Consider the following 57258-nt stretch of genomic DNA (forward strand, 5'->3'; position numbering starts at 1 on the left):
TGCGCTGACGGTGCGCGATTCGCGACTGATCTATCGCGACGCCAAGCAGGGGCGCAACTTCGACCTCGCGGTGGCATCAGACGCGCGGAGCGGGCTTCGGCTGCGAGGCTCGGGCGACGTGCGCGGGGCCAAGGTGCGGGTCGCAATTCAGGCGCCGGCGATCTCGGACGAGACGAAGAGCCCTTGGCCGTTCGACGCGCGCATGGCGGGCGACGGCCTGACGATGCACGCCAAGGGCACGATGGCGGCGCCGCTCGATACCGATCACATGACGCTCGACGTGACGGCGCAGGCACGCGATCTGAAGCTGATCGACGCCGTTATCGAGGCTGGACTGTTCCGCTCGCAGCCGGTTGTGCTGTCGGCGCATGTCCGGCGTGGGCCTGGGCGTTGGCTTATCGATCGTCTCGATGGGCGTATCGGACGATCCGATCTGTCGGGCAAAATGACGGTGGCAAAGATCGACGGGCGCACGAAGCTCGACGGCACGTTCCAGTCGCGCCAGCTTGATTTCGACGATTTCTCCTCCGATGAGGGCCTGGCGCTGGAAGCGGCGAAAAAGCGCGCGATCGGGCCGCGGGTGGTGCCCGATACGCAGGTGAACCTCGCCAAGATTGGGCGGACCGACGGACGGATCGCCTTCCGCGTCGGGCGGATCGTCAGCCGGCAGGGTCCGTCATCACTGACGAGTCTGGCGGGCACGCTGGTGCTCGATCATCGCGTGCTGACCGTGGCGCCGCTGGCGATCGGGATGCGGCAGGGGCGGATTACCGGGCGTGCGATGATCGACCAAGGCGACAATGGCCCGGTGCCGATCGTGCGGCTCGATCTGCGGCTGGTTGACAGCAGTGTGCCGGCACTGGGCGGTGGCGGCGGATCGGTGACTGGGCGGGTCGATGGGCGCGTGCTGCTGGTCGGGCGCGGCGGCACGTTGCGCGCGGCGGTCGCGCGGTCGAGCGGGAGGATCGGGATTGCGGCGCGCGATGGCGAACTGCCGCGCGAGATCGCCGAGGCGCTCGGCTTCGATGCGGGCAGCGCCTTGCTCGCCCGGAGCGACGATCGGGCGATACTGCGCTGCGTCGTTGTCGGCTTCGCGATCCGCAACGGGGTGGGGCAGGCTGGGCCGTTCGTGGTCGATACGTCGCAGAGCCGGCTCGATGGCGCCGGGACGCTGACGTTTCCAGGAGAGACGCTCGCAATCCGGCTGAGCGGTGCGCCCAAGCACGACGCGGTTCTGCGCCTCCCCGGTGCGGCGACGATGACGGGGACGATCAGCCAGCCGAATATCGTGGTCCCGCGCGAGGTGAAATCGGTCGGGAACGTGTTCCGGGCACTTGGGCGCGCGATTACCGGGCGGCAGGGGCCGGTGGCGCAGGATGCGGATTGCGCGGGGTTGTCGGCACAGGTGCTGCGGTAGGCGGGGCGCCGGGACGGGCTATCGCGTGGCTTCCACCAGCTTGAGCAGCGTATTCCAGTTGCGCGAGGTCGACGGAGGAAGCTTCGCGCGTGCCATCACCGGCTCAAGCAGCGATCGGCCGATCCCCTCGGCATAATCGATGAACACCTCCCGTCCGACGGCGGCTAAGCGTTCCGGGCCGCCGTAATCAAGGGGCAGGCGCGCGGGATCGACCGGCGCGTGGTGGAACAGCACCAACACCCGATTTGGCCGGGCGGCGGTCGCATCAGGGAAGGGGTTGGCGGCAGCTACCCGGGCCAGATCTTCATGGCTGCGCACGAACCATTCGGTTTCGAGTGAAAGACGCTGCCGCGCTGCGTCCTTAAGACGCGCCTCGATTGCGGCAGGATCAATCATGTCGCACCCGAACACCGCGTTGCCCGAGGCGAGCAAGGTTGCGACGTCCGTCATTCCTTCCGCTGAAAGGAACGCGCGCAAGTCGGCCATCCTGAGCGTCTTTCCCGCGTTGATCGCGCGCGGCAGGGCGGCCCAGCGTGTCATATCTCGTCGCGCAGGGGGCGAGCGAGGAGGCTCTCGATCACGTCGCGCGCGGGAACGCCGTCAAGCAAGCGGCACACCGCGGCGGTGATCGGCATGTCGATCCCGGCCTCGGCGGCGGCCTCGGCGAGCACTGGCGCGGTGAAGGCGCCTTCCGCAACGGTGCGGCGGTCGGCAAGCAGGTTAGCCGCACGCTCACCGCGACCGAGGCCTAGCCCCAGCGAGAAATTGCGGCTGCTCGTCGATGAGCAGGTGAGGACGAGATCGCCGAGCCCCGACAGTCCGGCGAGCGTTTCAGGCCGCGCGCCGCGCGCGATCCCAAATCGCGTCATCTCGGCAAAACCACGCGCGATCAGCGCTGCGCGGGCGTTCTGCCCGAGGCCCGCTCCTTCGACGACGCCGCACGCGATCGCGAGCACGTTCTTCACTGCCCCGCCGATCTCGGCGCCGATCACGTCGGTCGAGGCATAGGGGCGGAACGCAGGGCCGGCGAGCCGCGCGGCGAGCCGTGCCTGCAGATCTTCGTCGGCGCAGGCGAGCGTGACGGCGGTGGGCAGCCCGGCGGCGACTTCGTGTGCGAAGGTCGGGCCAGAGAGGACCGCGATCGGCGCGTGCGGGTGCGCGGCTTGCGCGACCTCGCCGACCAGCCGCCGGGTGCCGGCCTCGATCCCCTTGGCGCACAGCACCAGCGGCGTGTCACCGACCGGGGTCGCGGCGAGCACTGCGCCGACATGCTGCGCCGGTGCGACGACGAGCACAGCCTCGCAGTCGGCGAGATCGTCGAGGCGGTCAGTGGCACGGATCGCGGGTGACAGCGCAACCCCGGGGAGGAACGCCGCATTTTCATGGCGCGCGTTGATGCCATCGATCACGTCGGGCTCGCGCGCCCAGAGCAGCACATTGCCCCCGCGAGAGGCGACTTGCGCCAACGCCGTGCCCCACGCGCCGCCACCGATGACCCCGATCTTCACCCTTTTACCCCTGCCCCGCGCACCGCTTCGGCAGTCGGATCGAGCGGCCAGCGCGGGCGTGCGGCCACGTCGAGCGCGTCGGTCAGCCCGGCGGCGAAGCGCTCCGCGCCGGCCCAGGCGATCATCGCGGCATTGTCGGTACACAGCCACAGCGGCGGCGCGACGAAGCGCAAGCCGTGCGCCGTCGCGAGCGCTGCCAATGCAGTGCGGACCGCCGAGTTTGCCGCAACGCCGCCCGCAACCACCAGGGCCGTCGCCCCATCGGCGCGCGCGATGGCACGCGTCGTGCGGTCGACCAGGCAATCGACCACTGCCGCCTGGAACGAGGCGGCGATATCCTCGGGGGAATAATCGCCGACGATTCGAGCGACCGCGGCCTTCAGCCCGGCGAAGGAGAAATGCGGCTCGGGTGAGCGTAGCAGCGGGCGCGGTAACGGCACCGCCTTGGGGTTGCCGAGCAGCGCAGCGCGCTCGACTGCGGGGCCGCCGGGGAAGCCGAGACCGAGCAATTTGGCGGTCTTGTCGAACGCTTCCCCGGCGGCATCGTCAATCGTCGTCGCAAGCCGGCGATACCGGTTGACGTCCTCCACGAGCAGCAACTGGCAATGCCCGCCGGAGACGAGCAGCAGCAAATAGGGGAATTCGAGATCGGGATCGGACAGTCGCGGGCTGAGCGCATGGCCCTCGAGATGATTGACCGCGATCAGCGGCTTGCCCGCGGCGTGCGCCAGTGCCTTGCCGGTGACGAGCCCGACCATGACGCCGCCGATCAGCCCCGGCCCGGCCGTTGCGGCAACCGCATCGACGTCGGCCAGCGTGACGCCAGCATCGGCCAGCGCGGCGGCGATCAGCGGCTCCAGCGCCTCGACATGCGCGCGCGCGGCGATCTCCGGAACGACGCCGCCATACGGGCGGTGCGCGGCTTCCTGCCCGGCGAGGCGATGCGCGAGCACTTGCCGGTCACCGGTAACCAGCGCGGCAGCGGTTTCGTCGCAGGAGGATTCGAGGCCGAGGATGAGCATCGCCCGTCGCTTACCCGTTCGCCCGAAGCTTGTCGAAGCCGACCGCGCGGTGAATAGATTGGTTCGTGGCGGCGACCTTCGAACTCAGGACACATAAGGCCGAAAACGGTTGGCCGAGTCGTATGCCTTCAATTAGGATTGGGACATGAGCCGCCCGGTGCTGATACTGCGTCCTGCGCCGGGCGACGCAGCGACGGCGAGGCGGCTTTCAGCGGCCGGGTTGCAACCAGTCTGTCTGCCGCTGTTCGCGGTCGCTCCGCTGGTGTGGAAGCCGCCGACGGCAGGCGCGCATGATGCGTTGCTGCTGACCAGCGCGAATGCCGTGCGCCACGCGGGCGCCGGGCTGGAGGCGTGTCGCGATCTGCCGGTGGTCGCGGTGGGGCAAGCCACCGCGGATGCTGCGGGCGCTGCGGGGTTGGATGTCGTCGCGGTTGGGGAGGGTGATGCGGTCGCCGCGCTCGCCTTGGCTAAAGCAAGCGGCTGGAACCGCATCGTGCGCCTGACCGGCCGTGAGCGTACCCTGCTCGAAGATGTTGCCGATATCATCGTGTACGCCAGCGAGCCGCTTGTCCCGCTGGCTGGGACGCTGGACGTGGCGCGCGGCGCGGTGGTGCTATTGCATTCGACACGCGCCGCGCGCCACTTCGTTGGCCTTGTAGAGCGCGACGGGGTGTCGCGTGCGGACGTGCGGCTCGCGGTGATCAGTGGTGCGGTAGAAGCGGCCGCCGGAGAGGGATGGGCCGCGATCGCGGTCGCCGAGACGCCGGACGATGCGGCGCTGGTCGCGGTAGCGGCGACGCTCGCGATTGACCGGTGAGGCGCGCGCGGGGATAAGACCGATATGGATGATGCTGCGCCGCCGCACGATGCCGCCCCGCGCCGTTCGCGTATCGGTCCGTTCGTCATCACCGTGGCGCTGGTCTTCGCGATCGGCCTCGCGCTCATGTGGGTCGGGATGCGCGATGGCGAAGGCAATGGCTGGCTGGCCGATAGCAAGGCGCCGAGTGCCCAGCCCAGCGCGTCCGTCGTCACGCCGCAGCCGGCGCCGGTCGCTCCCGTCGCCATGGCACCTGCCGCTCCCACCGATGCGCTGACGCTCGCCACCCGCGAAAGCGCGCTGGCGGCGCAGCTGGCGGCGATCGAGGCGCGGGCGGCGGCGATTGGCGGCGATGTCGCGGCATCGGCGGATCGTGCCGGCCGGGCCGAGGCGATCCTGGTCGCATTCGCGGCGCGGCGGGCGATCGAGCGCGGTACGTCGCTCGGCTATCTCGAGGAGCAGTTGCGCGCGCGCTTCGGCCAGACGCAGCAGCGCGCAGTGGTAACGGTAATCCAGGCGGCGCGCGATCCGGTGACGATCGAGGCGCTGCGCCAAGCGCTCGATGCAAACAGCACGGTGCTGCTGAGCACGGGCGCAGACGGCTGGTATGAAGGGCTGGCGCGCGAGTTTCGCAGCCTCATCGTGCTGCACGACGCTAATGTCCCATCGCCGTTGCCGGCCGACCGCTTCGCCCGCGCGCAGCGGATGCTCGATGCCGGGCAGGTCGAGCTGGCGCTGGCCGAGGTCGGCCGGCTGCCGGGCGCGGCACAAGCGACGAACTGGACCGCGGCGGCGGAGCGCTACGTCGCGGCGCGGCGTGCGCTCGACACGCTGGAGACGGCGGCGATCGTGGGCACGATCCCGGTGGCGGTTGTGCCGGTTGTGCCGACCATGGCTGTGCCGGTGCTTCCGCCACCGCCGGCGGGCTGATCACCTGATCTCTGCCGTCGATCGGGTTAGGCGCGCAATCGCTCGATCAAGGCCTGCGCGCCGGCCGGCGCGCGCACCTTGGCGCCGTTGATGAAAAATACGAACGTCTCGCGCGGCGTGGTCGGTGGGGCCGCATTCTCCACATACGGTAAGCTCTCCGGTGCGCCGCCCGCTGCCCAGGTCCGGGCGGCTTCGGCCCAGCGGTCGAGCGTTGCCGGAGCGTAACCGGCGGGCTCGTCCTCCAGCGCGTCCTCCAGCCGGGCGTAGACGAAGTCGGCGGTCACGTCGGCGATCGCCGGGTGGTCCTGCGAATCGGCGAAGACGATCGCCACGCCAGCCGCGCGGCACATGGCGATGAAGGCGGGAACGGCGAAGCTTTCATGCCGAACATGGATCGCGTGGCGCAGTGCAACGCCGTCCTGCGTCGGCGGCAACAGCGCGAGGAACGCCGCAAAGTCGTCCGGATCGAACTTCTTCGTCGCCATGAACTGCCAGAGGATGGGGCCGAGCTTGTCGCCGAGCTCGACAATACCCTGACTGACGAAGCGCTGGATCGACTCGCCGCCCTCCGCCAGCACCTTTCGGTTGGTGCAGAAGCGCGAGGCCTTGAGCGCGAAGACGAACCCGTCGGGTGCAGTTTTCGCCCAGCCTTCGAACGTCGCCGGCTTGAACCCGCTATAATAGGTTCCGTTCACCTCGATCGCGGTGACGTGGCGGCTGGCATATTCGAGCTCGCGTTTGATCGGCCATTTTTCGGGATAAAAAGTGCCGCGCCAGGGCTCGTAGGTCCAACCGCCGATACCTACTCGAATCGCTGCGTTCGTCATCGGTCTGGCTTAGAAGGTCAGAGCGACGCCGCGAAGCCGTGTCGTAGATCTTCGCTTGCTGCGCCGCCGTCGAAGCTGCGGCCTACAAAGCCGATCGCTGCGCACGACGGCTGGAGCGGGCGAAGGGATTCGAACCCTCGACCCCAACCTTGGCAAGGTTGTGCTCTACCCCTGAGCTACGCCCGCTCTGGCGCCATAAGTCCCGGAAGGCTCCGGGGCTGGGTGAGGCGCGGCCCTTAGCATCGGCCTTTTAGACCCGCAAGCCCCAGTAGCATCCCCGCGGCAGGAAAGTCCGCGAGATTGACCGAAGCGGCCGTTCCCGCCTACCTCGCCTATTGAATGACCGCCCCTACCATCCTGCTCGTGGAGGACGATCCAGCGCTGCGCATGCTCACCGCGCGCGCTTTGCAGGAAAACGGCTTTTCGGTCCGTCCAGCCTCGGCCGCGCCCGAGATGTGGCTTGCGCTCGATTCGGGGCCGGTCGACCTTGTGCTGCTCGATATCATGCTGCCCGGCACCAGCGGGATCGATCTGTGCCGGTCGCTGCGGCAGAAAAGCGACGTTCCGATCATTTTCATCTCGGCGCGTTCGAGCGAAACCGATCGTGTCGTCGGCCTCGAGCTGGGCGCCGACGATTATATCGCCAAGCCGTTCGGGGTGCGTGAACTGGTGGCGCGGGTGCGCGCAGTGCTGCGCCGACCTGCGCTCGACCGTCGCTCGGGCGAGGGCGACCAGGGGATGCTGCGGTTCGAGGGGTGGACGGTCAACCTGCCGCGCCGGGAACTGACGTCGCCGACTGGCGCGACGGTGGACCTGACCGGCGCCGAGTTCGACCTGCTGGTCGTGCTTGCCGACCATGCACAGCGCGTGATCGCGCGCGAACGGCTAATCGAATTGTCGCGTACGCGGCTGGGCGACAGCTCGGATCGGTCGATCGACGTGCTCGTCAGCCGGCTGCGGCGCAAGCTGTCGAGCGTCGGGGAGCAGGCGCCGATCGTGACGGTGCGGGGTGTCGGCTACATGCTGAACGTGCCGGTGGAGCGCAGTTGAAGCGACTGCTGCCGTCGATCGGTCTGCTCGGGCAGGTCGTCGCCATTCTGCTGCTGACGATGGTGATCGAGTTTGGTGTGTCGACGCTGCTGTATGAGCGGGCGAGCGAATTTTCGGTTCGTGACGACGAAGCGCGGCGGCTGGCGGAGCATCTGGTCATCAGCCGGCGGCTGATCGAGGAGCGCAAGCCGGCCGATCGGCCAGCGATCGCCGCGCAGCTGACCACTGACCGCTACGATGTGCATTGGGACGGCATGTCCGCCATCAGCCCCGGCGTCGATTCGGCACTCGATCAGATGCGGCGGCAGATCGTCGATTGGGAGCCGACGCTGCGCAACGGCGATCTTCGGCTGCGGCTGATCTCGCCGGGGCGAAGCTCGCGGGTGAAGGGGGCGCTGCTGCTGCGCGACGGGAGCTGGTTGCACTTCCGTACGCTCGAGGCAGTGGCAAAGATCGACCTGGCGATCGAGCGGATCGTGTTCGCGCTGGTGCCGGCATTGGCGCTAATGGTGCTGGGCGGGCTTATGATCCGCCGCGCGTTGCGCCCGCTGCGCCGGCTGGCCGAAGCAGCCGATCGCGTCGGCCACGATACGGTGGGGACGGTGCCCGAAGACGGGCCCGGGGAAGTGCGCCGGCTGGTCGCGGCATTCAATCGGATGCAGGAGCGGATCGGCGCGCTGATCGGTGCGCGCACGCAAGCGCTTGCCGCAGTCGGCCACGACCTGCGCACCCCGCTCGCGCGGCTGCGATTGCGCACCGAGGCGCTGGCGGGCGCTGGAGTGGGGTCCGACACCCGTGACGCAATCGGACATGACGTGGCCGAGATGGAGGCGATGATCACGTCGCTGCTTGCGTTCCTCGGTGGCGATGCGGATCCCGAAGCGGCGACATCGATCGACCTGGCGGTGATGTGCGCGACGTTGGTCGACGATGCGATCGATCGCGGTCGCGATGCGCATTACGTGGGGCCGGATCATTTCGAGCTGCGGCTGCGGCGGCTGGCGGTGAAGCGTGCGTTGACCAACCTCGTCGAGAATGCACTGCACTACGGCACGCGCGTGTCGGTGGAGCTGGAGCCGGGCGACGGGATCGTTACGGTGCGCGTGCTCGACGACGGGCCGGGGATACCCGAGAGCGAGATGGCGCACGTGCTCGAGCCGTTCGTGCGGCTCGATCCGGCACGCGGCCGTGACACGATCGGCTTCGGGCTGGGCCTGCCGATCGTTGTCCAGGCGATCGAGGCCGAAGCTGGAACGCTTGCGCTCGCCAATTGTCCGGCGGGCGGGCTCGTGGCGACTGTGACATTGCCGATCGCGCGCGCGGCCGGGGCGGGACACAAAAGTAAACACGCAAGCGGCGCCTCAGCAAAGTCCAATCCGTAGATAGGGTGCTGTATTTCAAGGAGCAGCGCACGTGAACGAACTGATCGGCCGTGTATTCAATTTCGAGACCGAGGTGTTCGCGGATAGCCGGGCGCTTTACAACAAGCTCGCGACCGACGGTCAACAGCCCAAGGCGCTGATGATCAGCTGCGCGGATTCGCGCGTGGTTCCCGAGCAGATCATGCAGGCCAAGCCCGGCGACCTCTTCGTCTGCCGCAACGCCGGCAATATCGTCCCACCATATTCGACGCAGAACGGTGGCGTCACTTCTACTGTCGAATACGCCGTTCTCGCGCTCGGCATTCGTGACATCATCGTTTGCGGCCATTCAGATTGCGGTGCGATGAAGGGGCTTTCCGGGGATCCGGCGAAGCTGGAGACCATGCCGAACGTGGTCGCATGGTTGCGGCATGGCACTGCTGCCCGGCAGGTGGTGGACACGAGCTACACCGACATCGACGATGCCGAGCGCGTGCGTGCGATCAGCCTCGAGAATGTGGTCGTGCAGCTGGCGCACCTGCGCACACACCCATCGGTTGCGGCCGGCGTCGCGCGCGGCGAGATCGCGCTGCACGGCTGGTTCGTCGATATTCACGCCGGCCAGATGCTCGCGTTGAATGGGGATACCAATCGCTTCGAGGTGGTGCGTGGAGACACTGCGTTGCCGGTCGCGCAGCCTGCCGCCAAACGCCTTGCGGCCGACTTCGTGAAGGACGAAGTGGCCGCGTAAAGCAAGTCGGTGGCGGGCGCCCCAGCGTAGACGCTTTGGGCACTTGCCACCGACGCATGGGCGGTGGCGGCCACCAGCGTGTCCGTATTGCCACACTGCGCGCGTGAACCGACTCTCGAGCAATCTTTTGACGTAAGCCAGCAACAATATGGCCACAATGCTGCGGTAGCGTCCATCAAGTCGACCAGCCTACGACCGCTCCCTTGGGGGGAGGAGGAGCGTGGGCGGATCGAAAGCAGGAGGAGCCTCTGCCAATAGGAGGTTCCATGAAGTATCTGAAGTACATCCCGGCCGCGATGCTAGCGGCCTTCGCCCTTCCGGCTTCTGCACAGGATGCGGAGCCGCCAAAGCCGATCACCGTGTCGGGTAGCGTCGGCCTGGTTTCCGACTATCGCTTCCGCGGCGTTTCGCAGAGCGATGAAGAATTGGCCGTGCAGGGCGGTTTCACCATCGCGCATGAAAGCGGCGTCTACATCGGCACCTGGGGCTCAAACCTCGCTGGCTGGGGTACGTTCGGTGGCGCCAACATGGAGCTGGATCTCGTGGCCGGCTACAAACGGACGTTCGATGCGGTGACCGTCGACATCGGCGCTACTTGGTACATGTATCCGGGCGGCTTCGATAACACCGACTTCATCGAGCCGTACATCAAGGTTTCGGGCACCCTTGGTCCGGCGAGCCTGACCGCGGGCCTCGCCTATGCGCCGAAGCAGGAGGCGCTGGGCGCCTGGTACTTCAACGGCACATCGGCCTTCAACGGGGTCTATGACGATCCAGGCGACAAGAACGACAACCTCTATCTCTGGGTGGACGGCACGGCAGGCGTTCCTAATACGCCCATCACGCTCAAGGGGCATGTCGGCTTTTCCAAGGGCAATTCCGGCCTCGGGCCGTTCGCCACGAGCGTTGCGCCGACCGGCGAGTATATGGACTGGTTGCTCGGCGCCGATCTCGCCGTTCCCGGCACGCCGCTGACGCTGGGCGTTGCCTATGTCGATACCGACATCAACGATAACGAGGCGTTCTACCTGCAGCCGAGCTTCAGCAAGGGGCAGGACGGCGATGGGTCGATCGCGAACGGCAAGGTCGTGGTGTCATTGACCGCAGTGTTCTAAGTCTACGACGACGATCGATAGCGGGCCGGGGGGTTTGCTTCCCCCGGCCCGTCACCACATAAGGGGCTGATCTAGGTATCGGGAGCAGCCCTTGGCTACGCTGGGAATGAGTGCCGCGGAAAAGGACGCCGTCCAGGCGTTCCGCCGCGACGTGGTCGAGCCGTCGATGACGAGCCTCGTCATCATCGATTTCTGGGCGGAATGGTGCGGCCCGTGCAAGGCGCTGACGCCGCTGCTGGAAAAGGTCGCCGCCGACTATGCCGACAAGGGCGTGGTGCTGGCGAAGGTCGATACCGACAAGAACCAGTTCATCGCCGCGCAATTCCAGATCCGATCGATTCCGACCGTCTATGCGATGTTTCAGGGCCAGCTCGTTGCTGACCTAACGAGCGCGCGCACCGAGTCACAGCTGCGCACCACGATCGATCAGCTGCTGCGCCAACTGCCGATCACGGGCGAAGCGCAGTCGCAGGAGGCGGAGTTAGAGCCGCTGATCGCAATGGGCGAGGAAGTGCTGGCCGAAGGTGACGCGGTTCGGGCACTGTCGGTCTTCGATCAGCTTTTCGAAATGGCGCCGGAGCATCCCGCGGTGTTGTCGGGCCGTATTCGTTCGCTCGTCGCGGCTGGCGCACATGACGAGGCCGATGCGGCGCTCGCCGCGTTGCCCGAGGATGTCGCCAAGCGACCCGACATGGACCGCGCTCGCTCGGCGCTGGCGCTCGCGCGGTCGGCGCCTGCGGTTGATGATCTCACCCCGCTCGAGGCCGCCGTCGCGGCTGATCCCGACGATCTGCAAGCGCGCTTCGACCTCGCCAATGCGCAGATGGCAGGCGGGAACCGCGACGCTGCGGCAGACGGGTTTCTCGCGATCACCGCGAAGGATCGCGACTGGAGCGAAGGCGCGGCACGGCAGCAATTGCTGAAGCTGCTGGAAGTGGTCGGACTGGAAGATCCGTGGGTCTCGGCGCAGCGTCGCCGGCTCTCGGCGATCCTGTTCGGATGACGCGGCTGTCGATCTTCCCGCTGCCGGGCGCGTTGCTGTTCCCGGGCATGCACTTTCCGCTACACGTGTTCGAGCCACGCTATCGCGCGATGGTTTCCGACGCGATGGCACGCGATCGGCGGATCGGGATGATCCAGCCGCGCGCGATGGGGCCCAGTTCCGGCGATCGGCCGGCGCTCTACGACATTGGTTGCGTGGGGCGGATCGCCGAGATCGAAATGCTCGAAGATGGGCGATCCAATCTGGTGCTCGAAGGGCTATCCCTGTTCCGGGTTTCGCGCGAGCTGACCGTGACGACTCTGTTCCGTCAGGTTGAAGCGGAACTGCTGCCGGGACGTGGCGACGAGACGCTGTCGCTTGGCGCCCGAGCAGCGCTTGAGATGGAGGCGCGGCGGTTTGCCGAGCGTCAGGGCTATGCCGTCGATTGGGAAGCGGTGACGCGGCTCGACGACCAGAGCCTCGTCAATGGGATTGCTCAGATTGCACCGTTCGACGTTGCGGCAAAGCAGGCGTTGCTGGAGGCGGATGGAATTGCGGTTCGCGCCGATCTGATCGTGCAGCTAATGCAGTTTTTCGGCCGCCACGATGGTGAAGATCGGGTGACGCTTCAGTGAGTGACGCGCCGGCAACGATCGACCCGTGGTTGCTGGAGCGGATGGTCTGCCCGATGACGCGGACGGCGTTGATCTGGGACCCGATGGCGCGGGAACTCGTCTCGGAGGCAGCGGGGCTAGCGTATCCCGTTAAGGACGGCGTGGCGGTTCTGTTGGTGGAAGAAGCTCGGACGCTTTAAATTGCACGCAGGCAGCGTCGCACAACCGACTATCGCGCGAGCGTCGGGAACGCGGCCTTGAACGCCGCTACTTTCGGCTTGTCCCACCTGACAATATAGGGATGAGTGGGATTGCGATCGTAGAATTGCTGGTGATTTTCCTCCGCCGGGAAGAAGGCGCCACTTTCAAGGCGAGTAACGATCGGACGCGAATAGGCGCTGCTTTTGGCGAGTTGCGCGACATATGCGTTGGCGACGTCGCGCTGCGCAGCGTTCTGCGGGAAGATCGCGGAGCGATAGCTCGGGCCGGTGTCGGGGCCTTGGCGATTTAGCTGCGTGGGGTCGTGCGCGATCGAAAAATAGACGCGCAGCAGCGTTGCGTAGCTGACCTGACGCGGATCGTAGACGATGCGAACCGCCTCGGCATGGCGCGTCCGCTCGGTGGAGACCGCCGCGTAATTGGCTGTAGCACGGTCGCCGCCGGCATAGCCCGAGGTTACTGCGCGAACACCCTTCACGCGCTCGAACACCGCTTCCATGCCCCAGAAGCAACCGCCAGCCAGGATCGCAGTTTGTAGGCCAGAAGCGGCGGGCACGTCGCGGGACGCGGCAGGTATCACTACTGCGCGCTCGGCAGGAGCAGGGAAGGCGAACATCGCGGCCGTGACGGCGGCGAGTGTTGCGGGGATGATCAGGCGTCGCATCTTCATGATATGGGGTTCTGCGACGCTTCTTAAAGGATCAGCGGACCTGTCCGACGCGCGCGCCAGAGACGGGATCGGTCGTCGGATTAAGCGTGAGCAGTCCTACCGCACCGAGCACGAATCCGCCGGCGAACTGCCAGAGGAAGCTGGACTTGAGGATGCGGTTCATCGGACTTTCTCTTCGTTCGTTAATAGTACGACGCGGAGTTAGCCGCGGATGCCTGAACCGCCGCTTGAGCGGCTGTTCATCGCACAGTCCGATATAGTGAGCCGGGTGTTGCGCGGGTATGTCCAAGCGTGAAAGCGATCGTTTCCACGCTGCAACATGCGCCGACGATTAGGTCAGCGCGGCGCAGGCCTGCTGGATGCGGGTGCAGGCCTCGCGCAGGATCGCTTCGCTGGTGGCGTAGCTGATGCGCATCGCGGGCGAGAGGCCGAAGGCGACGCCCTGGACGGCAGCGACGCGCGCGTCTTCGAGGAGATAGCCGACGAACTCGCTGTCGGTCGCAATCGTCTTGCCGCCGGGCGTCGTCATGCCGATCAGGCCGGAGATCTCGGGATAGACGTAGAAAGCGCCCTCGGGAGTTGGGCAGACGATGCCCGGCGTGTCATTGAGCATTGCGACAACGACGTCACGCCGCGTCTTGAATGCGATGTTGCGTTCGGCGAGAAACGACTGGTCACCGTTCAACGCCGCGACTGCCGCAGCTTGCGCGATTGAGCAGGGATTGCTCGTCGACTGCGACTGGAGCTTCGCCATCGCCTTGATCAGCCAGGGCGCGCCGCCAGCGAAGCCGATCCGCCACCCGGTCATCGCATATGCTTTCGAGCAGCCGTTTACCGTCAGCGTGCGCTCGTAGAGCGATGGGCAGACCTGCGCGATCGTCGTGAACTGGAAGTCGTCGTAAATGATATGCTCGTACATATCGTCGGCGAAGATCCAGACGTGCGGGTGACGTTCGAGCACCTGGCCAAGCGCCTTCAGCTCTGCCGCGGAGTAGGCGGCGCCAGTCGGGTTCGACGGCGAATTCAGGATCAGCCACTTGGTGCGTGGCGTGATCGCTGCCTCGAGCATGGCGGGGGTCAGCTTGTAGCCATGCTCCGGCCCGGCCGCGACCACCACCGGGGTGCCGCCGGCGAACTGCACGACATCGGGATAGCTTACCCAATAAGGTGCAGGGACGATCACCTCGTCGCCGGCCTCGACCGTCGCGACGAGCGCGTTGAAAAGCGTGTGCTTGCCGCCGACGTTCACGCTGACCTGCGATGGCGTGTAATCGAGGCTGTTGTCGCGCTTGAACTTGGCGACGATCGCGTCCTTCAGCTCGGGCGTGCCATCGACGTTGGTGTATTTGGTCTGGCCGCGGCGGATCGCCTCGATTGCGGCTTCCTTGACGAAGTCGGGCGTGTCGAAATCGGGCTCGCCCGCGCCGAGGCCGATGACGTCGATACCGGCGCGCTTCAGCTCCTGCACCTTGGTGGTGATTGCCAGCGTCGGCGACGGGCTGATACGGTCCAGCGCGGCGGAAGTCTTCATCGTGCGGCTCCTGTGGGGCGCGGTGGCTATAGCGACGCAGGGATCGATGTCGCAACCGCAACGATTGCCGGAACGAGACCGCGCAGTGCATTCCCGACGTGCAGCCCGTGCGCAAGATCGGCGGCGGTCAGATCTTGTTCGACGGCGCGACCCTGTGCGATCAGCTCGGCGCGCAGCACGCCGGGCAGGAGGCCGCGGGCAAGCGGCGGGGTGAGCAGAAGGCCATCGCGCGCGACGAAGACGTTGGTGAAGCTGCCCTCGGTGACGAAGCCGTCGGGATCGAGGAAGATCACTTCGTCCGCGCCGCTTGCGCGGCGGGCGTCGTCGTAGAAGGCGCGGTCGCTGGTCTTGTGACGCAGGCGGAAGTCACTGGGCTCGGTGGGCAGCGGCACCAGCGCGACCCTTAACGGGCCGGAAGGGACGGTTGGCAGTGGCGCGACTTCGATCGCGATCTTGCCCGACCGCGCGGCGAGCAGGCGGATCTTTGCCGGTTTACGCAAGCGGAAGGTCGCGGCTTGGAGTTCGTTGCGCGCATCGTGCCGGTCGAACGTAAAGCCGAAGGCGGCGGCGCTGTCGCGCAGGCGGGCAAGGTGGCGCTCGACCAGCAAGATACCCTCGGCCGGGTCGAAGCGCATCGTCTCGATCAGATCGGGATCGCGCTGTCCGTGGGTAAGGAAAGCGCCTTTGGCGAGTGCCTCGTCCCATTCAGCGTCGGCGCTGCTGTCGGCGACGATCCCGCCGCCGAGACCGAGCGTCGCATGAGGGTCACTGCCGTGGATGTGGAGCGTGCGAATTGCGACGTTGAATTGTGCGTCACCGCTGGGATCAATGCGCCCGATCGAACCGGTGTAGGCTCCGCGTGCGCCGCGCTCGACATTGCCGATCACTTGCATCGCGCGGACTTTTGGAGCGCCAGTGATCGAGCCGCACGGAAATAAGGCGCCAAGGACGTCGACAGCGTCGTTACTGGGCGCAAGCGTGGCGGTGACGGTCGAGGTCATCTGGTGGACGGTGGGGTAGGGCTCGACGGCGAATAGCTCGGGCACCGCGACGCTGCCAGCGACGGCGACGCGCGACAGATCGTTACGCATCAGATCAACGATCATGAGGTTCTCGGCGCGTTGCTTCTCGTCCGCCGCGAGCCCGCGTGCGATCGCGGCGTCGCGAGCGGGGTCGGGATCACGACGCGCGGTGCCCTTCATCGGGCGGCAGGTGAGCCCGTCACCGTCGAGCCGGAAGAACAGCTCGGGCGAGAAAGACAGCAGAGTGTCGGTGCCAGTGGCGACGATTGCGCCCCAGCCAGCTCGCGCCCGTCCGCGGACGGCGGCATAAAGCGCGAGTGGATCGCCAGCGAAGGCGACGTGTGCGCGAAAGGTGAGGTTGGCCTGATAGATGTCGCCCGCCGCGATCAGATCGAGCACTGCCGTCAACATCGCGTCATATGCGCTGCGCGACACTTGCGGCGCGGGCGTGCCGACCCACGCCCCGGCAGGGTTCGGGAGCCGGGCGGGAACGTCGGCGATCTCGTCATAACCGTCGAACAGGCCGAACCAGGCGAGCGGCGTAGGCGCGGCTTCGCCAGCTCCGGCGCGCGGCTCGAACGCGAAACCTGCCTCGTAGGACATGAAGCCGGCGACGTGGTGCCCAGCGGCAACACCTGCACGCACCTGATCCAGCGCGGCAGGAACGGCGTCGATCGTCGCGGCCGCGATCACCTCGACCGGATCGTGATAGAGCCGCGCTGGGGCGCCGTCGGCCCGAGCATCGTCGAGCAGCACGAAAGGCGCATCGGGCGACATGCGCGCGCCATGCCCGCGCATCCGGCTTGCGGCAAGAGCAGGCGGCGGGCTAGCAAGTGACATGCTTCGATCAGTCACGTGCGCCGTCGCCCTCGCAATATCAGTCCCTGTCGTCGCTCAGGTCGCCAAGCCGGCGGCGATCACCGCAGATGGCGTGCCGGCGATCCCGGCTGCGCTTGCCGACACGCTGCGGCCGTATCTGGAGGCGCGCTCGGCCGCCGGTGTCGGCTGGAGTCCGGTCGATCGATCGTTGCTGATCTCGACGCGGTTCGCCAATGTCGCGCAGCTCCACACCGTCGCTACGCCGCTGGCGATGCGCCGCCAGATCACCTTCGAGGCCGATCGCATCGGCAATGCGTCCTACTCGAAGACCGGCGATGTGCTGCTGGTGCAGAAGGACATCGGTGGTGGTGAGTTCTTCCAGCTCTACACGCTGAAGGATGGCCGGCTCAACCTGATCACCGACGGTAAGAGCCGCAACGAATTCAACGCTTGGAGCCATGATGGCCGGCTCGTCGGCTATACCTCCACGCGGCGCAACGGGACGGACAGCGACCTCTATGTCGTCGATCCGCGTGACCCCAAGAGCGACCGGCTCGTCGCGCAAGTGAAGGGCGGTGGCTGGGCGATCGCCGACTTCGCACCCGATGGCCGCAGCGCGGTGGTCGGCGAGTATCTGTCGGTGCAGAAGTCGAACCTCTACATGCTCGATCTTGCGAGTGGCGCGTTGACGCCGCTGACCGATCCGAAGGCGCAGGTGTCGTGGAGCGACGCGCAATATGCTCCCGATGGCACATTGTGGGTGACGGGCGATCAGGGCTCCGACGTGCAGCGGCTCGGCACGCTCGATACCAAGACGGGCAAGTTCCGCCCTGTCACACCGCCGGGCAAGTGGGATGTCGAAGAGTTTGAGATTGCCGAGGATGGCGCGTTCATCGCCTATGTCACCAACGAGGCAGGGATCGGCAAGCTGAAGCTGCTAGATCCGAAGACCGGGCAAGCGCGTGATGTGACCGGACTCCCCCGGGGCGTGGTTGGCGGGATCAGCATCGCACCGTGGGGGGCGATCGCTGTCACCGTGACGAGCGCGGGGACGCCGGGCGACGTGTTCGTCGTGGATCCTGCGAGCCTAGCCGTGACGCGCTGGACGCAGAGCGAGACGGGAGGGCTGGATGCGACGAAGAACGTCGCGCCGGAGCTGATCACGGTAAAGAGCTTCGACGGGGAAGCCGTGACCGGCTTCCTCTACCGGCCCGATCCGGCCAAATTCTCCGGCAAGCGCCCGCTGCTGATCGACATCCACGGTGGCCCCGAGGGGCAGGTGCGGCCGAGCTATCGCGGGTCGGCGAACTATTATCTCAACGAGCTGGGCATCGCGCTGTTCTACCCCAATGTTCGCGGCTCGTCGGGCTTCGGCAAGCGCTTCGTCAGCCTCGACAATGGGCCGTTCAAGCGCGAGGATTCAGTGAAGGACATCGGTGCGTTTCTCGACCTGTTCGACAAGGATGCGGCGATCGATGCCGGCAAGGTGGGCGTGCAGGGCGGCAGCTATGGCGGCTACATGTGCTACGCCTCGGCAATCCGCTACGGCGCGCGACTGAAGGGCGCGCAATGCACCGTTGCGATCTCGAACTTCGTGACGTTCCTCGAGAATACGCAAAGCTATCGGCGTGATCTGCGGCGCGTCGAATATGGCGACGAGCGCGATGCCAAGCAGAAGGCGCAGCTGATCGCGATCTCGCCGATGACACGGGTCAACGAGATCAAGGTGCCGCTGCTGATCGTCACCGGCGCCAACGATCCGCGCGTGCCCAAGTCCGAGGCCGATCAGCTTGTCGCGGCGGTGCGGGGGAATGGCGGGACGGCGTGGCATATCGTCGCGGCGGATGAGGGCCACGGCTATGCCAAGAAGGAGAATCGCGACTATTCGGCGCTCGCGGTGCTGACCTTCTGGAAGCGCTATCTACTTGGAGAGACTGGACAATGACCGCCGAACCCGCGCTCAAAGCAATGATCGTGCCCGTCACGCCGATCGAGCAGAATTGTACGTTGGTGTGGTGTACTGCGACGATGAAGGCGGCGGTGATCGATCCTGGCGGGGATCTCGCCAAGATCCGCTCGGCGGTGGCGCAGGCGGGGGTGACGGTCGAGAAAGTCCTGCTGACTCATGGACATATCGACCATGCGGGGGAGGCCAAGCCACTCGCCGACGAGCTTGGCGTCGCCATCGAGGGCCCGCATGAGGACGACCGCTTCTGGCTGGCGCGGCTGGCCGAGGACGGGAGAAACTGGGGGATAAACGGGGTGCCGTTCGAGCCGAACAGATGGCTTGTCGACGGTGATACGGTGACCATCGGGGACTTGACGCTCGACGTGTACCACACGCCCGGACACACCGCCGGACATGTGATCTTCCATCACGCGCCATCCAATTTCGCGCAGGTCGGCGACGTATTGTTCCAGGGCTCGGTGGGGCGGACCGACCTGCCGCAGGGCGACCACCAGACGCTGGTGAATTCGATCGTGACGAAGCTGTGGCCGCTGGGCGGGGAGACGGCGTTCATCCCGGGGCATGGCAAGCCATCGACCTTCGCGCACGAGCGGCAATGGAACATGTTCGTGAGCGACGACGCGCTCGCCGGATGAGGAAGCGGGCAGGGTGACATGACCGAAGCCGAGTTCATCGCCGCGCTGCGCCGCCTGCCGCTGCATCCCGGTGCGCTGGGCCTGGCCGACGACGCGGCGCGGCTCGGCGGGTTCGTCGTGACGACCGATACGCTGGTCGAGGGCGTTCATTTCCTGCCAGACGATCCGCCCGGCGATGTCGCGTGGAAGCTGGTCGCGGTCAGCCTGTCGGATCTGGCCGGCAAAGGCGCCGAGCCCGAGGGCGTGCTGCTGAACTATCCGCTGTCGGGCGATGCCTGGGACCGGGCGTTCGTGGCCGGGCTCGACGCGTGCCTTGCGGCGCTGGACTGCCGGTTGCTGGGCGGAGACACGGTTTCGCTGCCGGCGGGGGCGCCGCGTGTGCTGACCGTCACCGCGTTCGGTGCTGACGCGGTCGCGCCGCCGCGCTCGGGCGCAAAGGCGGGCGATGCCTTGTGGGTGACGGGCACGATCGGCGATGCGGGCGCGGGGCTTGCGATCGCACAGGGTGCGGATGGCCCCGATGCGTTGCGCGCCGCCTATCGCCGCCCGCGCCCGCGGATAGCCGAGGGGCGCATCCTGGCGCCCCGGGCCCATGCGATGATGGACGTATCGGACGGGTTGCTGATCGACGCCTGGCGCATGGCAGCGGCGAGCGGGCTGGAAGTGACGATCGCGCTCGACGCCGTGCCGCTGTCCGCCGCCTATCGCGCCTTTGCCGGTGACGATCCGCTGCCCGCGGCGACTGCCGGCGACGATTACCAGCTGCTGTGCGCGCTGGCGCCCGACCAGCATGCGAGCGGGCACGCAGCGCGCATCGGCAGCTTCGCGCCGGGCCATGGCCTCGTCCTCACCCGCAACGGTAACCCCGTGGCTTTGCCGGAAAAACTCGGTTTCGAGCACCGCGCCTAAGGCGCTTGCGCTTGGTACGGGCGCGCCATACGCTCCGTCCATAATCAGGAGACCGGCGGCCACTTCCTGCGGGGGGGACCGACCGGCCGAGATTATAGGGGAGGAACGCGATGACTACGGTCACTATCGCGATGCTCTGCGGCGTGCTCGCCGTGGTCTATGGCATCGTCACGAGCCAGCAAGTGCTGCGCGCATCGCCCGGCAACGCCAAGATGCAGGATATCGCCGCCGCCATCCAGGAGGGTGCGAAAGCGTATCTCGGGCGGCAATATACCACCATCGCGATCGTCGGCGTGATCGTCGCGGTTATCCTGTTCGCGACGCTCGGCCGGCTTTCCACCGTCGGGTTCGTGATCGGCGCATTGCTTTCGGGCGCGGCGGGCTATGCCGGCATGAACATTTCGGTGCGCGCCAACGTGCGGACCGCGGAGGCGGCGCGGACCAGCCTGCAGGGCGGGCTGACGATGGCGTTCCGATCGGGCGCGGTTACCGGCATGCTCGTCGCGGGGCTCGGGCTGCTCTCGATCGCGGGCTTCTTCTGGTATCTGACCGGCCCGGCCGGCTTTGCGCCCAATGCGCGCGAGATCGTCGAGGCGCTGACCGCGCTGGCGTTCGGCGCGTCGCTGATCTCGATCTTCGCGCGGCTGGGCGGTGGCATCTTCACCAAGGCGGCGGACGTCGGCGCGGATCTCGTCGGCAAGGTCGAGGCGGGCATCCCCGAGGACGATCCGCGCAACCCGGCGGTGATCGCGGACAACGTGGGTGACAATGTCGGCGATTGCGCAGGCATGGCGGCGGATCTGTTCGAGACGTATGTCGTGACGCTTGGCGTGACGATGATCTCGATCGCACTGCTGATCCAGGCATCGCCATCCGAATTGATGAACCTGATGAGCCTGCCGCTGATCGTCGGCGGGGTGTGCATCATCACCTCGATCATCGGCACGTATATGGTGCGGCTGGGATCGAGCGGATCGATCATGGGCGCGCTGTACAAGGGCTTCTGGACCTCGGCATTGCTCGCGGTGCCGGCGATCTATGTCGCGACGCAGATGACGCTTGGCGACATGAACGCGGTGATCGGATCCGCCGGCTTCCTCGATCCCGCGGGCAGTGCGATCGGCAGCGGCATCGATGCCGTGGGCGGCGTCGCGGGCAGCGACGTGACCGGCGCGCCGACCGCCAGCGCGGCGTTCACGGGCATGGACCTGTTCTGGTGCATGATGATCGGCCTGCTGGTGACGGGTGCGATCGTGTGGATCACCGAATATTATACCGGCACCAATTATCGCCCGGTGAAATCGATCGCCAAGGCCAGCGAGACGGGGCACGGCACCAACGTGATCCAGGGGCTCGCGATCAGCCTGGAGGCGACCGCGCTGCCGACGCTGGTGATCGTGATCGCAGTGGTCGCGACGTACAAATTGGCGGGCGTGATCGGCATCGCCTTTGCCGCGACCGCGATGCTGGCGCTGGCGGGGATGGTCGTCGCGCTCGACGCCTATGGCCCGGTGACCGACAATGCCGGCGGGATCGCCGAGATGGCGGGGCTGCCCGATGACGTGCGGCATCGCACCGACGCGCTCGACGCGGTCGGCAATACGACGAAGGCGGTGACGAAGGGCTATGCTATCGCCTCGGCGGGGCTGGCGGCGCTGGTGCTGTTCGGCGCGTACACGACCGATCTGCAGACGTATTTTCCCGACATCAGCGTCGATTTCAGCCTATCCAACCCGTATGTGATCGTCGGGCTGTTGCTCGGTGCGCTGCTGCCGTATCTGTTCGGCGCGTTCGGGATGACCGCAGTCGGCCGCGCGGCGGGCGCGGTGGTTGAGGAAGTGCGCGAGCAGTTCCGCAACAATCCCGGCATCATGCTGGGCACGAGCCGGCCGGATTATGCGCGCACGGTGGATCTCGTCACCAAGGCGGCGATCCGCGAGATGATCATCCCCTCGCTGCTGCCGGTGCTATCGCCGATCGCACTGTATTTCATCGTGACGGCGGTCGACGGCCAGGCCTCGGGCTTCGCGGCGCTGGGGGCGATGCTGTTGGGTGTGATTGTATCCGGGCTGTTCGTCGCGCTGTCGATGACGAGCGGCGGCGGCGCGTGGGACAATGCCAAGAAATATATCGAGGACGGCAACCACGGCGGCAAGGGATCCGAAGCGCACAAGGCCGCGATCACCGGCGATACGGTGGGCGATCCGTACAAGGATACTGCCGGGCCGGCGGTGAACCCGATGATCAAGATTACCAATATCGTGGCGCTGTTGCTGCTGGCGGCGTTGGCGGCGGGGTGAGGGGGTGGTCCGTCGCCCCGGGGCGTGCTCCGGGGTGGCGGAAGGGCTCAAGGGATTCTGACGCGGTTTTGAGCCGTATAGGGCAACCGCGGCTGACCTCCATTTGCCGTCACCCTGAACTCGTTTCAAGGTTCGTCTGTCCGCTGGCGACGGCGGCGCTTGTGGCACGCTGGATGCTGAAACGAGTTCAGCATGACGGCTGGGAATGTCCGCTAACGCCCACATCGGTCACGGCGGGTGCCCCTACGTCTCCAGCTTTTCGTAACCCTGCTGCGGTACGGAGCGGGAATGGAGGTCTTGCTAGCCTACGCCGTGTTCATTCTGCTGATGGCGGCGCCGTTCATCGTGGCCGCGTTGCTCATCTCGGGTTTCCTCGCCGGGATCGGCATGGCGGTTCGCGGGCTGGCTTTGGGGCAGCCGACGGCCTTCATCATCGGCGCCGCTCTCGCGGTCGTGTGTGTCGCGGGGATGGTCGTGGGTGGGCGCTGGAGCATGCGTGGCAAGGCGAGCGAGGCGACGCTGGTACAGTTGTCGCCCGTGACGGCCGCGATGCGCGCGCGGCCGCGGATCTTCGTGTTGGGGTTGGAAAGCGGGCGGCAGGACGCACTTGAGGTGCTGAGCGATCATTTCGATCGGATCGAGGGCACTCGCCGCTATGCGACGGACGGACCGAAGGAACGCGGCCACCGCACGATCGAAGAATACAGTAAGTGGCTGGGCGAATGGCTACTGGTGACGGTGATCGATCGCGACGCGTTGCGACGGGGGGTTAGCACGCCGGCGGTGCGGCTGACATCGCTAGACAGTCCATCGCGCGGGCCTAGCTTTCATATCAACAGACGATACGATCCGATGCGGCCGAATTATCAGCTCTACTACTTCGATGGCACCGCGACCACCTACCTGCGTCGGTGTGAAGTGGAAATTCGGCTTCCACCTGCTCTGGCCTTCCTGCCGATGGGGCAGGTCGCGTTCATGTCTAGCCAGACCTACAAAGACGGCATGAGGCGGTTGAATGCGTGCCGTCGGACGATGCTGGAACGGCTGGTGGCGGACCTAAACTGAAGCGCGGCAAGCTGCCACGCGACTGACCGGGACGGCAGCTAAGCACCAAACCAAGTCATTCAGCAGTGAGGCTTCGCGCTAAGCTGCGCGTTCGGGTGTGATGGACGATACTCCGACGCTCGCCCGTTTCCCGCTCCATCTGCAGATGCTCGCCGGCTTCATCGTCGGCCTCGTCGGTGGGTTGATCGTCAATGCGACCGCGGGGGATGCGGCGTGGGTGGGGACGGTGACGACGTACGTCACCGGGCCGATCGGGCAGATCTTCCTGCGGCTGCTGTTCATGCTCGTCATCCCGCTGCTGTTCGCGGCGCTCGTCACGGGCGTGGCGGAGATGGGCGATATCGCCGCGCTGAAGAAGGTCGGCTTGCGGACGCTGTTCTTCACCGTCGTGCTGTCGGGCATCTCGGTCGCGCTGGGACTGCTGCTGGTGAATGTGATCCGGCCCGGCGCGGGGGTCGATCCGGCGATGGCGAAGGAACTGCTCGCACAGGCGGGCGCGGGGGCGGCGGCGATCGTGCAGGAATCGCGCGCGGCGCCGGGCGCGCTCGAATCGGTGCTGGGGATCATTCCGACCAATGTCATTCGCGCTGCTTCGACCGACGATATCCTGGCGCTGATGTTCTTCGCGCTGGCGTTCGGGATCGGGCTGGTGCTCGTCCGGTCGGAGAAGACGCAGGTGCTGCAGGATTCGATCGAGGGAATCCTCGAGGTGACGATGACGCTGATCGGCTTCGTCATCCGGCTCGCGCCGATCGCGGTGGCGTGTTTCATGTTCAACCTGACCGCGGTGTTCGGCGCCGACATCCTCGTGCGGCTGGCCGCGTACATGGTCACGGTGATTGGCGCGCTGCTGATCCATTTGATCATCGTCTATTCGCTCGGCGTGTGGCTCGCGGGCGGGATGCGGCCGCTCGCCTTCTTCCGCGGCAGCCAGGAGGCGATGGTGATGGCGTTTTCGACCGCCTCGTCGAACGCGACGCTGCCGACCAGCCTGCGCGTGGCCGAGAACGAGCTGAAGCTGCCGCGGCGAGTCGCGCGGTTCGTGCTGACGATCGGGGCGACGGCGAACCAGAACGGCACCGCGATCTTCGAGGGCGTGACGGTGATCTTCCTTGCGCAATTCTTCGGTGTGGAGCTGACGATCGTGCAGCAATTGACGGTGATGCTGGTGTGCATCCTGGGCGGGATCGGGACGGCGGGGGTGCCGGGCGGATCGCTGCCGGTGGTGGCGATCATCCTGGGCATGGTGGGCGTGCCGCCGACCGCGATCGGACTGGTGCTGGGGGTCGATCGGCTGCTCGACATGTGCCGGACGGCGCTGAACGTGACCGGCGATCTGGCGATTGCGGTGATGGTGGCGGGGAAGGATCGCGACGCGGGGTCCGCAACTGCCGTGTCACCCCGGTAAGTTCACCGCCCCTGCGCGCGCCACTTCTGGATCGTGCGGTGGATGATCTCGTCTTCCTCGCCGACTTCGCGCCAGAGCTTCGAGAAGATCGGGTCGGCCGAGGCCGGTCGCTTCACTTCTTCCAGCCCGTCGAAGGCGACGCGGATCGGGATCGCGACGCCTTCGCCGCAGATGATGCATTCGCGGTTGCGCAGCGCGGGGATCGAATCGAGGAAGCCGCGCGCGCCTTCGGGCATGGCGGCGCGGACGAAGGCCTGGTCGCGATCGTTGTTGAGCCGCATCGCGATGATCGTGCCGCATTGCGAAAGCACGCCTTCGGCAAGATCCGACGGTCGCTGCGTAATGAGCCCCAGCGATACGCCGTACTTGCGGCCTTCCTTGGCGATCCGGCCGAGGATCTTGCCGACCGACGAGCCATCGTCGCTGCTCGGGATGTACCGATGCGCTTCCTCGCAGACGAGCAGGATCGGGCGCTGGGGCTCGTTGCGCGACCAGATGGCGAAATCGAACACCATCCGGCTGAGCATCGCGACCACCACCGAGGTGATCTCGCTCGGCACGCCCGACACGTCGATGATCGAGATCGGGCGGCCATCGCCGGGCAGGCGGAAGATGCGGCGGATGAAATCGCTCATCGTATCGGCGACGAGCATGCCGGAGAACATGAAGCCGTAGCGCGGATCGGCCTTGATCTCGTCGATCTTGGACTTGAGGCGCAGATACGGCGCGGTGTTCGTCGCCTTGTCCATCTTGCCCATCTCGAGCTGGATCAGGTTCGTCAGATCGCTCAGCAGGTAGGGCACCGGCGCGTCGACCGTCAGCTTGGGCATCTCGCTGCCGACGCGGCTCTTGGCGCGTGCGGCGAGCAGGCACTTCGAGAGGATGTCGGCATCGACCTGCCGCTCGGACCCCTGCGTCGTCAGGAACACTTCGCAATGTTCCTCGAAGTTCATCAGCCAGTACGGCATGTTGAGATTCGAGACGTCGTACAGCGCGCCATTGTGGCGGAAGGCGGCGGAATATTCGCCGTGCGGGTCGATCATCACGATATGACCCTGCGGGGCGAGCTCGCAGATGCGGTGCAGGATCAGCGCGGCGGCGGTCGACTTGCCGGTGCCGGTCGAGCCGAGCAGCGCGAAGTGCTTGCCGAGCATGGCATCGACATACAGCGCGGCGCGGATCTCGGCGGTGGGGTAGACGTTGCCGACCTCGATATGCGCGCGATCGTCGGCGGCATAGATTTGTACGAGATCAGCGCCGCTGATCGGATATACCTCGGCGCCGGGCGTCGGATAGCGCGTCACGCCGCGGCGGAAATTGTAGAGCTTTCCGGTCAGCTTCTCTTCGTCGCCCTCGCCGAGGAAGTCGATGAAGGCACTGACTCGGCCGGCGTTGAAATCATCGAGCCGCAGCGAGCGGACGTTGGCGATCAGCCATGCGTTGCCGACGCGCAGCTTGATCTGCCCGCCGACCTGGCCACCGGCGGCGGTCACGGGATCGGAGTGATCGGCGAGCGCGGTGAGTGCGGCGAGATCGAACATCACCTGGCTCGACGAACCGGCGATCTCGACGACGATGCCGATCGCTTCGGGCGCCTCGAGAGCGCGCACGTCGGCGGCCTCGGCCGCGTCGAACAAGCGTTGAGCCGGCAGCGCGGTCATGCGGGGGAAACTCGTGGGACGCTCATTGGGCTTCTTTGCACGAAGAACGTAAATTTCCCGTGAGCGATACTTTTTGGCGCTCAGAACCGCCGGGCGATGTTTCCGGCACCCCAGCCGAGCAGCACCGACAAGGCGACCGCGGTGAGCCCGTAAAGCAGCGACGCGCGATCGGCGGCGCGCGCGACGAAGCGTTCGAAGCCCGATTTCTGCACGTCGATGTCTCGCACTGCTGCGGCCAGCACCTTGCCGTCACGGATCAGGAAGGTCTCCGCGGTGAACTTGCCGACCGGCACGCGCGCAGGGATGGCGACGCGCGCGCGATACAACACGTCCTCGGTTATCTCGACCGCGCCGGGCGCCTCGTAATAGAGGCCCGAACGGCGACGCAGATCGACCAAGCCGCGGGCGAAGCGATCCTGCACCTGCGACGGCGCGGACGAGGCGGGCGACAGTTGCAGACTGCCGAGACCCAGTTCGTAGATCGCGCGGGTTCGATCGTCGACGATCTGCTTGATCGGGCGCGATGAGGCGATGGCGTAGAAACTGGGGGCCGAGCGGTAACGCAGCGCCTCGGCATTGATCCAGATGCCGGCGAGCTTTTCCTTCTCCCGAACCGTGATCGACTGCACCGGACCCTTTACCACGACGACCAGATCGGTCGGATGCTCGTCGTCGGGCAATCGCCCTCCGGGGTAGAGGATCGCGCCGAACAGTAGCAGTTCGGCGCCGGTGAAGCTGTACGCGATGCGGATCTCGCGCTGCGACACGTCGGGCACCAGCACTGGCTTGGTCTGGGCGAGCAATAGCGGCGTCAGGAGAGCAAGCGCGATTGGCCTCACGACAACTCGACCGAGTAGATGTCGGTCGGGCGCCAGCCGAGCCCCATCGCGATCCGCCCGGCGACCAGCAGGACCATCAGCGCCAGCGCTAGGCGGAGATATTCGGGACGCGCCTTGGCCGCGAACCGCGCGCCGATCTGCGCGCCGACGACCGAGCCGAGCAGCAGCAGGCCAGCGAGGACGATGTCGACGGCCTTGGTGGTCAGCGCGTGGACCATCGTCGCGGCGGCAGTGACGAACAGGATCTGGAACAGCGACGTGCCGACGACGACCTGAGTCGCCATGCCGAGCAGGTAGATCATCGCGGGCACCAGCACGAAGCCGCCGCCGATCCCGAGCAGGATGGTGAGGATGCCGGTCAGGAAGCCCAGCAGCAGCGGCGCGAGCGGCGAGATGTACAACCCCGAGCGGTAGAAACGCATGCGGAACGGCAGCGCGGCGACCAGCGGATGGTGGCGACGACGGCGCGCCGGGGCGGGACGGCGGCCGCGCGAGACCGAGATCGCCTCGAGCGATTCCTTCAGCATGAGGCCGCCGATCGTGCCGAGCAGCAGGACGTAGGTGATCGCGATCGTCGTATCGATCTGACCGGTCGCCTGGAGCAACTGGAAGAGCCAGGCACCGGCGACCGACCCGACGACGCCGCCGGCAACCAGCACGCCGCCCATCTTCATATCGACACCGTCGCGGCGCAGATAGGCCGACACGCCCGAGACGCTCGCGCCGGTCACCTGGCTGGCGGCGGAGGCGGCGGCGACCGTCGGCGGGATGCCGTAGACGATCAGCAGCGGCGTGGTGAGAAACCCGCCGCCGACGCCGAACATGCCCGAGAGTATCCCCACCCCGCCGCCCAACGCGATGATGACGAGCGCGTTGACCGAGAGGTTCGCGATCGGAAGGTAGAGATCCATGCCCGCCCAACTATGCGCATCGGCGCGCGGGCGGAAGCTTTTACGGTTAGAAATCGGTGCCGAGCGATACTGCCGGGCCTGAAGTGGGCGCGGCGCGGCCGGCGAGCCGCTGGCGCCATTCCAACGACAAACGAAGACTGCGACCGGCGAGCGGCAATGCGAGCGTGGCGGCGGGGCCGGCATCGAGCCGGGCGGCGCCGCGTTGTGCGCCGCCCCATGCGCCAAGGCCGAGATCGAGCTGCGCCGGGCCGATCGCCGCGACGGGATGCGCGAGCCGAACCGCGCCGTCGACATATCCCTCGACGCCGGCGCGGGCGATTGCGCCGCCTTGTGCATAAGCGTCGAGGCGCACGTTGCCGACAATCGGCGTCGGGCCGATGCCGCCGATCAGACCGAGCGCCGGGCCGCCGCGGGCGCGCTCAAGGCCGATGCGCTGTTCGGCGATGATGTGAATCGGGAGCGCGGTCGGGCGCCAGTCGACGCCGACGGCCGCTTCGCGCTGGCGAGATCCGAGCGCGCTCGACACGCGGCCGGCCAGCGCAAGCCGGCGCGGCCCGTCGATGGCGTAGGTCAGCCGCATCCCCGCCTGGCTGCCGCCGAGCTGGGGCGCGAACGGGGTCGCGGCGCCGGCGCCACGCACGATCATCCAGCCGCTGCCGGCGAGGCGCGGCGGCACCATGGTGGTGAGTGGTGGCGGAGCGGTCATCTGGACCGCCATCGCGGCGACGGGAATGAAGCGCCGCGGCGCGTCGGCAGGTGCCGGATCGACGAATGCTTCAGCGGCTACGGGCGTTAGGGACGGTGGGCTGCCGGGCGGGCGTGATCGCGGCGAGACCGTGTCGCTGCGGCTGACTGACGCCATCGCCAACGTCAGTGCTTCGGGTCTCACGCCGGATCGTCGCTCGGCACGCGCCGCTTGCCCGGGCGTCGCTTGCGCTTGCATCGGTCGGCTCGCGGCGGCTGCGGCCGGCGCGGGCTGCGGCGTAAGGTCTGGCCAAATCTGCGCCGAGCGTACGCCGACCCATGCCGCCATGATGCCGACCAGGAAGCGCAGCGGGCGTCCGGTCGCACTCACAGGGGCGCCAACTCGTCCGGCGCCGTCGGGAATACGTGGACGGTCTTCTCCCAACGCGGCGCGCCGCCCGCCAGAATGCGGGCGTAGCGGACCGCGGCGTGGCGCGCGGCGAGCAGGCCGATCAGATTGCCGACGACCGCGCGCGGCAGCGACCAGAGGCCCTCGCGCCAGCCGTGGGCGCGTGTCGTCGAGACAACGCGCCACGCCAGCCGCCACGCGAGCAGCGCCGCGTTGACGACGAGAACCAAGGTCATCGCCGCGCCAAGGACGGGCGGCGCGGTTCCGGCGATCAGGTGCACACTGGCCGATAAGCCCCAGCCGATGAGCGCGAGATAGGCGGCGGCAAGCACGATGACGGCGATCGGCGCACGGCGATCGCGCATCCGCATCCAGTGATCGGCGATTTGCGACCAATGGCTCCAGCCGATGCGATCCCAGCCGGCGAGCGCGATCCCGGTCATCCAGCGCGACTTCTGGGTTACCGCGGTGGCGATCGTCGCCGGGAAGAAGGCGCGGACGGCGACGAGCCGCCCGTTGCGATCCGAGACGCGTGCGAAGCAGGCGCCATGGCCGAGCGCGGCGGCGCGCAGCCCGAGTTCGTAATCCTCGGTGAGGCTGGTGTCGTCGAACGGCGACCCGTGCGCTGCCTCCAGTGCGGCGAGGACGTCGACCGCCATGGCGCAGCCGACGCCCGACAGCGGCAGCCCGGCGCCGATCGCGGCGCGAAGCACCATCTGGCGGCCGTGTGACTCGGCGAATTCGTCGGCATAATGCCCCGACACGAGTCGCGCCGCAGGATCGATCAGCGGGACGACGGGGATCTGCACCAGCGGATGCGCCGCGATCAGCGCATCGTACACGGTGAGTTCGGCCGGATGGACGACATCCTCGGCATCGTGGAGCACGACCATCCGCGTCGTTTCGCGAACCGCCGCATCATCGCGGCGCAGCGCGCGCCAGAGCGTGTTGAGATTGTCCGCCTTGGTCGTCGGCCCAGGCGTCGTGCCGATCACCAGCCGGATGCGGGGATCGCGCTCGGCGACGTTCGCGACCGCGTCGATCGTCGCGCGATCGTTGGGATAGCAGCCGACGTAGAGCCGGTAGCGCGGGTGATCGAGCCGCGCGAGCGCGGTCGACAGCATCGCGCCGATCACGCCGGCCTCTTCCCACGTCGGCACGAAGATCGCGATGCGGCTGGGCGCCGGCGGGTGCGGCAGGCTGGCGATCGGCCGGCGCGTGGTGCCGCGCACGAGGCGATGGCCGAGCCAGGCAAGATCGACGAGCAGATCGTCCACGCCGCCGACGAGGAAGCCGATCGCGGCGAACAGCGTCAGTTCGCGCACGCCGACGTCGAGCGCCGCCAAGATCATGTCCCCCACCGCCAATCCTCAGCCCCCTGATTCGGCAGGCAGATGGTTAACTATTGAAATCCCCAGTGCAATCCCGGTGGAGCCTTGATGCGGATCAGTTTAGGACAGGCGGACGAGTGGGGGAGTGCGTGATGAGACTCGCGGTTCGGCTGGCGATCCTGGGGCTCGCGCTCGCACCGGTGGCGGCGCTTTCGGACAATGCGCCGCGCGTCATTCTCGCCCAGCCGGGAGTCGAGGCGGGCGGGATCGCGCGCTTTACGGTGCGGTTCAGCCAGCCGATGGTGCCGCTCGGCGATCCGCGCGCGGCGGCGCCGATGAGCGTCGATTGTGCGGTCGGCGGCGACGGGCGGTGGGTCGATCAGCAGACGTGGGTGCATGATTTCGCGAGCGCGCTGCCGGGCGGCACCACGTGCACGTTCAAGACGCGCGCCGGGCTGAAGAGCGTCGCCGGCTTTGCGGTGACGGGCGAGCAGAGCTTCACGGTCGATTCTGGCGGGCCGGTTGCGCGCGCGGTGCTGCCGTCGGCGTATGGCACCGAGATCGAGGAGGATCAGGTGTTCCTGGTCGCCGCCAATCTGCCGCCGACGGCGCAGTCGGTGGCGGCGGGGGCCTATTGCGCGGTCGACGGGATCGGCGAGCGCATTCCGGTCGAGGTGCTGGCGCCCGATACCGCGGGCAAACTGCTGGCCGGGCTCGGCAAGGATCGCTGGGAGGTGCGCCAGTTCCTCGAGAATGGGGGGATGCCGGCCGATCTGCCCGAGGCGGCGGCGGAGCGGCAACGTGCGCTCGCCGGGGTCACCGCGCTGCGCTGCCGCCGCGCGCTGCCGCCGGGGCGCGACATGGCGCTCGTCTGGGGGGCGGACATTGCCGCGGCGGGCGGAAAGCGCGCGGGGGCAGATCAGCGGTTCGACTATACGGTGCGCAAGCCGTTCACCGCACGGTTCGAGTGCAGCCGGGTGAACCCGCAGGCGGGGTGCAGCCCGGTCGAGAAGGCCTATGTCCGCTTTACCGCGGCGATCCCGATGTCGCAGGCGCAGGCGATCCGCATCGTCACTGCGGAGGGGAAGTCGATCGCGCCAACCTTCAGCAAGGAGGAGCAGCAGCGCGCGACGGTGAGCGACGTTGCGTTCGATCGACCGCTGCCAGCGGGCACCGCAGCGAAGCTCACCTTCCCCGCGGAGATCAAGGACGAGAGCGGGCGCGCGCTCGTGAACGCCGAGCGCTTTCCGCTCGACGTGAAGTTCGATCAGGCGCCGCCGCTGGTGAAGTTCGCCGCGCCATTCGGCATTCTGGAAGCGAAGGAAGGCGGGGTGCTGCCCGTTACCGTGCGCAACGTCGAGCCGGGCTTGCAGGGGCGGAACCTGGCGGTCGGCGGTGCTTCGATGCGCGTCGATGGAGACAGCGCGATCGCCGAATGGCTGCGCGCCGTCGACAAGGCGGGCGAGAGCAATGTCGAGGATATCACCGACGCGAAGGGCGAGGTGATCCGCCGCGTCAACCACACCGGCGACACGTCGATCCTTGAGGGCAAGGGGACAAAGCTCGACGTCGCGCTGCCGGGCAAGGGGCGTGACTTCGAGGTGGTCGGCATTCCACTCGCCAAGCCGGGGTTCTATGTCGTCGAGCTGGCCAGCCCGGTGCTGGGCGAGGCGCTGCTCGGGCGCAAGGCGCCGCGCTATGTCGCCGCGGCGGCGCTCGTGACCAACATGGCGGTGCATTTCAAATGGGGTCGCGAGCGCAGCCTGACGTGGGTGACCAGCCTCGACAGCGGCAAGCCCGTCAGCGGCGCGGCGGTGGCGGTGACCGACAGTTGCACCGGCAAGCTGCTCGCGCGCGGGTTGACCGATCGCAGCGGCGGGCTGATGATCCCCGCCGGGCTGCCGCAGCCCGAGACCTATGCGAGTTGCGGCGAGAGCTCGACCGCGCATGCGCTGATGGTGTCGGCGCGCAGCGGAGACGATTTCAGCTTCACGCTGACCGACTGGGGCGAGGGCATCCGGCCGTACGATTTCGACCTTCCCTACGGCTATGATGCGCGCAAGGAGATCCTCCACACGGTGTTCGATCGCGCGCTCGTCCGGCAGGGCGAGACGATCCACATGAAGCATATCGCGCGCAGCCCGGTCGGCACCGGGTTTGCGGTGCCACCGGGTTTCCGCGGCACGCTGAAACTGTCGCACCGCGGCTCGGATACGCAGTTCGAGCTGCCACTCGCGATCGACGCCAACGGCATCGGCGAGACGCAATGGACCGCGCCGGCGGGGGCGCCGATGGGTGATTATGACCTGCAGGTCGTGACCGGCGAGCGCACGATCTATACCGAGCAGAGCTTCCGGCTCGACGAATACAAATTGCCGACGATGCGCGCGAGCGTGAGCGGGCCGAAGGCGGCGCTGGTGCGGCCAAAGACCGTGCCGCTCGACCTGTTCGTCGGGTATCTGTCGGGCGGGGGGGCGTCGAACCTGCCGGTCGATGTGCGCGTCGGCTGGTCGCCGCGCACTAGCGCGCCCGATGGCTATGACAATTTCACCTTCGGCGGCAAGGCCGTGACGGAGGGGGTGCGGCCGCTCGACGGCGACGGGGAAGAGACCGGCACCGCCTTTCCGCCGACGCAGACGCTGCCCGCCACGCTGGGCGCGGACGGGACGCAGCGCACGAGCGTCGAGGCGCCGGGTACGATCGACGGCAATGCCGACATGCGCGTCGAGATGGATTATCAGGACGCCAATGGCGAGACGCTGACCGCGAGCCGGACGCTGCCGGTATTCGCGTCGGCGGTGCAGCTCGGCGTGAAGACCGACGGCTGGCTGATGAAGCAGGATGATCTGCGGCTGCGCTTCGTCGCGCTGGATACCGCGGGCAAGCCGATCAAGGGCCAGAAGGTGAGCGTCGCGGTGTACAGCCGGCAGGTGCTGACCGCGCGGCGGCGGCTGATCGGTGGCTTCTATGCCTATGACAATCGCGTTCGCGTCGAGAAGCTGGACGCGAGCTGTTCGGCGACGAGCGACGCGCAGGGGCTGGCGCAGTGTACGCTCGATCCCGGCGTGTCGGGCGAGGTGACGGTGGTCGCGACGACCGCAGACGGCGACGGCAATGTCGCGCGCGCGACGCGATCGGTGTGGCTCGCGGGCGACGAGGATTGGTGGTTCGGCGGCGACAATGGCGACCGGATGGATCTGGTGCCCGAGCAACTGGCGTACAAGTCGGGCGAGACGGCGCGGTTCCAAGTGCGCATGCCGTTCCGCGAGGCGACCGCGCTGGTGACGGTCGAGCGCGAGGGGGTGCTTTCGAGCTTCACGACGCAGCTGTCGGGCAAGGATCCGGTGGTCGAGGTGGCGATGGACGGGGCTTATGCGCCCGACGTCTATGTCTCGGTGCTGGCGGTGCGGGGGCGTGCCAGTCCTGGATGGTGGGGCTGGTTCAAGTCGCTGTTCGGGGCGCGCGAGGAAGCGCCGGCGCCGACCGCGTTGGTCGACCTGTCGAAGCCGGCGTATCGGCTCGGAATTGCCAAGGTTAAGGTCGGGTGGGAGGCGCATCAACTTGCGGTGCAGGTGAAGGCCGATCGCGAGCGGTATGGCGCGCGCGATACCGCGCGGGTGGCGATTGCGGTGCGGACGCCCGATGGGAAGCCGGCGCGATCGGCGGATGTGGCGTTTGCGGCGGTCGATCAGGCGCTGTTGCAGCTTGCGCCGAACGAATCGTGGGACGTGCTGACGGCGATGATGGGCGACCGGCCGCTCGCGGTGCTGACCGCGACGGGGCAGACGCAAGTCGTTGGAAAGCGGCACTATGGTCGCAAGGCCGTCGAGGCTGGCGGCGGTGGTGGCGGCGATATGTCGGCGCTCAATCGCGAGAATTTCCAGCCGGTGCTGCTGTGGAAAGGGCGCGTTGCGCTGGATGCGCAGGGGCGCGCCATCGTGCCGGTGCCGCTGAGTGATGCGCTGTCGTCGTTCAAGCTGGTCGCGATCGCGACGCAGGGGGCGCAATTGTTCGGCACGGGAACGGCGGACATTCGCACGGCGCAGGATCTGTCGATCTATGCCGGGATGCCGACATTGGTGCGCAGCGGCGATTATTATTCGGCCGGTTTCACAATGCGTAACGGCTCCGACAAGCCGATGACGGTGACGGCGGAGGCGTCGATCACGCCGCGGATCGCGCAGGGGCGGCCGATTACGGTCACGATTCCGGCCGGCGGCGCGGCGCCGATCGCGTGGAATCTGACTGCGCCGAATGCGGCGGGAACGCTGCGCTGGCAGGTGAGCGCGCGGACCAGCGACGGGCGGGCGGCGGACCGGATTACCGTGTCGCAGGACGTGATTCCGGCGGTACCGGTCGAGACCTGGGCGGCGACGATCGCGCAGGTTGGCACTGCTACGACGATCCCGATCACGGCGCCGGCCGGGGCATTGCCGGGGTTTGGCGGGGTCGATGTCCACTTGAGCGACACGCTTGCGCCGCCACTGGCGGGGGTGCGCGATTATATGGCGGGGTATCCGTACAATTGCTTCGAGCAGCGGCTGAGCCGGATCGTCGCGCTGGGTGATTCGCGCGGCTGGGCGGCGCTGGCGGGCGAAATGCCGACGTATCAGGCGCCCGATGGTCTGCTGCGGTATTTCCCCGGCGACACGTTGCAGGGATCCGAAGCGCTGACCGCCTATGTTCTGGCGATCACGGCCGAAGGCGGGCTGGCGATCCCCGATACGGTGCGCACGCGGATGATCGAAGGGCTGAAGGCGGTGCTCGACGGGCGGCTGCGGCGCGAGGAATATGGCGACGTGCGGTTGCAGCGCGTGGCGGCGTTCGCGGCGCTGGCGCGGGCGGGGGCGGCGGAGGCCGGGATGCTCGGGCAGCTCGGGATTGCGGCAGGCGAGATGCCCACCGCGTTGCTCGCGGATTATATCGTCGCGATCGATCGGACCGCGGGGCTCGCCAATGCGGCGGCGCTGCGGGCGCAGGCTGAGACGGTGCTGCGGAGCCGGCTGGTCTATGAGGGATCGCGGATCGATCTGTCGGATCAGGCCAATGCTCCGTGGTGGCTGATGTCGTCCGGCGACGAGGGGACGATCAAGGCGCTGATTGCGACGCTCGGCCGGCCGGGATGGCAGGACGAGGGGCCGCGGATGATGGTGGGCACGGCGATGCGGCAGCGGCGCGGGCATTGGGATACGACGCCGGCGAATGCCTGGGGCACGCTGGCGGTGCGCAAGTTTGCTTCGATCTATCCGGCGCAGGCGATTGCGGGGACGACGACCTTGTCGCTCGGCGGGCGATCGATCGCGCGTGGGTGGCCGCTGGCGGCGGAGGCGCGGGTGGCGCGGTTTGCTTTGCCGGGGACGCCATCGCCGTTGTTGCTGTCGCAGGCGGGTGGCGCTGGGCCTTGGGCGAGCGTGTCGGTGAAGGCGGCGGTGCCGCTGACTCGGGCGCTGTCGGCGGGATACCGGCTGACACGCAAGATGGATGTGGTGCAGGCGCGCAATCCGGGTCGGCTGACGCGGGGTGACGTGGTGCGGGTGACGCTGACGGTGGTCGCGTCGGCGGAGCGCAATTGGGTGGTGGTGAGCGATCCGGTGCCGCCCGGGGCGACGGTGATCGGCGGGCTCGGAGGGCAATCTTCGATGCTTGGCGAGGGTGGCGAGAGCGAGGGTGTGTCGCCGGCGTATGTCGAGCGCGGGCGTGAGGCTTGGCGGGGGTATTTCGCCTGGGTGCCGGCGGGGTCGTTCACGGTGAGCTATACGATGCGGTTGAACGGCGCGGGGCGGTTCGCGCTGCCGGCGTCGCGGGTGGAGGCGATGTATTCGCCGGATATCCGCGCGGCCGTGCCGGTGGGTTCGGTGACGGTAGGGTTGAAGTGAGGGCATGCGCGGATAGCGTCTCGGTGGTTTGTGACGGGTGTTGAGCCACGCCGTCATGCCGGGCTCGTCCCGGCATCCACGGTGCCGCGTCACCTGCGGCTGCTGGATGCTGTGAGGGGTGGATGCCGGCACGAGACCGGCATGACGGGTGGCACGTGACGGGCGTCCATCCTGCTCGGGTCGAGCGCGGGATGACTAAGGGCGCGAGGGTGGCGGTCGTCGCGATCCTCGCGCTTGCTGCGCTCTTTGCGCTGGCGGACTGGCTTACGCGGCCGCCGCCGTTGCTGGCTTATGCGCAGGTGCGTGCGACGTGGCGGCCGTCGGAGGCTTGGCTGTACGATCGCAATGGGCGGCTGCTCGATTCGTCGCGGGTCGATTTTGCGGCGCGGCGATTGGCGTGGACGCCGCTGAGCCAAGTCGCGCCGGTCGTGCGCGCGACGATCGTCGCGGCGGAGGATCGGCGGTTTGCCTTGCATGGCGGGGTCGACTGGATCGCGCTGGCGGGCTCGGCGCAGGATCGGATCGCTGGCGAGCGTGGGCGCGGGGCGAGCACGATCGCGATGCAGCTCGCGGGGTTTTTGTCGCCGGTGCTGGCGCAGCCGGGCGCGCGGGGGTGGCGTGACAAGGTGCGGCAGATGCGCGCTGGCGCGGCGCTCGATGAGCGGTGGAGCAAGGACCAGCAGCTCGAGGCGTATCTGAATCTCGCCGGGTTTCGTGGCGAGGCGCAGGGGATCGGGGCGGCGGCGCTGGGGCTGTTCGGCAAGACGCCCGCGAGCCTGTCGCGCGACGATGCGCTGCTGCTCGCGGCGCTGCTGCCGAACCCGCAGGCGAGCGCGGCAGCGGTGGCGCGGCGGGCGTGTGCGATCGCGGGCGAGCGTTGCGCGCGGTTTCCGGCGCTGGCGGCGACGATGCTCGGGCCGGCGCGGAGCCTGGCGCTCGATCCGGGGCTGGCGCCGCATCTGTCCGACCGGCTGCTGACGAAGGCGGGGCTCACCGTGCGCAGCACGCTCGACATCGGCGTGCAGCGGCTGGCGGCGGGGGCGCTGCGGCGGCAATTGCTCGGGCTGGGCGCGACGCGCGCGCGCGATGGCGCGGTAATCGTGGTCGATAATGCCAGCGGCGACGTGCTGGCCTATGTCGGCGGGATTGGGGGCCATTCGACCGCGGCCTCGGTCGATGCGGCGGCGGCGTATCGCCAGGCGGGATCGACGCTGAAGCCGTTCCTGTACGCGCAGGCGATCGAGCGACGGTATCTGACGGCGGCGTCGATCCTCGATGATTCACCGGTGCAGCTCGATACCGCGTCCGGCCTCTATGTGCCGCAGAATTACGATCATGCGTTCAAGGGGCCGGTGTCGGCGCGGGTGGCGCTGGCGGCGTCGCTCAACGTGCCCGCGGTGCGCGCGCTGCTGCTGGTGGGGACCGACGCGTTTCGCGATCGGCTGTGGGACATGGGCTATCGCGGGCTGGTCGAGGATGGCGGATACTACGGGTTCAGCCTGGCGCTGGGCTCCGCCGAGGTGACGCTGGGCGAGCAGGCCGATGCGTATCGCGCGCTGGCGAACGGCGGGCGTTGGTCTCCGTTGCGGCTGACGCTCGACGCGCCGCGCGTTGCGGCAAGGGCGGTCACCGGCCCGGCGGCGGCGTGGATCGTCGGCGACATGCTGGCCGATCCGGCGGCGCGCGCGGGGACGTTCGGGATGGATTCGGCGCTGCGGCTGCCGTTCTGGGCGGCGGTGAAGACGGGGACGTCAAAGGCGATGCGCGACAATTGGTGCGTCGGCTATTCGCGGCGCTTCACGGTGGCGGTGTGGGTGGGCAACGTCGAGGGCGATTCGATGCGGGCGGTGTCGGGCACGAGCGGCGCGGCGCCGGTGTGGCGCGACGTGATGCTGGCGCTTGAGCGGCGCGGGGCGTTGCCGGCGGCTGCTAAGCCGGCAGAGGTGGAGGCGCAGCGCGTGTCGTTTGCGGGTGCGCGCGAATTGCCGCGGCGCGAGTATTTCCTCGCGGGCACGGGGATGACGCGGATCGCGGCGGCGCCGGCGAGCGCGCGGCGGCCGCGGATATCATCACCAGTGAGCGGGAGCGTCTATGCGCTCGATCCCGATATTCCGCCCGATCGCCAACGGCTGGCGGTGGACGTGAGCGGCGCGGTGGCGGCGCATCGGCTGCGGCTGGATGCGCGCGATCTGGGGGCGGTGGAGGCGGCGCCGTTGTTGCGCGCGGGGCCGGGGAAGCATGAGCTTGCGCTGGTCGATTTGAGCGGGCGGACGGTCGATCGGGTCACGTTTACGGTGCGGTAGGCGGCGGGGGATGGTGCCGCGACTGCAGTGCTTCGAGACGGCATTTCGACAGGCTCAATGCCTCGTCAGCACGAACGGGAGCATTATTGTTGTCTGGCGTCAGAAGCTGTGCGCTCGGGTCGAACCAAAGCGGGGGATGCGCGTTGCGGGATCAGTCCCTTTTCCCCTTTCGGGACTAGTGCCGGAACCCAAGCCTGGCACCGGCCGCGCCGCGGCGTAGTTTGTGGCGCGGCCGATCTTGGATGTTTCAAGAGCAGTGGGACGGCATCGCCCTCACCCTTCCCACCGCCTGCGGCGGCGGGCCCCTTCCCTCTCCCGGCGGGAGAGGGAGGAAGACGCGCATTGCGTGGCGGAAGGGTGAGGGCTTTCGAGCGGGAAGCTTGACACTCCACACAGAAAAGGCCGGGCAATCGCTCGCCCGGCCTTCCCGTTTTACTCAGGCGCGCCGCTTACCAGTAGAAGTTGCGGATCGTGTTGAGGACGATGCCGCGGCGGTAATCGACGAGCACCACGTCGTTATAGTGGCGCACCCAGCGCGAATTCACGCGCGCGGCCGGCAGGCGATAGCGCCACGGATCGTTGATCCAGTACCGCTGACCGTAGAACTGCGGGCCGATCCGGCCGCCGACGCGGAAATTGTTGTAGCGGAACGGTGCGCGCCAGTTGCCGCGGGCGTAGAGCGCGCGATTCTGGTTGCGATAGCCCTGCCAGTCGTTGCGACCCCAGTTGCGGTTGCGATCGTTGAACCCGTTGCGGTTCTGGTAGCCGTTGCGATCCTGGAAGCGATCGCGGCGGTCCTCGCGATATTCCTGCCGCGCCTCGCGCAGGTCACCGCGCTCGTCGCGGATATCGCGACGGTCGCCGCGCTGGCGCGCATCGCGCAGCTCGCGGCGCTCCTCGCGGATATCCTGCCGGTCGCGGCGCAGCTCGCCCTGCGACTGCGCACTTGCGACGCCCGGCAGCGCCACTGCGGCCATCAAAGCGGTAATGATCAACTTACGCATGATCGTAAAACCTCCATCCATTGGGCGCAGCGGCATATGTGTCGCCGCGCCATGGAGGTTCAAATCGCATGATTCGTCTGAATGGCGCGGGAATGTGTCTGTCAGCCAAGCGAAAGGATCATGACGGGGGCGTTATTGGTCGGGAACGGGGTCTGTGGGCATGAGCCTGTGCTTCGAGGCGGCATCTCGACCGGCTAAATGCTTCCTCAGCACGAACGGTTGGGGAAGCGCTTACGGACGGCCGCCGCCGCCAGCACCGCCGGCGCCCGCGCCGGCCGCGCCGACCGTGCCGATGTTGCCGAACAGATCCTGGAAGAAGCCGCGCTCGCGGCCGAGCGTGGGGGTGGTGCGCTTGTCGGGGCTGATCGAGGCGACCTGCTCGACGCCGGACTTGCGGATCGCGGCGACGTTGCCGGCGGCGTCGAAGCTGATCTGCACCGTCAGCTGCTCACGCGCCTTGGGGGTGTTGAAGGCGTAGTTCCGGCTATCGCGCGAGATGTAATACCAATCGCCCTGGTTGAACTGGCTGGCGAAGCTCGGCTGGCCGAGCGTGGCGGCGACCGACTGGCGATTGTCGACGCCCGGCTGGATCGCGTTCAGCAGATCGGCATCGACGATATAGCCCTGGTGCGACTTGAGCGGGGCGCAGGCCGATGCCGCAACGCCAAGCGCCGCGGCGGCGAGCAGGAGGGGAAAACGCATGGTTACTCCGCGAAACGGCAGGGGCAAAAATCACAGGCCACGCCGCGCGCCGTTGCGCTGGGGGCCGTTCCCCTCAATATGCCCGCGCGACACCCGACACAAGCGCGACAGGATTCAGCGACCTTGGCCCTTCTCGACCTGTTCCGCCGGCGCGACCGCGATGCGGCGGCGCCGCTGTACGATGCGGTGGTAGCGCGCGCGCGCCAGCCGCACTGGTATCTCGACGGCGGGGTGCCCGATACGCTCGACGGGCGGTTCGACATGGTCGCCGCGGTGCTGGCGATGGTTCAGATGCGGCTGGAGACCGACGCCGAGGGCCTGGCGCTATCGGCCGAGCTGACCGAGCGGTTCGTCGACGACATGGACGCGCAGGTGCGGCAGATCGGGTTCGGCGACATGATCGTGGGCAAGCATGTCGGGCGGATGATGGGGATGCTGGGCGGGCGGCTCGGCGCGTATCGCGAGGGCGTGGCGGCGGGCGACCTGTCCGAGCCGCTGGTGCGCAACCTGTGGCGCGGCGAGGCGCCGCCGGCAGACGCGCTGGCGCATGTCGGCGCGGCGCTGCTGGCGTTCCGGCGCGGCCTCGACGCGCTGTCGATGGCGGAGTTGCGTACGGGGCGGCTCGTATGATGCCGCCCGAATTCTCGCGCCCTGTGCGGGTCGACACGATCGGGACAGAGCCGAAGGTGGTGACGGTGACGGCGGACGCGGCCGAGCGGGTGGCGCTGGCGCGGCGCTTCGGGTTGATCGCGATCGAGCGGCTCGAGGGGCGGTTCACGCTGCAGCGGAGCGAGAGCGGCGTCGCGCTCGAGGGGCGCGTGATCGCGGTGGCGACGCAGGCCTGCTCGATCACTGACGAGCCGCTGGATGCCTCGATCGACGAGGAGGCGCGGCTGCGGTTCGTCGACGATCCGACCGAGGGCGAGGAGATCGAGCTCGACGAGGATGCGATCGACGTGCTGCCGATCGAGAATGGCGCGATCGATCTGGGCGAGGCGGCGGCGGAGACGCTGGCGCTGTCGATCGACCCGTTCGTGCGCGGGCCGAACGCCGCGGCGGCGCTGGCGGCGGCGGGGGTGATCGCCGAGGAGGATGCCAAGCCGCTGGGGGCGTTTGCGGGGCTGCGGGATAAATTGGCGGGGAAGTGAGCCGCTTCGTCATGCCGGGCTCGTCCCGGCATCCACGTGGCCGCTTGTTCTTCGGCCGGTGGGAGGCGACGCGCGGTGGATGCCGGGACAAGCCCGGCATGACGGCGTGAACTAGCGGCTGGCCGAGCCGCGCACCGCATTCAGTGTCGTGCCGGCGGTGATCTGTTCGACGTCGGTCTTGAGGTGCAGCAGGCGGACGCCCTCCTCGGCCATCGCGCGGGCGAGGGCGGGGGCGAAGTCTTCGGTGCGGTCGATCGTTTCGGACCAGGCGCCGTAGGCTCGCGCCAGTAACGCGAAATCGGGGTTGAACAGCTTCGTCGCGGAGGGGCGGTCGGGGAATTCGCGTTCCTGGTGCATGCGGATCGTGCCGTAGGCGCCATTGTCGACGACGATCACGAGCAGATCGCAGCCGTGCTGGATGGCCGTTGCGAGTTCCTGGCCGTTCATCAGGAAATCGCCGTCGCCCGCCAATGCCACGACCATCCGGCCGGGGCGGCGGAGCGACGCGGCGACCGCGGCGGGGACGCCATAGCCCATCGCGCCGGCGGTCGGCGCGAGCTGTGTGCCGGGGCCGGCATAGGGCCAGTAGCGATGCCACCAGCCCGAGAAGTTTCCGGCGCCGTTGCAGATGATCGTGTCCTTGGGCAGCGCGGCGCGCATTGCGGTGACGCAGGGGCCGAGATCCATTGCGACGCCCTCGCGCGCCTTGGGGGTCGACCAGGCGTGGTACGCATCGTGCGCCTCGAGATCGTGCGGGTGCGCGGGGCCGTCTACCAGCGCCAGCGCCTCGGCGAATTCGGCCATCGTGGCGCAGACCGCGAGATCGGTGCGGTACGTCATGCCCAGTTCGGCCGGATCGGGGTGAACGTGGATCAGGCGCTGACCGGGGTGTTCCGGAGTGATCAGCGTATAGCCGTCGGTGGTCGCCTCGCCCAATCGCGCGCCGATCACCAGCAGCAGATCGGCCGCCTTCACGCGCGCGACGAGCGCTGGGTTGGGGCCGTAGCCGAGGTTGCCGGCATAGGCCGGGCAATCGTTGGGCACGGCATCCTGGCGGCGGAAGGCGGCGACGAGCGGCACGCGCGCGCGATCGGCCCAGGCGGCGATATCCTGCCCCGCAGCCGCATCCCAGCCAGCGCCGCCGACGATCGCGACGGGGGTTTCCGCGGTGGCGAGGAGATCGGCGAGCTGCTCCATCGCTTGCGGATCGGGCGCCTGGCCGACGCGTTCGACGCGCGGGCGATCGATCGCCACGACTTCGTCGAGCAGCATGTCCTCGGGCAGTGCGAGGACGACCGGGCCGGGGCGGCCGTTCATCGCGACGGCGTAGGCGCGCGCGACATATTCGGGGATGCGGCGCGCATCGTCGATCCGCGCGGCCCATTTGGCGAGCGGGGCGAACATCGCGGCGAAGTCGATTTCCTGGAACGCCTCGCGATCGCGGGTGCCGCGATCGACATCGCCGATGAAGAGGATCATCGGCTGCGAATCTTGGCGGGCCACATGGACGCCGATCGACGCGTTGGTGGCGCCGGGGCCGCGCGTGACGAAGGCGATGCCGGGGCGGTGCGTGAGCGTGCCATCGGCGCAGGCCATGAACGCGACGCCGCCTTCCTGGCGGCACGTGACGACGTCGATCGCGGGCGTATCGACGAGCGCGTCGAGCACGGCGAGGAAGCTTTCGCCGGGCACGGTGAAGATCCGGTCGCAGCCCTGCGCCACGAGCTGATCGACGAGGATGCGGCCGCCGGTGCGGGGCTGGGGTTCGGCTTGAGTCATGCGGCGTGGCTTAGCCGAACGGGGGGCGATGGCGAAGGGGTGGTGGCCGGCGGGAGCTTTGCTGGAAAGGCGAATTAGCCGGTAGCCCGCCGTCAGGCGGCCCGAAGCGCAGGCGGGGTTCCCCCGGGGAGATCGCTGCTGAGGATGTCGCGAGCGTCCTGGATTGGAAAGACGCGATCTACGGCACTGTCTCCAGTCCGCCGCGCTGCTTTCCAAGAGTGTTTCGCTGAATACATCAGGACGTCGGCACAATGGAGCAAACGCTCACGCGAAAGGATCGTGCCAGGTTCGACGGCGATCGCACCTGCGCTCAACCCGATTTGCCAATCGTGCTTCATGCCCAGCTTCCGCACTTGTTTCTCTAACCGCGCCAGCAAGGCGGCAGCATCGTCACGCGAGCCTTTCATTATGACAACGAACTCGTCGCCTCCGATACGGCCGACGACATCACCTCGCCGGACCTGCCGCTGCAACGTCTCCGCAACGGCAATCAGGCAACGATCCCCCTCGGAATGGCCGAGCGTATCGTTCACCGACTTGAAGTTGTCGAGGTCAAGAAAGGCGATCACCGTCGGAAGATCGTCACCGTGCGGTTTGTCCAGCGCCTCGTCCAGCATCGCTTCAATGCGGCGTCGGTTGGGTAGCCCGGTGAGCGGATCATAGGCGGCGAGCTGCTCGGCAGCCTTCCGATCCGAAATATCCTCGATCACCGCGACGAAGAACTCTGGCTCGCCACTCGGCAAGTGCACCAGCGAGACGGTAAGATTTATCCAGACCACTCCACCTTGCGGACGCAAATAGCGCTTTTCCATCGAATATTGCTGCGTTCGTCCGGCCAACAGGTTTTGGACTTCCTGCAGATCGGCTTGGAGGTCGTCCGGATGGGTGATCCTCTGGAAACCGCCGGAGAGAAGGTCATCTCCATCACGGCCGGTGATCGCGCAGAAGCGCTTGTTCGCGCGCAAGAAATCGCCTTGCGGTGAGACATGAGCGATCCCGACCGCAGCCTGTTCGAACGTGGCCTGAAATCGCCGATTGGCTTCCTGCGCGGCCGCGATCGAGAGCCCGTACGAAATCGGCGACGCAACCAAACACGTTAACAGCACGTCTTTGTCGTCGAACGCTCCCGGGGCGTTCGAGTAAATCATGAGCACGCCTTGGGCAGTATCGCCGACCAGCAACGGAACGGCGACCATCGATCGCACACCGAAGCGGCGGCTTTCCTCGCGATGAGGATGCGGCTCAGCCTCGGTATCGTCGCAGCGGGAGGGCCCGCGGCTTTGTAGACAGGCACTTGCGAAGCTTTCGTGAAGCGGCACCGATAGACCCAGCAATACCGTGGCGGGTCCACTGGCGGCAGCATATCGTAGATCGTTGCCCTCCAAGAGCTTGACCACCGCGCCCGCAGCTTGCGGGAAAGCCAGTGGCACCTCCGCAATCACGATATCCAGAATGGCGGAAACATTCCCGCGCGCGCCCGCTATCCGCTCTTGAATCGCCAACAACGATCGGCAGGTGCGGATCATTCGCTCCACGGTGACGACTCCCCCCTAACGGCACCAGTTTCCTATTCGAAGAATGATTAAGAAGACGATGCCGGAACGGCCGTAATTGAGCGTGAGCGGGCGTTGTTTTTCGCGCTCAGGTCTCCCCCCGGCGGGCCACTTCCGCGAGCTAGGCGGCGACAAATTCCTTCAGCGACACGGTCGCATCCGCGAGGCGCGCGGGGTCGATCTGGGCGCCCTGTTCGACCAGCTTGCGGCCCTGGACGTAATCCTTGATCGCGTTGACGCAATCGAGCGCGATCACGCGGCCTTGCTTCAGATAGATCAACGAGAAGCTGCGCGTTGCCGGGTCGCCGCGCAGGATCGCGGCGTCGTGGCCCGTTGAGAGCCCGACGGTCTGCAGCTTGAGATCATATTGGTTCGACCAGAACCAGGGGATGGCGTGGTACGCGGCGGGCTGGCCGGTGATCGTCTTGGCGACGACATTGGCCTGATCGTTGGCGTTCTGGACCGATTCGAGGCGGATGTCGGCGCCGTCGGCGAATTTGTTGGCGTGGAGCGCGCAATCGCCGATCGCGAACACGTCGAGGAGCGTGGTGCGGCACTGTTCGTCGACCATGACGCCGTTGCCGCCCACCGCGCCGGCGGCGAGCAGCGGTGCGACCGCGGGGACGATGCCGATGCCGACGATCACCATTTGCGCGGGCACGATCTCGCCATCGGCGAGGCGGACGCCGGTGACTTTCGTGCCGTCTCCCAGGATGCTGTCGACTGCGACGCCGAGGCGGATGTCGACGCCGTGCGCGCGGTGCTCGGCCTCGTAGAAGCGCGACAGCGGCTCGCCGGCGACGCGCGCGAGGACGCGGGGGAGCGCTTCGAGCAGGACGACGCGTTTGTCGAACTTGGCGAGGACGGCGGCGGCCTCGAGCCCGATATAGCCGCCGCCGATGACGACCGCCTGGGTGACGTGGGCAAGCTCGTTCATCATGCGATCGGCGTCGGCGCGGGTGCGTACGGTGTGGACGCCGATCAGGTCGTTGCCGGCGCATGAGATGCGGCGCGCGTGGCCGCCGGCGGCCCAGATGAGGTGCCGGTAGCCGATCGTCTCGCCGGCGGCGGTGGTGACGGTGTGCGCGGCGGGATCGAGCGCAGTGACTTCGTGGCCGAGCAGCATTTCGACGCCGCGTTCCTGCCAGAAGGCGGCGGGGCGGATCAGGATACGATCGAAGGTCTTGTCGCCGGCGAGATAATCCTTCGAGAGCGGCGGGCGTTCGTACGGCAGCTCGGGCTCGGCTCCGATCACCGCTATGGTGCCATCGAACTTCGCCTGGCGCAGCGCGATCGCGGCCTGCGCGCCGCCATGGCCCGCGCCGACGATCACGACATCATAATGTGGCATGCCGCCCCTCCCTTATCGGCGTGCTGCATCGCGCGGCGGCGCGCGCGAGGCAAGCGTTTGCGCTTGACAGCGTGACGCTGTTTGTGTACAAAACAGGAACATCGAGATGGTGCGGGCGCGGGGTGGCGCCGTTTCGATGGCTGACGGGCCGGTGAGCGCGGGGGTGGTGCCCTGTCGTTCCCGGCTCGTTGGCGTTTGGGGCTTGTGGGGGCGGGCAGGGCGGCGGGGGCGGCCGGGCTGGTTCGGGTGCTGGGATAAGCGTCGAATCTTCGATCGTCATGCCGGGCTTGTCCCGGCATCCACGGTTCCGCGTGTCCGTTGGCCTGAGCGCTTGCTGCGTCGTGGATGCCGGGACGAGCCCGGCATGACGACGGTGGCTTTGTGATGGTCATGCGCCGCCCCGCTGGCGGAAACGATCGGGGGAGAGGGCGATGGAACAGGGTGTGGGCGGCAAGCCTGCGGCTGGGGCGAAGCCGGCGGGCACTAGCCGTACCACCGCGAGCCGGCGGACGGCGTTCCTGCGGGCGGTGAACGAAACGTGCAGCGTGGTGCTGGCGGCACGCGCGGCGGGGAGAACGGTGGCGACCTGCTATCGCTGGCGCGCGGAGCATGGCCCGTTCGCGGCGGCGTGGGATGCGGCGCTGGTGAACGGCTATGATCGGCTTCAGTCGGCGCTGCTCAGCCATGCGCTCAAGACGATGGAAAGCGGCCTGGGAGATGACGCGGTTGTCGCGGACGGTGAAGACACGGGCGCGGTGGAGCGGCGCAGCTATGGTCGCGAAGATCTGCACCTTGCGTCGGAGCTGCTGTTGCGGCGCGCCGGGAGCGACAAGGGTGCAGGCAGGATCAGGCCGGCCAAGGCGCCGACGCGCGCGGAGGTGGATGCGGCGCTGAAGCGTGCGCTCGACGGACTGGCACGGCGAGTGGGTGGCGGCGCTGTTGCTGGCGGTGCTGGCCGTGAAGCTGGGGTTCGGAGGTGCCGTGGCCCGTGCTGGCGGCGTGGCGGGTGGGAGAAGACTGATGGCGACGTTAGTGTTGACGTCCGTCGGCGGGTTGATCGGCGGGCCGGTGGGCGCTGCCTTGGGGGCGGTGATCGGGCAGACGGTGGACCGCGCGGTGCTTCGGCCCCGAGGCAGGCAAGGCCCGCGGCTGACCGAGCTGGCGGTGCAGACGTCGAGCTATGGCCGGCAGATTCCACAGCTGTTCGGGCGGATGCGCGTGGCGGGGCAAGTGATCTGGGCGACCGATCTGATCGAGCATCGCGCGCGGGCGGGCGGCGGCAAGGGGCAGCCGAGCGTCACCAGCTACAGCTATTCGGCGTCGTTCGCGGTGGCGCTGTCGACGCGGAGAATCGTCGATGTCGGGCGGATCTGGGCGGACGGCAATCCGCTGCGCGGGGTGGCGGGCGACTGGAAGGTGACGACCGGGTTTCGGCTGCATCGCGGCGGCGAGGATCAGGCGCCCGATCCGCTGATGGCGAGCGTCGAGGGGCTGGGCGCGACGCCGGCGCATCGCGGGATCGCCTATGCGGTGTTCGAGGATTTGCCGCTGGCGGCTTTCGGCAATCGTATCCCGTCGCTGACGTTCGAGGTGATTGCGGATGAAGCACCGGTGAGCGCGGGCGAGATTGCGCGGGCGATCGGCGGCGGGGCGATCGTTGGGGACGGGCCGGCGATGTTGGTCGATGGCTTCTCGGCCTATGGCGATGGGGCGCGCGGAGTGGTGGAGGCGCTGGCGGAGATTGCGGGGGCGTGGTTCGCCCCGGTCGCCGGCGGGCTGGCGATGCGCGGTGGGGCGGGGGTTGGACGGACGATCGTCGACGAGGGGCGGGCGCGGCGGATTGCGCCGAGCGGAAGCGCGCCGACGTCGATCGCGGTGGCGCATCATGATCCCGCGCGCGACTGGCAGGTAGGCGTGCAGCGCGCGGTGCGGCCGGGGGCGGCGGGCGCGGCGCTGAGCGTCGAGCTGCCGGTGGCGCTGTCGGCGGCGGAGGCGAAGGCGGTGGCGGAGCGGATGCTGGCGCGCGCCGAGACCGAGCGGATGACGCGGCGCGTGTCGGGAGACGTGGCGTGGATCGACGTGGTTCCGGGGGATGTCGTTTCGATCGCCGGGGACGGCGGTGGCGCCTGGCGCGTGACCGCGGTGGCGATCGAGCGGCATGCGGTGATGCTCGATCTGGTGGCGCTGGTGCCTGCGCCGTTGGTGACGGTTGCGAGCGCCGGGCGGGTGCTGCGCGCGCCCGATGCGCCGGCGGGGGCGACGATCCTGCATGTGTTCGAGACGCCGCCGCTCGGCGACGCGGCGTTGACGATGCCGCGGGTGACGATCGTGGCGGCTGGGGCGAGCGCCGGGTGGCGGCGCGCGGCGCTGCAGTACAGCCTCGACGATGGCGCGTCGTGGAGTGCGGCGGGTGCGACTGCGGCGCCGGGGGTGGTCGGGATCGTGACGGCAGCGGTCGCGGCCGGGCCGGCGACGCTGATCGATCGGCGGGCGACGATCGACGTGACGCTGGCGCATGCCGGGATGACGCTCGCCAATGCCGATGCGGGGGCGCTCGATCGCGGAACCAACCTGGCGCTGGTTGGGGGCGAGCTGCTGCAGTTCGGCGTCGCGGAACATCTGGGTGGCGCGGACTGGCGGCTGCGCGCGCTGTGGCGCGGGCGGCGGGGGACGGGTTCCGGCGCGATCGGGGCGGGGGCGCGGTTTCTGTTGATCGATGAGGATTCGGCTGTGGCGCTTGCGGTGGATGCCGCCGTGGGCGGGCGGATCCTGGTGTCGGCGGCGGGGGTGGGGGATGTCGTGCCGGTCGAGGCGGAGCTGGTGCTGAGTGGCGCCTCGATCCTGCCGCCGGCGCCGGTGCGCGTGACAGCGGCGCTATCCGACGAGGGGCTGCACCTGCGCTGGCGGCGCCGCAGCCGGATCGACTGGCGCTGGCGCGACGGGGCGGATGCGGCGCTCGGCGAAGAGCGCGAGGCGTATCGCGTGGCGATCACTCGCCTGTCGGGCAGCGTGGAGACGCTTGAGACGGTGGTGCCCGCCTTGTTCCTGGCGAGCGCCGAGCTGGCCGACATGCCGGTTGCGGTCGCGGTGCGGCAACTCGGAACCAACGGCGCTTCCGACGCGGCCGTGATCACGATCTGAAGGAGAGCAATGATGAGCGAGGAACAGACCGCGCGGCTGCGATTACCGCTGCTGCAAGCCGGGCAGGCGCAGAAGGAACTCGATCATAATGAAGCGCTGGCGCTGCTCGACCTTGCGGTTCAGGCGGCGGTGGTGGCGATCGGGATCGATGCGCCGCCGAGCGATCCGGCACTGGGGGACTGCTGGATCGTCGGGCCGGATCCGGTGGGATTATGGGCCGGCCACGCCGACGCGTTGGCGGGCTGGACGGCAGGTGGCTGGCGGTTCGTCGCGCCGCGCGCCGGGATGGCGGTGTGGCTGATGAGTGACGGGTTGGCGGCGCGCTTCGACGGGACGACGTGGTCGATCGGCGCGGTGCAGGCGAGCGGCCTATTCGTTAACGGTGAGCGAGTCGTCTCCGCGCGTGGAACGGCAGTTGCAAACCCGATCGGCGGCGCTACGATCGATATCGAAGCACGGAACGCGCTGGACGAAATCCTGTCAGCACTGCGGTTGCACGGCTTGATCGCTACCTGAGTAGTGTGTCACTTGTGCAACAGTTCTGGCTATTTGTTTTCTTGCGCGGAAACCAACCATTGGGTAGTGGGTTTGCGTTGTCCGTAGTGACACAATTGAAAGGGGATTAATATGCGGAAGCTTGCCGTAGTTTTGGCGCTCGCCTCCACCGCCCTCGCCTCACCTGCCCTCGCCCGTGATGGCGCATGGTATGTGGGCGCCGAGTTCGGCGGGATGATCGTTGAAGATATTTCGTACGACATCTCGCGCGTTGGCGCACCGAACGGGACCGCCACGGTCGATCACGATTATGGCTACGATGCTGACGGCATCGTGGGCTACGACTTCGGTGGCTTCCGCCTCGAAGCCGAAGTCGCTTACAAGTCGGCTGATGTCGATGCCTACACGTCGAACCTGGGCACGCCAGTCAACAACGGTACGGCAACGGTCACCGCGCCGTCGGGCACGTATGATCTTGCTGGCGGCCGCTCGACGGCGCTGAGCTTCATGATCAACGGTATGCTCGACTTCGGCGACGATGACGGCATCCAGGGCTTCGTCGGCGGTGGTGCCGGTGTTGCGCGGGTCAAGAGCCGTGTTGCGCTGAACCAGCGTGGCAGCTTCCTGAACGACTCGGACACCGTGTTCGCGTGGCAGGGGATTGCAGGCGTTCGTGCGCCGATCACCGACAACATCGACGTTTCGCTGAAGTATCGCTTCTTCAACGCCGACAAGGTCGAATTGGTCGACTTCCTGAACCGTGGCTTCGACGGCCGGTTCCGTTCGCACAGCATCCTGGGCGGCGTGACCTACAACTTCGGCGAGCCGGCTGCACCGCCTCCTCCGCCGCCGCCGCCGCCGCCGCCTCCTCCCCCGCCTCCGCCGCCGCCGCCGCCTGAGGTGGTCTGCTCGCCGGGTCCGTTCATCGTGTTCTTCGAGTGGGACAAGTCGGACATCACGCCGGAAGCAGCGTCGATCCTCGACAACGCCGTCACGCAGTACCAGTCGTGCGGCAACGCACAGGTCATGCTGGCCGGCCACGCCGATCGCTCGGGTGCGGCCACCTACAACGTCGGTCTGTCGCAGCGTCGCGCCGATGGCGTGAAGGCTTACCTCACGTCCAAGGCGATCCCGGACACGGTCATCTCGACCGAAGCATTCGGCGAGAGCCGTCCGCGTGTCGATACCGCCGATGGTGTGCGCGAAGTGCAGAACCGTCGCGTGGAAGTCACTTACGGTCCGGGTTCGGGCCAGTAAGAGCGACGCTCACGAAGGTGAAAGTTTGGGGAGGTCGGTTCGCCGGCCTCCCTTTTCTTTTGTGCGCGGCGCATCTGCGCGTGCTTGATCAATGACATCGCTCGCGCTCGTTGCCGCCGTAGATTGTGCGCCGTAGAGGCGTGACCGTAGCCGGACACGCGGCGCTATTCTGGGGATATTCATGCGCATCACGATGATCGGTTCGGGCTATGTTGGTCTCGTGTCGGGGGCTTGTTTCGCCGACTTCGGCCATGCGGTGACCTGCGTCGATAAGGACGTGCGCAAGATCGATGCTCTGCACGCGGGGCGGATGCCGATCTTCGAGCCGGGGCTAGAGCAGCTTGTCGCAAGCAACGTCACCGCAACGCGACTGGCCTTCACGACCGATCTTGCCGAGGGTGTCGCTGGCGCGGATGCGGTGTTCATTGCGGTCGGCACGCCATCGCGGCGCGGTGACGGGCATGCGGACCTTTCCTACGTCTATGCAGCGACCGAGGAGATTGCGCGTGCGGCGACCGGGCCGCTGGTGGTCGTCACCAAATCGACCGTGCCGGTCGGCACCGGCGACCGCGTCGAGCAGATCCTGCGCGATACGCGGCCGGACATCGACTTTGCGGTTGTCTCGAACCCCGAATTCCTGCGCGAAGGCGCGGCAATCGGCGATTTCAAGCGCCCGGACCGGATCGTGATCGGCACCGACGACGCGCGCGCGCAGGACGTGATGCGCGAGATCTATCGCCCGCTATACCTCGGCGACAGCCCGATCCTGTTCACCAGCCGGCGCACGTCCGAACTGACGAAATATGCCGCGAATGCGTTCCTGGCGACCAAGATCACGTTCATCAACGAGATGGCGGATCTGTGCGAGGCAGTCGGCGCGGACGTGCAGGATGTCGCGCGCGGCATCGGGCTCGACAATCGCATCGGGCGCAAGTTCCTCCACGCCGGGCCGGGCTATGGCGGATCGTGCTTCCCCAAGGATACGCTGGCGCTGCTGAAGACTGCAGAGGATTACGGCACGCCGGTTCGCGTCGTCGAAGCGGTGGTGAAGGTGAACGACGCGCGCAAGCGGGCGATGGGCCGCAAGGTGCTCGCTGCGCTCGGCAGCGATCCGCGCGGCAAGACCGTGGCGGTGCTCGGGCTCACGTTCAAGCCCAACACCGACGACATGCGCGATGCGCCGTCGATCGCGGTGATCCAGACACTGACCGATGCCGGCGTGGCGGTGAAAGCGTACGATCCCGAGGGCACTGAGTCGGCGAAGGAAGTGATGCCCGCTTCGCTGACCTATTGCGCGAGCCCGTATGAGGCGGCCGAGGGCGCCGATGCGGTGGTGATCGTGACCGAGTGGGATGCGTTCCGCGCGCTCGATCTGAGCCGGCTGAAATCGATCATGACCGCACCAGTGCTGGTCGACCTGCGCAACATCTACGAGCGCGCCGAGGCCGAGCGTATCGGCTTTGCCTATACCGCGGTCGGGCGGTGAGTCGCCCGCGCGTTTCGGGCCTGCTCGAGACGGCGCTGTACGTCGATGACATGGCGCGATCGGTGCGCTTTTTCGGCGACGTGCTGGGGCTGAGCGCGATGATCGAGAGTGAGCGGCTGACGGCATTCGACGCGGGGCATGGCGGCGTGCTGCTGGTGTTTGCGCGCGGGCAATCGACCGACGATGTCACGACGCGTGGCGGCACTATCCCGGGGCACGATGGGCACGGGCCGCTGCACATGGCGTTTGCGATCGCTGCCGATGCATACGAGCCGTGGCGGACGCATCTCGGCGCGAGCGATGTTGTCGTAACGCATGAGGTGACGTGGCCTGCGGGTGGGCGAAGCCTGTATTTCAACGATCCCGACGGCCATGTGCTCGAACTGGCGACACCGGGACTGTGGGCGAACGATCCGGCGCGTCCAGAGCCGTAACGACTGGAACCGGCGCGGCGGTCAGCGGTATAGGTAAGGCCATCTTTCGGGAGTTCTCGTGATCCATCGCAGCCTTTTTGCCGTCGGCCTTGTCGTCGCCACCGCCTGTTCCGCCGAGCCGCAGGCGGCGCCGTCCGCGGCAGCGAACGCCAAACCATTCGCCGAGACCGTGATCGCCGATTTCGACGCGCCCTGGGCGATGACGTTCATGCCCGATCGCCGGATGCTGGTGACCGAGAAAGACGGGCGCTTACTGCTGGTGACGGCGGACGGAAAGAGCCGGGCGACGATCGCGACGCTGCCGGTCGATTCGGCGGGGCAGGGCGGCCTGATGGACGTCGTGCCGGCGCCGGACTTCACGACATCCAAGCGGGTGTATTTGAGCTGGTCGGAAGCTGGCGCGGGCGGCAAGGGCGTCGCCTTGGCGCGCGGCGTGATCGAGGGTGCCGCGGGTGCGGAGAAGCTGGGGCAGGTCGAAGTGCTGTTCCGCGCGACGCCGTTCGTCGAGGGAGACGGGCATTACTCCGGACGGATCGCGTTTTCGCCTGACGGCCAGTTCCTGTTCTTCACCAATGGCGAGCGGCAGAAGTTCGATCCGGCACAGGACCCCAAGGCAACGCTCGGCAAGGTGCTGCGGCTGACGCTCGACGGCAAGCCGGCGCCGGGCAACCCGCTGGCGGCGAAGGGCTTCCATCCCGCGGTGTGGAGCTATGGCCATCGCAACCTGCTCGGGATCGCGTTCGATTCCGCGGGGAACCTGTGGGAGCAGGAGATGGGGCCCAAGGGCGGCGACGAGGTGAACCTGGTTCAGCCGGGCCGCAACTATGGCTATCCCAAGGTGTCCAACGGCGACCATTATGATGGGCGGCCGATCCCCGATCATGCGCCGGGTGACGGATTCGAGGCGCCGAAGGTCTCGTGGAACCCAGTGATCTCGCCGGGCGGGCTGATGATCTATTCGGGCGACCTATTCCCGCAGTGGAAGGGCGATGCCTTCATCGGCGGGCTATCGTCGAAGGCGCTGGTGCGGGTTGATATCAATGGCACGAGCGCGAGCAAGGGCGGGCAGTGGGACATGGGCGCGCGCATCCGCGAAGTGGAGCAGGGGCCGGATGGCGCGATCTATGTGCTGGAGGATGGTGCGCGGGGGTCGCAGGGCCGGCTGATCCGGCTTACGCCCGCACGATAAGGTAGTTCATCCGCGCCGAGGCGATCGGCTTGGCGCGGTCGTCCTGCCACGCCGACGCCTCGACATTGGCGATGCGCGTGCCCAGCCGAGTGACGATGCCGGCAGCGCGGGTGACCCGCTCGCGCCCGCCGCGCATGAAATCGACGGTGACGTTGATCGGTTTGATCTGCCCGCCACCTTCGCCCGCGAGCTGGTGGCGAAGCGCGGCGATCGCGGCGACCTCCAGCAGCCCGGTGATCGCGCCGCCCTGAACGAAGCCGGGGCGGCCGAGCACGTCCCTGCTGAACGGCATCGCGAGCACCGGCAGGCCATCTTCCCATTCGAGCGTCGCGCCGAGCAGATCGGCATAGGGCGGCAGCTTCATGCGCCGGCGTCCAAGAACATGAAGGTGCCGGTGACGTGCGCGATCGGGTCCGCCGCGTCACCGTCATGCGCCTGGCCGCGCACGAAGCTGATCGAGCGCTTCAGCGCATAGCATTCGCCATGGCCAATTACCGTGTGGCCCGGCCTTGCGGGGCGGAGATAATCGACGCGCAGATCGAGCGTGGCGTGCGGCAGGAAGCGGCCGAGACGGCGCCATGTCGCAAGACTGGTGGCCATGTCCATCAGCGCGAAGATCGGCCCCGACGCGATGACGCCGCTCGCCTCGTCCCCAATCATGTCGGTGGCATAGGGCAGCGCCAGCTCGACCCAATCATCGCCATGCGCGTGATAGGCGATGCCGAGCCGCGAGCCGTGGCCGCCAAAGCGGATCTGTTCCATCCCCGGAATGCCGGTGAGCGCGTCGTTGATCCCCATGCCTCGCGATCTACACGAGCGAAGGCGAAGCGCAACGCCGGCACGCGCGGCCCGGCACGAGCAGCATTGATCCGGCTTTTCGCCTCCTCTAAGTCGATCGTATCAATTTGCGGAGAGGGCGGATGGAAGAGCGCGTAACGATCACCGTGGCCGATGGCATTGCCGATGTCAGGCTGAACCGGGCAGACAAGATGAACGCGCTCGATCCGGCGATGTTCGCGGGGATCAACGCGGCGTTCGGGCAGCTGGCGGCAATGTCCGACGTGCGCGTCGTGGTGCTGTCGGGCGAAGGGCGCGCGTTCTGTGCGGGGCTCGACATGGCATCGATGGCGGCCGGCGGATCGGGGAACGATCTAGGATCGCGCAGCCACGGCATGGCGAACACGGCGCAGAACGTCGCCTGGGGCTGGCGCGCGCTGCCGATGCCGGTGATTGCGGCGGTGCACGGCGTGGCGCTGGGCGGAGGCTTCCAGATCATGTCGGGCGCGTGCGTGCGCATCGCGCATCCGGCGACGCGCATGTCGATCCGCGAGACCTATTGGGGGCTGGTGCCTGACATGGCCGGGCTTGCCTTGTGGCGGACGATCGCGCGCGACGACGTGTTGCGCGACCTTACGTATAGCGCGCGCGAATTCACTGCCGAGCAGGGCGAGCGCTATGGCTTCGTCACGCGGCTGGCGGACGATCCGCGTGCGGCGGCGTTCGAGCTGGCGCGCGAAATCGCCGGGCGCAATCCCGACGCGGTGAAGGCGTCGAAGCGGCTGATCAACCTGATGGCCGATGGCGATACCGCCACCATGCTCCAAGCCGAGAGCGACGAGCAGATCAAGCTGATGCGCTCGCCCAATCAGGTCGAGGCGGTCCGCGCCAACATGGAGAAGCGCGCGCCCGTCTTTGCGGATTGATTGCGCTTGCGGCACAAAATGCTCGGTCATCGGTTGAGCCTCCCGAACCCACAATCAGGAGATCAATGATGAGCGATGCAATCACCGGCGAACTGAACAACGTCACCGGTAAGATCAAGGAAACCGCTGGCGCCGCTACGAACGATCGTTCGATGCAGGCCAGCGGCATGGTCGATCAGGTGAAGGGTGCCGTGCAGAAGGCAATCGCACCGGGCGTCGATGGCCAGCCCGAAGTGGTCGGCAAGGCCAAGGCATTCGCCAAGGAGCGTCCATGGGCGACTGCGGCGCTGCTCGGCGTGCTCAGCCTCGCGACGCTCGGCACGCTGCGCGGCAAGCGTTGATCTGAGCTTCTTCCGCCATCCCGGGCCTTGCGCCCGGGGTGGCGGCGCTACTCCGCGCGGACCTTCACTTCATGGAGGCGTGCGACGAAATCCTCCGGCAGGCCGACATCCTTGGGATCGGTCATTACGATGGTGGTATCGCAGGTCGCGATACACTTGCCCGACTGGAACGCCGCAGCCAGCATCTCGAAGCTGCGATTGCCGATCCGTCCGATCCCGAGCGCGATCTCGACGTCCTCGGGGAAACTCCCTTCCGCCAGATAATTGATTTCGTTGCGCGCCACGACGGCACGGAATGAGCCTTCGGCCATCTTGCCGCGATGCACGCGGCCGAGCTGCTGATTCATCCGCACGCGCGCGTCCTCGAACAGCGACGCGAAGGCGACGTTGTTGAGATGGCCCATCGTGTCGAGGTCCTGGAAGCGGGTCTGCTTGGTCTCGTGCTTTGGGTAAGAGGCGGGATCGAGGCGCCAGGGGGCGGGGCGGGGCATCTGGTGTGTTCCTGAAACGAGGTTCCCCGGCGAAGGCCGGGACCCAGCTACGATCGGCTCGCACCTGGGCCTCGGCCTTCGCCGGGGAACGGCATTTAGCTGTGAAGGCCGTCACGGGAACAAGTCCCGTGACGTCAGACGCCGCGCCGTGCGCGGCGCTGGCCGGCCTTGGGCGAGTCGGCGCGCAGCATGCGCGCCGCCGCCCTGCGGCTCACCGGGGCGCCATCCG

Annotated in this window: 50 protein-coding genes and 1 tRNA gene (2 of these 51 cut by a window edge); 28 read left to right on the top strand and 23 right to left on the bottom strand. The window is 67.6% G+C overall.

Translation table 11 applies throughout. From position 1 onward, the window contains the following. Positions 1-1417, top strand: the 3' portion of a protein-coding gene (locus LLW23_RS10035; protein WP_228945144.1) for an AsmA family protein. 437 nt of this gene lie to the left of the window's left edge; the window shows 1417 of its 1854 coding nt (coding positions 438-1854); the start codon falls outside the window, past its left edge; the stop codon is at positions 1415-1417. Between the two features lie 18 nt (positions 1418-1435). Here LLW23_RS10035 and LLW23_RS10040 read toward each other — a convergent pair whose 3' ends face one another. The 3 genes from LLW23_RS10040 to tsaD are packed head-to-tail and all read right to left on the bottom strand — an operon-like array spanning position 1436 to position 3947. Beyond that, entirely contained in the window at positions 1436-1957 is a 522-nt protein-coding gene (locus LLW23_RS10040) for a DUF1697 domain-containing protein (RefSeq protein WP_228945146.1), read from the bottom strand. Then, entirely contained in the window at positions 1954-2925 is a 972-nt protein-coding gene (locus LLW23_RS10045; protein ID WP_228945148.1) for an NAD(P)H-dependent glycerol-3-phosphate dehydrogenase, read from the bottom strand. Before LLW23_RS10045 ends, LLW23_RS10040 begins: the two co-directional genes overlap by 4 nt. Beyond that, on the bottom strand, positions 2922-3947 hold the full coding sequence (gene tsaD, locus LLW23_RS10050) for a tRNA (adenosine(37)-N6)-threonylcarbamoyltransferase complex transferase subunit TsaD (protein WP_228945151.1): 1026 nt from the start codon (positions 3945-3947) through the stop codon (positions 2922-2924). The genes LLW23_RS10045 and tsaD overlap by 4 nt, the downstream gene beginning before the upstream one ends. 145 nt (positions 3948-4092) lie before the next feature. On the opposite strand from tsaD, the gene LLW23_RS10055 reads away from it, so the two are divergent. Beyond that, a complete protein-coding gene (locus LLW23_RS10055) occupies positions 4093-4764 on the top strand; it encodes a uroporphyrinogen-III synthase (RefSeq protein WP_228945152.1) in 672 nt (223 codons plus the stop codon). 24 nt (positions 4765-4788) lie between these two features. After that, positions 4789-5694: a hypothetical protein gene (locus tag LLW23_RS10060; protein ID WP_228945154.1), complete on the top strand. Its 906-nt coding sequence runs from the start codon at positions 4789-4791 to the stop codon at positions 5692-5694. Between the two features lie 26 nt (positions 5695-5720). On the opposite strand, the gene LLW23_RS10065 is transcribed toward LLW23_RS10060, so the two are convergent. Continuing rightward, positions 5721-6521, bottom strand: a complete 801-nt coding sequence (locus LLW23_RS10065; RefSeq protein ID WP_228945157.1) for a DUF72 domain-containing protein — start codon at positions 6519-6521, stop codon at positions 5721-5723. Between the two features lie 111 nt (positions 6522-6632). Continuing rightward, a tRNA-Gly gene (locus LLW23_RS10070) sits at positions 6633-6707 on the bottom strand. A gap of 153 nt (positions 6708-6860) precedes the next feature. Here LLW23_RS10070 and LLW23_RS10075 point away from each other — a divergent pair. The 7 genes from LLW23_RS10075 to LLW23_RS10105 all read left to right on the top strand — a co-directional run bounded on the left by LLW23_RS10075 (position 6861) and on the right by LLW23_RS10105 (position 12594). Then, a complete protein-coding gene (locus LLW23_RS10075) occupies positions 6861-7571 on the top strand; it encodes a response regulator transcription factor (RefSeq protein WP_228945159.1) in 711 nt (236 codons plus the stop codon). Continuing rightward, positions 7568-8953, top strand: a complete 1386-nt coding sequence (locus LLW23_RS10080) for an ATP-binding protein (protein ID WP_228945161.1) — start codon at positions 7568-7570, stop codon at positions 8951-8953. The genes LLW23_RS10075 and LLW23_RS10080 overlap by 4 nt, the downstream gene beginning before the upstream one ends. 31 nt (positions 8954-8984) lie before the next feature. Continuing rightward, positions 8985-9683 carry a carbonic anhydrase gene (locus tag LLW23_RS10085; protein WP_228945162.1) on the top strand — a complete coding sequence of 233 codons (699 nt, stop codon included), beginning with the start codon at positions 8985-8987 and terminating at the stop codon, positions 9681-9683. 266 nt (positions 9684-9949) lie between these two features. Next, positions 9950-10798 carry a TorF family putative porin gene (locus LLW23_RS10090; protein WP_228945164.1) on the top strand — a complete coding sequence of 283 codons (849 nt, stop codon included), beginning with the start codon at positions 9950-9952 and terminating at the stop codon, positions 10796-10798. A 106-nt stretch (positions 10799-10904) separates the two neighbouring features. Continuing rightward, the gene (locus LLW23_RS10095) at positions 10905-11801 is read left to right on the top strand and encodes a tetratricopeptide repeat protein (RefSeq protein WP_228948531.1); all 897 of its coding nucleotides are present in this window, start codon (positions 10905-10907) and stop codon (positions 11799-11801) included. Next, positions 11798-12415 (top strand): LON peptidase substrate-binding domain-containing protein, encoded by a 618-nt coding sequence (locus LLW23_RS10100; protein ID WP_228945166.1) that lies wholly within the window; start codon positions 11798-11800, stop codon positions 12413-12415. Before LLW23_RS10095 ends, LLW23_RS10100 begins: the two co-directional genes overlap by 4 nt. Positions 12416-12456: 41 nt before the next feature. Further along, complete coding sequence (locus LLW23_RS10105) at positions 12457-12594, top strand: Trm112 family protein (protein ID WP_228948532.1); 138 nt, start codon at positions 12457-12459, stop codon at positions 12592-12594. 29 nt (positions 12595-12623) lie between these two features. Here LLW23_RS10105 and msrA read toward each other — a convergent pair whose 3' ends face one another. From msrA to pabB, 4 genes are all read right to left on the bottom strand, one after another. Beyond that, on the bottom strand, positions 12624-13277 hold the full coding sequence (gene msrA / locus LLW23_RS10110; RefSeq protein ID WP_408642041.1) for a peptide-methionine (S)-S-oxide reductase MsrA: 654 nt from the start codon (positions 13275-13277) through the stop codon (positions 12624-12626). Between the two features lie 37 nt (positions 13278-13314). After that, the gene (locus tag LLW23_RS17530) at positions 13315-13446 is read right to left on the bottom strand and encodes a hypothetical protein (protein WP_270049229.1); all 132 of its coding nucleotides are present in this window, start codon (positions 13444-13446) and stop codon (positions 13315-13317) included. A gap of 168 nt (positions 13447-13614) precedes the next feature. Continuing rightward, the gene (locus LLW23_RS10115; protein WP_228945168.1) at positions 13615-14814 is read right to left on the bottom strand and encodes a pyridoxal phosphate-dependent aminotransferase; all 1200 of its coding nucleotides are present in this window, start codon (positions 14812-14814) and stop codon (positions 13615-13617) included. A 26-nt stretch (positions 14815-14840) separates the two neighbouring features. Then, the gene (pabB, locus tag LLW23_RS10120) at positions 14841-16613 is read right to left on the bottom strand and encodes an aminodeoxychorismate synthase component I (RefSeq protein ID WP_228948534.1); all 1773 of its coding nucleotides are present in this window, start codon (positions 16611-16613) and stop codon (positions 14841-14843) included. 61 nt (positions 16614-16674) lie between these two features. Here pabB and LLW23_RS10125 point away from each other — a divergent pair, with 61 nt between their 5' ends. The 6 genes from LLW23_RS10125 (at position 16675) to LLW23_RS10150 (ending at position 24941) form a co-directional block, all read left to right on the top strand. Further along, positions 16675-18600: a S9 family peptidase gene (locus LLW23_RS10125; protein WP_228945170.1), complete on the top strand. Its 1926-nt coding sequence runs from the start codon at positions 16675-16677 to the stop codon at positions 18598-18600. After that, entirely contained in the window at positions 18597-19259 is a 663-nt protein-coding gene (locus LLW23_RS10130) for an MBL fold metallo-hydrolase (RefSeq protein ID WP_228945173.1), read from the top strand. Before LLW23_RS10125 ends, LLW23_RS10130 begins: the two co-directional genes overlap by 4 nt. Positions 19260-19277: 18 nt before the next feature. Further along, a complete protein-coding gene (thiL, locus tag LLW23_RS10135) occupies positions 19278-20168 on the top strand; it encodes a thiamine-phosphate kinase (RefSeq protein ID WP_228945175.1) in 891 nt (296 codons plus the stop codon). Positions 20169-20278: 110 nt separating this feature from the next. Then, a complete protein-coding gene (locus LLW23_RS10140) occupies positions 20279-22468 on the top strand; it encodes a sodium-translocating pyrophosphatase (RefSeq protein ID WP_228945177.1) in 2190 nt (729 codons plus the stop codon). Positions 22469-22756: 288 nt separating this feature from the next. After that, positions 22757-23533 carry a hypothetical protein gene (locus LLW23_RS10145; protein WP_228945179.1) on the top strand — a complete coding sequence of 259 codons (777 nt, stop codon included), beginning with the start codon at positions 22757-22759 and terminating at the stop codon, positions 23531-23533. Between the two features lie 100 nt (positions 23534-23633). Continuing rightward, positions 23634-24941, top strand: a complete 1308-nt coding sequence (locus tag LLW23_RS10150; protein ID WP_228945181.1) for a dicarboxylate/amino acid:cation symporter — start codon at positions 23634-23636, stop codon at positions 24939-24941. A gap of 2 nt (positions 24942-24943) precedes the next feature. On the opposite strand, the gene LLW23_RS10155 is transcribed toward LLW23_RS10150, so the two are convergent. The 5 genes from LLW23_RS10155 to LLW23_RS10175 form a co-directional block, all read right to left on the bottom strand. Further along, a complete protein-coding gene (locus LLW23_RS10155; RefSeq protein WP_228945183.1) occupies positions 24944-26602 on the bottom strand; it encodes an ATP-binding protein in 1659 nt (552 codons plus the stop codon). 80 nt (positions 26603-26682) lie between these two features. Next, positions 26683-27441: a TIGR02186 family protein gene (locus LLW23_RS10160; protein WP_228945185.1), complete on the bottom strand. Its 759-nt coding sequence runs from the start codon at positions 27439-27441 to the stop codon at positions 26683-26685. Continuing rightward, a complete protein-coding gene (locus tag LLW23_RS10165) occupies positions 27438-28352 on the bottom strand; it encodes a sulfite exporter TauE/SafE family protein (protein WP_228945187.1) in 915 nt (304 codons plus the stop codon). The genes LLW23_RS10160 and LLW23_RS10165 overlap by 4 nt, the downstream gene beginning before the upstream one ends. A 46-nt stretch (positions 28353-28398) precedes the next feature. Further along, positions 28399-29427, bottom strand: a complete 1029-nt coding sequence (locus LLW23_RS10170) for a hypothetical protein (protein WP_228945189.1) — start codon at positions 29425-29427, stop codon at positions 28399-28401. Next, positions 29424-30797, bottom strand: a complete 1374-nt coding sequence (locus tag LLW23_RS10175) for a glycosyl transferase family protein (RefSeq protein ID WP_228948535.1) — start codon at positions 30795-30797, stop codon at positions 29424-29426. The genes LLW23_RS10170 and LLW23_RS10175 overlap by 4 nt, the downstream gene beginning before the upstream one ends. A 131-nt stretch (positions 30798-30928) precedes the next feature. Here LLW23_RS10175 and LLW23_RS10180 point away from each other — a divergent pair, with 131 nt between their 5' ends. Further along, positions 30929-36652, top strand: coding sequence for an alpha-2-macroglobulin family protein (locus tag LLW23_RS10180; protein WP_228945191.1), 5724 nt, complete (start codon positions 30929-30931; stop codon positions 36650-36652). A gap of 191 nt (positions 36653-36843) precedes the next feature. Beyond that, a complete protein-coding gene (gene pbpC, locus LLW23_RS10185) occupies positions 36844-38955 on the top strand; it encodes a penicillin-binding protein 1C (RefSeq protein ID WP_228948536.1) in 2112 nt (703 codons plus the stop codon). A 449-nt stretch (positions 38956-39404) separates the two neighbouring features. Here pbpC and LLW23_RS10190 read toward each other — a convergent pair whose 3' ends face one another. Both LLW23_RS10190 and LLW23_RS10195 read right to left on the bottom strand, forming a co-directional pair. Then, positions 39405-39959, bottom strand: a complete 555-nt coding sequence (locus tag LLW23_RS10190) for an RcnB family protein (RefSeq protein ID WP_228945193.1) — start codon at positions 39957-39959, stop codon at positions 39405-39407. A 231-nt stretch (positions 39960-40190) separates the two neighbouring features. Continuing rightward, positions 40191-40661 carry an outer membrane protein assembly factor BamE gene (locus tag LLW23_RS10195; RefSeq protein WP_228945195.1) on the bottom strand — a complete coding sequence of 157 codons (471 nt, stop codon included), beginning with the start codon at positions 40659-40661 and terminating at the stop codon, positions 40191-40193. Positions 40662-40784: 123 nt separating this feature from the next. Between LLW23_RS10195 and LLW23_RS10200 the strand changes: the two genes are divergently transcribed. After that, entirely contained in the window at positions 40785-41291 is a 507-nt protein-coding gene (locus LLW23_RS10200; protein ID WP_228945197.1) for a ubiquinol-cytochrome C chaperone family protein, read from the top strand. Next, positions 41288-41809, top strand: a complete 522-nt coding sequence (locus tag LLW23_RS10205; protein ID WP_228945198.1) for a YceD family protein — start codon at positions 41288-41290, stop codon at positions 41807-41809. The genes LLW23_RS10200 and LLW23_RS10205 overlap by 4 nt, the downstream gene beginning before the upstream one ends. A 111-nt stretch (positions 41810-41920) precedes the next feature. Here LLW23_RS10205 and LLW23_RS10210 read toward each other — a convergent pair whose 3' ends face one another. The 3 genes from LLW23_RS10210 to LLW23_RS10220 form a co-directional block, all read right to left on the bottom strand. Continuing rightward, positions 41921-43588, bottom strand: coding sequence for a thiamine pyrophosphate-binding protein (locus tag LLW23_RS10210; protein ID WP_228945200.1), 1668 nt, complete (start codon positions 43586-43588; stop codon positions 41921-41923). A 92-nt stretch (positions 43589-43680) separates the two neighbouring features. Then, entirely contained in the window at positions 43681-45114 is a 1434-nt protein-coding gene (locus tag LLW23_RS10215) for a GGDEF domain-containing protein (protein WP_228948537.1), read from the bottom strand. Positions 45115-45262: 148 nt separating this feature from the next. Beyond that, positions 45263-46492 (bottom strand): NAD(P)/FAD-dependent oxidoreductase, encoded by a 1230-nt coding sequence (locus LLW23_RS10220; protein WP_228945202.1) that lies wholly within the window; start codon positions 46490-46492, stop codon positions 45263-45265. Between the two features lie 1020 nt (positions 46493-47512). Here LLW23_RS10220 and LLW23_RS10225 point away from each other — a divergent pair. The 6 genes from LLW23_RS10225 (at position 47513) to LLW23_RS10250 (ending at position 54494) form a co-directional block, all read left to right on the top strand. Beyond that, complete coding sequence (locus LLW23_RS10225; protein WP_456299979.1) at positions 47513-49633, top strand: phage tail protein; 2121 nt, start codon at positions 47513-47515, stop codon at positions 49631-49633. 9 nt (positions 49634-49642) lie between these two features. Next, positions 49643-50149 (top strand): DUF2793 domain-containing protein, encoded by a 507-nt coding sequence (locus LLW23_RS10230; RefSeq protein ID WP_333473761.1) that lies wholly within the window; start codon positions 49643-49645, stop codon positions 50147-50149. 111 nt (positions 50150-50260) lie between these two features. Continuing rightward, positions 50261-51385 carry an OmpA family protein gene (locus tag LLW23_RS10235; RefSeq protein WP_228945206.1) on the top strand — a complete coding sequence of 375 codons (1125 nt, stop codon included), beginning with the start codon at positions 50261-50263 and terminating at the stop codon, positions 51383-51385. Between the two features lie 181 nt (positions 51386-51566). Then, on the top strand, positions 51567-52871 hold the full coding sequence (locus LLW23_RS10240) for a UDP-glucose dehydrogenase family protein (protein WP_228945207.1): 1305 nt from the start codon (positions 51567-51569) through the stop codon (positions 52869-52871). Further along, positions 52868-53305, top strand: a complete 438-nt coding sequence (locus tag LLW23_RS10245) for a VOC family protein (RefSeq protein WP_228945209.1) — start codon at positions 52868-52870, stop codon at positions 53303-53305. Before LLW23_RS10240 ends, LLW23_RS10245 begins: the two co-directional genes overlap by 4 nt. 58 nt (positions 53306-53363) lie before the next feature. Continuing rightward, positions 53364-54494 (top strand): PQQ-dependent sugar dehydrogenase, encoded by a 1131-nt coding sequence (locus LLW23_RS10250; protein ID WP_228945210.1) that lies wholly within the window; start codon positions 53364-53366, stop codon positions 54492-54494. On the opposite strand, the gene LLW23_RS10255 is transcribed toward LLW23_RS10250, so the two are convergent. Further along, positions 54478-54858, bottom strand: a complete 381-nt coding sequence (locus LLW23_RS10255) for a PaaI family thioesterase (protein ID WP_228945212.1) — start codon at positions 54856-54858, stop codon at positions 54478-54480. The two genes, LLW23_RS10250 and LLW23_RS10255, sit on opposite strands and share 17 nt — an antisense overlap. After that, on the bottom strand, positions 54855-55292 hold the full coding sequence (locus LLW23_RS10260; protein WP_228945214.1) for a PaaI family thioesterase: 438 nt from the start codon (positions 55290-55292) through the stop codon (positions 54855-54857). Before LLW23_RS10260 ends, LLW23_RS10255 begins: the two co-directional genes overlap by 4 nt. Before the next feature lie 122 nt (positions 55293-55414). Here LLW23_RS10260 and LLW23_RS10265 point away from each other — a divergent pair, with 122 nt between their 5' ends. Both LLW23_RS10265 and LLW23_RS10270 read left to right on the top strand, forming a co-directional pair. Next, positions 55415-56197, top strand: a complete 783-nt coding sequence (locus tag LLW23_RS10265; RefSeq protein WP_228945216.1) for a crotonase/enoyl-CoA hydratase family protein — start codon at positions 55415-55417, stop codon at positions 56195-56197. Between the two features lie 65 nt (positions 56198-56262). Next, positions 56263-56538 carry a CsbD family protein gene (locus tag LLW23_RS10270; protein ID WP_228945218.1) on the top strand — a complete coding sequence of 92 codons (276 nt, stop codon included), beginning with the start codon at positions 56263-56265 and terminating at the stop codon, positions 56536-56538. Between the two features lie 47 nt (positions 56539-56585). Here the strand turns inward: LLW23_RS10270 and LLW23_RS10275 are convergent, their stop codons facing one another. Together LLW23_RS10275 and LLW23_RS10280 are read right to left on the bottom strand one after the other, a co-directional pair. After that, positions 56586-57029, bottom strand: coding sequence for an acyl-CoA thioesterase (locus LLW23_RS10275; protein ID WP_228945220.1), 444 nt, complete (start codon positions 57027-57029; stop codon positions 56586-56588). A gap of 211 nt (positions 57030-57240) precedes the next feature. Next, positions 57241-57258: the final stretch of an SDR family NAD(P)-dependent oxidoreductase gene (locus LLW23_RS10280; RefSeq protein ID WP_228945222.1), read on the bottom strand. Its footprint extends 765 nt past the window's final position; the window shows 18 of its 783 coding nt (coding positions 766-783); its start codon lies off the right edge, out of view; it ends in the stop codon at positions 57241-57243.

Source organism: Sphingomonas radiodurans (assembly GCF_020866845.1).
Lineage (GTDB): Bacteria > Pseudomonadota > Alphaproteobacteria > Sphingomonadales > Sphingomonadaceae > Sphingomonas > Sphingomonas radiodurans.

Excerpts from the sequence above, each read along its gene's own strand:
- LLW23_RS10040 (WP_228945146.1), bottom strand. The coding sequence starts at position 1,957 with ATGACACGCTGGGCCGCCCTGCCGCGCGCGATCAACGCGGGAAAGACG.
- tsaD (WP_228945151.1), bottom strand. The coding sequence starts at position 3,947 with ATGCTCATCCTCGGCCTCGAATCCTCCTGCGACGAAACCGCTGCCGCG.
- LLW23_RS10055 (WP_228945152.1), top strand. The coding sequence starts at position 4,093 with ATGAGCCGCCCGGTGCTGATACTGCGTCCTGCGCCGGGCGACGCAGCG.
- LLW23_RS10060 (WP_228945154.1), top strand. The coding sequence starts at position 4,789 with ATGGATGATGCTGCGCCGCCGCACGATGCCGCCCCGCGCCGTTCGCGT.
- LLW23_RS10065 (WP_228945157.1), bottom strand. The coding sequence starts at position 6,521 with ATGACGAACGCAGCGATTCGAGTAGGTATCGGCGGTTGGACCTACGAG.
- LLW23_RS10075 (WP_228945159.1), top strand. The coding sequence starts at position 6,861 with ATGACCGCCCCTACCATCCTGCTCGTGGAGGACGATCCAGCGCTGCGC.
- LLW23_RS10090 (WP_228945164.1), top strand. The coding sequence starts at position 9,950 with ATGAAGTATCTGAAGTACATCCCGGCCGCGATGCTAGCGGCCTTCGCC.
- LLW23_RS10095 (WP_228948531.1), top strand. The coding sequence starts at position 10,905 with ATGAGTGCCGCGGAAAAGGACGCCGTCCAGGCGTTCCGCCGCGACGTG.
- LLW23_RS10100 (WP_228945166.1), top strand. The coding sequence starts at position 11,798 with ATGACGCGGCTGTCGATCTTCCCGCTGCCGGGCGCGTTGCTGTTCCCG.
- LLW23_RS10105 (WP_228948532.1), top strand. The coding sequence starts at position 12,457 with ATGGTCTGCCCGATGACGCGGACGGCGTTGATCTGGGACCCGATGGCG.
- msrA (WP_408642041.1), bottom strand. The coding sequence starts at position 13,277 with ATGCGACGCCTGATCATCCCCGCAACACTCGCCGCCGTCACGGCCGCG.
- LLW23_RS17530 (WP_270049229.1), bottom strand. The coding sequence starts at position 13,446 with ATGAACCGCATCCTCAAGTCCAGCTTCCTCTGGCAGTTCGCCGGCGGA.
- LLW23_RS10115 (WP_228945168.1), bottom strand. The coding sequence starts at position 14,814 with ATGAAGACTTCCGCCGCGCTGGACCGTATCAGCCCGTCGCCGACGCTG.
- pabB (WP_228948534.1), bottom strand. The coding sequence starts at position 16,613 with ATGTCGCCCGATGCGCCTTTCGTGCTGCTCGACGATGCTCGGGCCGAC.
- LLW23_RS10125 (WP_228945170.1), top strand. The coding sequence starts at position 16,675 with ATGCTTCGATCAGTCACGTGCGCCGTCGCCCTCGCAATATCAGTCCCT.
- LLW23_RS10130 (WP_228945173.1), top strand. The coding sequence starts at position 18,597 with ATGACCGCCGAACCCGCGCTCAAAGCAATGATCGTGCCCGTCACGCCG.
- thiL (WP_228945175.1), top strand. The coding sequence starts at position 19,278 with ATGACCGAAGCCGAGTTCATCGCCGCGCTGCGCCGCCTGCCGCTGCAT.
- LLW23_RS10140 (WP_228945177.1), top strand. The coding sequence starts at position 20,279 with ATGACTACGGTCACTATCGCGATGCTCTGCGGCGTGCTCGCCGTGGTC.
- LLW23_RS10145 (WP_228945179.1), top strand. The coding sequence starts at position 22,757 with ATGGAGGTCTTGCTAGCCTACGCCGTGTTCATTCTGCTGATGGCGGCG.
- LLW23_RS10150 (WP_228945181.1), top strand. The coding sequence starts at position 23,634 with ATGGACGATACTCCGACGCTCGCCCGTTTCCCGCTCCATCTGCAGATG.
- LLW23_RS10155 (WP_228945183.1), bottom strand. The coding sequence starts at position 26,602 with ATGACCGCGCTGCCGGCTCAACGCTTGTTCGACGCGGCCGAGGCCGCC.
- LLW23_RS10165 (WP_228945187.1), bottom strand. The coding sequence starts at position 28,352 with ATGGATCTCTACCTTCCGATCGCGAACCTCTCGGTCAACGCGCTCGTC.
- LLW23_RS10175 (WP_228948535.1), bottom strand. The coding sequence starts at position 30,797 with ATGATCTTGGCGGCGCTCGACGTCGGCGTGCGCGAACTGACGCTGTTC.
- LLW23_RS10180 (WP_228945191.1), top strand. The coding sequence starts at position 30,929 with ATGAGACTCGCGGTTCGGCTGGCGATCCTGGGGCTCGCGCTCGCACCG.
- pbpC (WP_228948536.1), top strand. The coding sequence starts at position 36,844 with ATGACTAAGGGCGCGAGGGTGGCGGTCGTCGCGATCCTCGCGCTTGCT.
- LLW23_RS10190 (WP_228945193.1), bottom strand. The coding sequence starts at position 39,959 with ATGCGTAAGTTGATCATTACCGCTTTGATGGCCGCAGTGGCGCTGCCG.
- LLW23_RS10195 (WP_228945195.1), bottom strand. The coding sequence starts at position 40,661 with ATGCGTTTTCCCCTCCTGCTCGCCGCCGCGGCGCTTGGCGTTGCGGCA.
- LLW23_RS10205 (WP_228945198.1), top strand. The coding sequence starts at position 41,288 with ATGATGCCGCCCGAATTCTCGCGCCCTGTGCGGGTCGACACGATCGGG.
- LLW23_RS10210 (WP_228945200.1), bottom strand. The coding sequence starts at position 43,588 with ATGACTCAAGCCGAACCCCAGCCCCGCACCGGCGGCCGCATCCTCGTC.
- LLW23_RS10215 (WP_228948537.1), bottom strand. The coding sequence starts at position 45,114 with ATGATCCGCACCTGCCGATCGTTGTTGGCGATTCAAGAGCGGATAGCG.
- LLW23_RS10220 (WP_228945202.1), bottom strand. The coding sequence starts at position 46,492 with ATGCCACATTATGATGTCGTGATCGTCGGCGCGGGCCATGGCGGCGCG.
- LLW23_RS10225 (WP_456299979.1), top strand. The coding sequence starts at position 47,513 with ATGGCGACGTTAGTGTTGACGTCCGTCGGCGGGTTGATCGGCGGGCCG.
- LLW23_RS10230 (WP_333473761.1), top strand. The coding sequence starts at position 49,643 with ATGATGAGCGAGGAACAGACCGCGCGGCTGCGATTACCGCTGCTGCAA.
- LLW23_RS10235 (WP_228945206.1), top strand. The coding sequence starts at position 50,261 with ATGCGGAAGCTTGCCGTAGTTTTGGCGCTCGCCTCCACCGCCCTCGCC.
- LLW23_RS10240 (WP_228945207.1), top strand. The coding sequence starts at position 51,567 with ATGCGCATCACGATGATCGGTTCGGGCTATGTTGGTCTCGTGTCGGGG.
- LLW23_RS10255 (WP_228945212.1), bottom strand. The coding sequence starts at position 54,858 with ATGAAGCTGCCGCCCTATGCCGATCTGCTCGGCGCGACGCTCGAATGG.
- LLW23_RS10260 (WP_228945214.1), bottom strand. The coding sequence starts at position 55,292 with ATGGGGATCAACGACGCGCTCACCGGCATTCCGGGGATGGAACAGATC.
- LLW23_RS10265 (WP_228945216.1), top strand. The coding sequence starts at position 55,415 with ATGGAAGAGCGCGTAACGATCACCGTGGCCGATGGCATTGCCGATGTC.
- LLW23_RS10270 (WP_228945218.1), top strand. The coding sequence starts at position 56,263 with ATGATGAGCGATGCAATCACCGGCGAACTGAACAACGTCACCGGTAAG.
- LLW23_RS10275 (WP_228945220.1), bottom strand. The coding sequence starts at position 57,029 with ATGCCCCGCCCCGCCCCCTGGCGCCTCGATCCCGCCTCTTACCCAAAG.